Origin of the sequence: Caballeronia calidae, assembly GCF_900044055.2 — a bacterium.
GTDB classification, from domain to species: domain Bacteria; phylum Pseudomonadota; class Gammaproteobacteria; order Burkholderiales; family Burkholderiaceae; genus Caballeronia; species Caballeronia calidae.
Genome location: NZ_FCOX02000007.1, coordinates 55942 through 113612, shown reverse-complemented (window position 1 = coordinate 113612; position 57671 = coordinate 55942). Strand labels below are relative to the sequence as shown.

The window sequence follows — 57671 nt, the reverse complement described above, 5'->3', positions numbered from 1 at the left end:
TTCGCGGCCACCGTCGCACGTATATCGGTTCGATGCCCGGCAAGATCCTGCAGAGCCTCGCCAAGGTCGGTGTGCGCAATCCGCTCTTCCTGCTCGACGAAGTCGACAAGATGGGCATGGATTTCCGCGGCGATCCTGCTTCGGCGCTGCTCGAAGTGCTCGATCCGGAACAGAACCACACGTTCGCGGACCACTACATCGAAGTGGATTTCGATCTGTCGGACGTGATGTTCGTTGCGACGTCGAACTCGCTGAACATCCCGCCGCCGCTGCTCGACCGGATGGAAGTCATCCGCCTGTCGGGTTACACGGAAGACGAGAAGGTCAGCATCGCGCAGCGTTACCTGCTGCCGAAGCAGAAGCGCAACAACGGCCTGAAGGACGGCGAGATCGAAGTCACGGAACAAGCCATCCGCGACATCATTCGCTACTACACGCGTGAAGCGGGCGTGCGCTCGCTCGAGCGTGAAATCTCGAAGATCTGCCGCAAGGTCGTGAAGATGCTGCTGCTGAAGAAGGCCGAAGGTGCCGTGAAGGTCGACGGTTCGAACCTCGACACCTTCCTCGGCGTGCGCAAGTACGACTTCGGTCTGGCCGCGAAGGAAAACCAGATCGGCCAGGTCACGGGTCTCGCGTGGACGGAAGTCGGCGGCGATCTGCTGACGATCGAAGCGGCGGTGATGCCCGGCAAGGGCGGCGTGATCCGCACGGGTTCGCTCGGCGACGTGATGAAGGAATCCGTCGAAGCGGCGCGCTCGGTGGTGCGTTCGCGCTCGCGGCGTCTCGGCATCACGGATGAGTCCTTCGAGAAGAAGGACATTCACATCCACGTGCCGGAAGGCGCGACGCCGAAGGACGGTCCGTCCGCCGGTATCGCGATGACCACGGCGCTGGTGTCGGTGCTGACGGGCATTCCGGTTCGCGCGGATGTCGCGATGACGGGCGAAATCACGCTGCGCGGCGAAGTGCTGCCGATCGGCGGGTTGAAGGAGAAGCTGCTGGCGGCGCATCGCGGCGGCATCAAGCTCGTGCTGATCCCCGAGGAAAACACGAAGGATCTCGCGGACATCCCCGACAACGTGAAGAACGCCATCGAGATCGTGCCGGTTCGCTGGATCGATCGCGTGCTGGAGTTGGCGCTCGAACGTGCGCCGGAGTCGTTGCCTGAAGACGAGGCAAAGGCGACGCCGGTCGGTGCGGAAGCGCAGAAGGACGCGCCGGCTTCGGGCGACTTCGTGAAGCACTAAAAGCGCATCGGAGGCGCGGTTCATCGCCGTGCTTTGTGAGTGAAGCTAAAACCCGCGGGTTCATCCCCCGCGGGTTTTTCTTTTTCCGCATCGCGTTTTCGAAGAGGTCTTCTAATCGCCCCGCAAACCGCGCCGGATCAGGCTGAACCCCCGTTGACACGTCTGTTTCGGCTACGTTAAATGAGCGCCGCATCAAACAACATCGACATGCCATTCGCTTCGATGCAGAACCAGATCGATTACAACGTGCCATCACAGATTCGGGGAACACAATGAACAAGACGGAACTGATCGACCATATCGCGCAGCAAGCCGATATCTCCAAGGCAGCCGCCGGGCGCGCGCTCGATGCGGTCATCGGCGGCGTGCAGGCGACGCTGAAGAAGGGCGACACGGTGACGCTCGTCGGCTTCGGCACCTTTGCCGTGGGCAAGCGCATCGCGCGCACGGGCCGCAATCCGCGCACCGGCGATGCGATCAAGATCGAGGCCGCGAAAGTCCCGAAATTTCGCCCTGGCAAAGCGCTGAAGGATGCGCTAAACTAGCGGACTCGCTGGATGCAGCGCTTCACAAAACGAAGCCTTCAATTCAGCGCAGCGCAAACCGAGTGAATTTGCGGACCGGGTGCTTAGCTCAGTTGGTAGAGCGGCGCCCTTACAAGGCGTAGGTCGGGAGTTCGAGCCTCTCAGCACCCACCAGGTCTCAATTCATTGCGCGCTACCCAGGAGCGGTAGTTCAGTTGGTTAGAATACCGGCCTGTCACGCCGGGGGTCGCGGGTTCGAGTCCCGTCCGCTCCGCCAGAATCAAACAGGAAAGTCCCGTCAGCCGCATGGCTCACGGGACTTTTTTGTTTTGCGGCATGCTTTGGCCTTTCGATCAAGAGTGCTAAACAATGGCGGCCGATGCGTCGTGACTTGCGTTGCGCCGAAGCATGACGCGCGTGCCACATGCGTTGCGCAAATTGAATCAATTCAAGACTAAATGCTTGATCTATAGAGCAATTTGTATCGTCCGGAAGAGTGCGCCCCGCACATCGACACTTCCCGAAAAACCATTCGCCCGCCGCCTTTCGCCTTTTCCTCCGCCACTGTTGTAATATCGAGCGTTTTGTTCTGACAACGCAGCGCTACGCATGCTCGACTTCTTCCGAAATCACCAGCGCCTGATGATGGCCTTGCTGATCCTGATCATCGTGCCCGGACTGGGCATGGTCGGGATTCAGGGTTTCAGCAATTACTTCGACGAGAGTTCTTACGTCGCCAGCGTGAATGGTCACAAGATCACGCGCGCCGAATTCGACAGCGCCTTCAGGCAGCAAGTGGACCGTGCCCGCTCGATGCTCGGTTCACAGTTCGACGCCAAGATGTTCGACACGCCCGAGACGCGCGCCGCAATGGTCGACAGCCTCGTGCAGCAGCGCGCAATGGCCGACGAAACGCAGCGCCTGCATCTGACCGCATCGGACGACGCCGTGCGCCGCGCATTGCTGTCGGATCCGGTGATCTCGTCGCTGAAAAAGCCCGACGGCACGATCGACCTCGAACGCTACAAGCAACTGCTCGCAATGCAGGGCATGACGCCCGCGCAATACGACGAGCGCATGCGCTACACCATCGCGACCGAGCAGATTCCGGGCAGCATCCAGTCGACGTCGTTCACGTCGAAGTCGCTCGCGCAGAGCCTGACCGAGCTCGCCGAACAGAAGCGCTCGGTGCAAGGACTGTCGCTGCGCACGGCTGACTACCTTACGAAGATCCAGCCGACCGACGCGCAACTGAGCGCCTATTACGAAGCGCACCGCAAGGACTTCGCGACGCCCGAGACGGCCACGATCCAGTACCTGGTGCTGTCGCCGTCGACGATCGCCGCGGCATCGAAGCCGGGCGACGCCGATCTCAAGAAGTACTACGACGACAACATCCAGCGCTATCGCACGGAAGCGGAAGTGCGCGCGAGCCACATCCTCGTTAATGCGCCGAAGGACGCGAGCGCCGCCGACAAGGCGAAGGCCAAACAGAAGGCCGAGGAACTCCTCGCGCAGGTCAAGGCGCATCCGGATCAGTTCGCGCAGATCGCGCAGAAGAGTTCGGACGATCCGGGTTCCGCCAGCAAGGGCGGTGATCTCGGCTACTTCGCGCACGGCCAGATCGCGGGCGGCAAGGCTTTCGACGACGCCGCGTTCAGCCTGAAGAAGGGCGAGGTGAGCAATATCGTCGAATCGGACTTCGGGTATCACATCATCCAGGCGACCGACGTGAAGCCGTCCGTCACGAAGCCGTTCGATGAAGTGAAGGACTCGATCGCGAAAGACTATGCCGCGCAGCAAGGCACGAAGGGTTTTGCCGACGACGCGCAGGGCTTCACCGATCTCGTCTACGAAAAGTCGAAGTCGCTTCAGCCGGCGGCGGACAAGTACAAGCTGGCGATCCAGACCGCGACGGTCGGTCCGAAGCCGAATCCGCAACTGCCGCAGGACAATCCGCTCAACAATGCGAAGCTTCTCGCGGCCGTGTTCGCGCCGGACTCGGTGAAGGACCGCAACAACACGCAGGCCACGGATGTCGGCAACAACACGCTGATCGCCGCGCGCGTGACCGATTACAAGGCCTCGACCGTGCCCGCGTTCGACGCGGTCAAGGACGATGTGCGCAAGAAGGTCATCGCCGAGATGGCGGCTTCGACGGCGAAGAAGGAAGGCGAGGCGAAGCTCGCCGACCTGCAGAAGTCGAAGTCGACCGATGGCTTCACGTCGCCCGTCACGGTGTCGCGCAACGACGCACAGGGCTTGCCGCCCGCCGCGCTGAGCGCGATCTTCAAGGCGGACGCGTCGAAGCTGCCGGCCTATGTCGGCGTGGACCTCGGCGCGGACGGCTATGCGATCTACCGCGTGAACGGCATCGAGAAAGCGGCGCCGGTCGCGGCCGACCGTCTCGCGGGCGCGCAGCAGCAGGTCGCGCAAGTTTATGCGCAAGCGGAAATGGAAGCGTACATCGACTCATTGAAGGCGCGCTCCAAGGTCAAGCTGAGTCAGGCGCCGGCGACGTCGTCGAACTGATCTTCCGCGCTGGCGTCACAAAAAAGCCCCGCTTCCGAAAGGAGGCGGGGCTTTTTGCTTGGCTATGCAGCCACCAGGCAGCATTGAGGCATGCGAGCAGTGCTTACAGGCAGGCCTGAATGTCGCCGGTCGCCTGGCTGCCGGCAGCGCCCGAGGCGCGGAAACCTACCCACGTACCCGAACCCGACGGTGCGGGACGGATGATCGCCGCCGCGCCGGTCGGCGGCTGCTGGCCGGGAACGTACACGTCGGCGGCCTGATCGTTCGCGAGCGTGTTCTGCGACACGACTTGTTGTTGCGACTTGTCGGCCCATTTCTGGGCGACGCATTGCGCTACGAGCTTCGGGGCTTTCTGACTCGTGCCGACTTGCTGCACCCCGGCGGGCGGCTGCGCGGCGCAAGCCGAGAACGCAACGGTCAGGGCGAGAAGAGGGGTAAGTTTCACGTGACCTCCTTGTAAGGTCGCTCACAAGACGAGCGGGTTATAAGAGTTACGCGAAAGTCTCAGATATCTGAATCCTGGCCGTGTTCCGCGTCGATAGAAAAAGCTGTCGCGGCCAGCGTCGTCTTCAATGCGCGGCGCTGGCGCCCAGCAAGGGTTTCAAGATTGGCCAGACGTTATCCAATAGCAAGGGCTGCGCCTGCACCGTCGGATGAATCTGGTCCGCCTGGAACATCGACGGCTTGTCGGCGATGCCCGCAAGCAGGAACGGCACGAGCGGCACGTTCTTGTCCTTTGCGATGCGCTCGTAGACCGCGTGGAACTTTTGCGTATAGTCCGGGCCGTAATTGGGCGGAACGTACATGCCGATGAGTAAAACCTTCGCATGCGCGGCCTGCGATGCTTCGACGATGCCGCGCAGATTCGTCTCCGTCGTCGCGAGCGGCACGCCGCGCAGCGCATCGTTCGCGCCGAGCTCGACGATCACGACCGCGGGCTTGATACGTGCAAGCACCGCGGTCAGGCGTGCGCGGCCGCCGCTCGTGGTGTCGCCGCTGATGCTCGAATTGGCGACGCTATAATCGAAACGCTCCTTTGCCAGCCGATCGCGCAACAGATTGACCCAGCCGGTATCGCGCGGCAGGCCGTATTCGGCCGACAGACTATCGCCCAGCACGACGATCGCGGGCTTCGGTTGCGTTGCCGCCTGCGCTTCGGCGGCATGCGCGGTCGCGGAACATGTCGCCATCAGCGCGATTGCGGGAAGACAGCCGCGCCAGTTCATTTTCAAGGTGTCCATGCAAAACAATATCGAGCCGGTCATCGAAGTACGGGGATTAAGCAAGCGGGTGAAGGACGCAACGGGCGAGCTCACGATTCTCGATCAGATCGATCTGTCGATCGCGAAGGGCAGCAGCGTGGCGATCGTCGGCGCATCGGGCTCGGGCAAGTCGACCTTGCTCGGCCTGCTCGCCGGATTGGACAGCGCGAGCGAGGGCTCGGTTCGTCTGCTCGGCAAGGAGCTGTCCACCTTGAACGAAGACGAGCGCGCCGCGCTCAGAAGCGGCGCCGTCGGCTTCGTGTTCCAGTCGTTCCAGTTGATGCCGCATCTGACCGCGCTCGAAAACGTGATGCTGCCGCTCGAACTGCGCGCCGAGATGCCGCATAGCGAGATCGCGGCGCGTGCACGCTCGCTGCTCGATCAGGTCGGGCTGTCCCAGCGCACGGGCCATTATCCCAAGCTGCTGTCCGGCGGCGAGCAACAGCGCGTCGCGCTCGCGCGCGCGTTCGTCACGCATCCGGCCGTGCTTTTCGCCGACGAGCCCACCGGCAGTCTCGATGCCGCCACGGGTTACGCGATCATCGATCTGATGTTCGAGATGAACCGCCGCAACGGCGCGACGCTCGTGCTCGTCACGCACGATGCGGAACTCGCCGAGCGCTGCGACGCCACGGTGACGATCGAAGCGGGACGGCTCGTCAACGGCCTGAGCGTGTAAAAAAGCCCGCAACGCGCACGCGCTGCGGGCCACATGCCTCAACGCGCGCCTCAGCGCTTCAACGCCTTGCGCGCACGCGCGATCAACGCCGAGGTCGACGAATCATGCTTCGCGGCATCGACGCTCGCGGCGGTGATATCGGCCTCGACGACCTTGCCGAGAATCTTGCCGAGTTCCACGCCCCACTGATCGAACGAGTTGACGTCCCACACGGTGCCCTGCACGAGCACCTTGTGCTCATACAACGCGATGAGCGCGCCGAGCGATTGCGGCGTGAGCGCATCGAGCATGATCGTCGTGGTCGGACGGTTGCCGGGGAAGCTCAGATGCGTCGCGAGTTCTTCCTTGCCCGGGCCCGCGACTTTCTTCGCCTCTTCGAGCGTGCGGCCGAGCATCAGCGCCTCGCTTTGCGCGAAGCAGTTGGCGAGCAGCTTCGCATGATGATCGACGAGCGGATGCTCCGGCGTCAGCAGGGCGATGAAGTCGATCGGAATGAGCGTCGGCCCCTGATGCAGCATCTGGAAGAACGCGTGCTGGCCGTTCGTGCCCGGCTCGCCCCAGATCACGGCGGCGGTCGGATAGTCGACCATCTTGCCGTCGAGCCGCGCGGACTTGCCGTTGCTTTCCATCTCCAGTTGCTGGAGATACGAAGGCAGATAGTGCAGCGCCTGCGAGTACGGCGCGACCAGATCGCTCTGCGAGCCGAAGAAGTTGCGATACCAGATGCCGATCATGCCCATCAGCACCGGCAGGTTCCTGTCGAGCGGCGCCGTGCGGAAGTGCTCGTCCATCGCGGCCGCGCCTTGCAGGAGCGCATCGAAGTTCTTCGGACCGACCGAAAGCATGATCGACAAACCGACCGCCGACCACAACGAGTAGCGGCCGCCGACCCAATCCCACATCTCGAAGACGTTTTCCTTCGCAATGCCGAACTTGACCACTTCCTCCGGATTCGCCGACACGCCGACGAAATGCTTCGACAGTTGATCTTCGGGGCAGCCGGACTTGAGGAACCAGTCGCGCATCGAATGCGCGTTGGTCATCGTCTCGAGCGTCGTGAAAGTCTTTGAGACGACGATTGCGAGCGTCTCCTCGGCGTCGACTTGCTGAAGGACGTTCCAGAGATCGGCGCCGTCGACGTTCGATACGAAGTGCGTATCGAGCTCCTTCGACGCCAGATGATGCAGCGCGTGCACGACCATCTTCGGCCCGAGATCCGAGCCGCCGATGCCGATGTTCACCACATGACGGATGCGCTTGCCGGTGTAGCCCGTCCACGAGCCGTCGCGCACGCGGTCCGAGAAGGCGGCCATCCTGGCCTTTTCCTTCTGCACCTGCTCGTAAAAAGGCGCGTCCGGCGATTGCGCGCGCAGCGCGGTATGGAGCACCGCGCGATGCTCGGTGATGTTGACGATATCGCCGCGGAACATCGCGTCGCGGCGATCGGTGACGCCTGCCTGCTGCGCGACCTCGACGAGCAGCTTGAGGGTTTCGTCCTTGACGCGGTTCTTCGAGAAGTCGATCGACAGGCCGCCGCCTTCGAAGGTCAGGCGCTCGGCGCGCGTGGGCGTAGTGTCGTTTTGCGGCGCGAACCAGTCGCGCAGGCGCTCGCCGGAGATGGCATCGTAGTGCGACTGGAGCGCCGACCAGGCAGGAAGCGAATTGAGCATCGAGGTTTGGGTCATGAGCGGTCCGTTAGTCTGAGATTGACAGAGGAATACGTTCGTGCGATTGCGGCCCGGCTTGCCTGTGCGTGTCGCGTTTGGTGAACGCGACTAAACACGCCGCGGTTGCCCGAATCAAAAAAGAGTATAGCGACGATGCATGAACGGATGCTTGCAAAGCGTTACGTCGGTGGGCAAGGCGAGGCGCGCGATCGCGCTCAGCTTCGCGCGTGCTCCGCGTAGAAACGGCGGTTGATGAGACCGCGCACCGCCGGCGCGAGTTCGCCCGCGGTCAGTCCCGCCGGGCCGATGCCGTCATCGGTGAGCGTCTGCGCGGCCAGACCGTGCAGATACACGCCCGCGAGCGCGGCTTCGTAGGCGGGCAGCTTCTGCGCGAGCAATGCTCCGATCAAACCGCCGAGCACGTCGCCGGTGCCGCCCGACGCGAGTCCGGCGTTGCCGGTCGGATTCACGGCGACGCGGCCGTCCGGCGACGCGATCACCGTGCCCGAGCCTTTGACCACCGCGATCGACGCATAGCGCGCGGCCAGCTGGCGCGCGGCGGCGATGCGGTCGGCCTGAACCGCCTTGGCGTCGGTTTGCAGCAGCCGCGCCGCTTCGAGCGGATGCGGCGTCAGGATGCACGGATCGCCTTGCGCGCCGCGCGCGGCCACGGCGGACGCGAGCGCGTCGTCTTTCGCGACGAGATTGAGCGCATCGGCATCGAGCAGCTTGGGGACATCGAGCTCGAGCACGTCCGCGAGCACGTGCTTCGCGCGCTCGCTCGTGCCCATGCCGCAGCCGATCGACAGCGCGTCCATCTTGTCGAGCGCGAAGCCGTCGGCGCGATGCAGCATGAGTTCCGGATGCGGCGGATCGTAAGGCGGAAAGCCATCGCCGAGAAACGCGACATGCACCTTGCCCGCGCCGCCGTAGAGCGCCATGCGCGCCGCGAGGATCGGCGCGCCGCACATGCCCGTGTCGCCGCCGATCACCGCGAGCGAGCCGAACGTGCCCTTGTTGGTCGCGTTGTCGCGCGGCGGCATGCAGGCGCCGAAGAGTGCGGGCGTGTTGAGCACGATCGACGGCGCGACGCTCGCCTCGACCTCGATCGTCGCGACGAAGAGACGTCCCGTCAGATCGCGCCCTTGCGACGTGAAATGCCCCGGCTTCGCGCCGATGAAGGTGATGGTGTCCGTCGCGCGCACCGCCTCGCCGCCGCTCACGGACGCGCCGGTGTCGCTGTTCAGGCCGCTCGGCACGTCGAGCGCGAGCACGCGGCCGCCGTCGTGCGCCTGGCGCGACCGGCGCGTCATGCGTGCGGCGATATCCGCGAACACGCCTTCGAGCGGCCGCGTGAGACCGATGCCGAACATGCCGTCGACGAGCCAGCCGAAGCCGTCGAACGACGCGGGCGGCTGGCTGTCGATCGGCACGCCCGCCGCACGCGCCGATTCGAGCGCCCAGCGGGCATCGTCGGGCTTGACCTCGACGGGCATGCACACGCGCACCGCGATGCCCGCGCGATGCAGGCGCTCGGCCATCACGAGCGCGTCGCCGCCGTTATTACCGGGGCCGGCCGCGAGCCAGACGGGCCGCGCGCGCGAATCGGGATCGTGCTCGAACAGATCGATCAGGCATTGGGCCGCGGCCGCGCCCGCACGCGCCATCAGCGTGTGAGGCGGCAGCGCGGCGGCGGCGCGCGCTTCGAGCGTGCGCAGCTCGGCCAGCGTCAGCAGCGCGAGCGGATCGTCTTTCGGGGTGAAGTAGGGGGAACGGGCAGCGGTCATGGCGGCGGACGGAAGGGGCTCGAAGTCGTTCGGAAACCCGGCGTCGCTTGCAGCAAGCGTGCCCGTCGCGGCCATGCGGGCCGCGTGCATCGCCGATGCGCCGCTAGAAGCGTTCGAGGCTCAGCGCGGCGAGCGTGTCGGCGGGAATGTCGGGCGTGACGCCGGAGACGAGATCCGCGACCACTTTAGCAGACCCGCACGCGAGGCCCCAGCCCGCCGGGCCGTGCGCCGCGTTGACGAAAAGCCGCGGATGACGCGTCGCGCCGACCACCGGCAGGCCGTCGGCGGAAACGAGCCGCAGACCGTCCCACGCGCGCGCAGCGGATACCCGCGCCGCGCCCGGGATCCAGTCGTGCGTGCCCTGGCCGAGCAGATCGAGCGCGCGGCGGGAGAGGGCGGCGTCGAGCGGCTTGTCGGCCTTCGACGCGCTCTGAAGGACGCCCGCGCCGCCCACGCGCAGGCGCTGGTTCACGCGCGACATCGTGATGCGCTTGATCGAATCGACGACGGTGAGATGCGGCGCGCGCTCCTCGTAGGCGACGGGCGCGGTGAGCGTGTGCACGCGCAGCGGAAAGAGCGACGCCGCCGACTTGATGCCGCCGATGAGTGCGGGCGTGCCGGTGCCCGCCGCGACGACGATCGCATCCGCCGTGATCAGTTCGACATCGGCGGAGCGCTTCTTGCCCTCGTTCGGATCGGCGAGCTCGACCGCGGCGCGCGCGCCGTCCAGACGCACCGACGCGACCGCGCGGTGCATGCGGAACTGCACGCCGCCGTCTTCGAGCACCTGCTTCAGTTGCTTGGTGAAGAGCGGGCAGTTCGCCGTGCGCTCGTCGGGCAGCAGCACGCCGCCCGCGAATTCGGGATAGTCGGGCACGGACGGCTCGATCGCGACGCATTCCTCGGGCGTCAGCAGCCGATGCGGCACCTTGAAGCGCTTGAGCAGGTCGATGGCGGGTTGCGCCTCCTCGAGCTCGCGCGGCTGCCGGAACACGTGCAGCATGCCGCGGCGCTGCTCGAAATCGAGTTCCAGACGGCTTTCGATGTCCGCGATTACGCGCCGCGACACATCGACGAGCGCCTGCATGTGCGCGTACTGCGCGGCGAACGCCTCGGGGTCGCGCAGCATCGCGAGCTGCCTGACGAAATCGCGCGCGGCGGAGTCGAAGCCGGTCTTGACCACCATGCCGCTTTGCTTCGAGCGGCTCGACGCCAGGAACGTCGGCCCGTACCAGACGTCGAGCGGCGAGGGCAGGAGCGGGCCGCCCTGGCCATAGGTGGCGCCCTGCGCGACGGTCGCGTGGCGTTCGATCACGCAGACGCTGAGGCCGGCCGCGTGCAGCTGCCAGGCGGTGGCGATGCCGGCGATTCCTCCGCCGATGACGATGACATCCATGACTTTTTGTGCCCGAAGGCGCGAGATTGCAGTGCTGCGTGGCGCGACGCGCGAGCGCGCGTGACGCGTTCAGTGGAACGAAGGACCGGCGGCGTGCCGCGTGCGCCGGGCCCGGAGAAAGCGCGCCATGATAGCGCCAAAATCGTTCGCGGGGGACCGTAGACGGCGCGTCGATCCGGCGCGCGAACCGCCCTGCAGGCCCGTCTCGTGGCGCGCGAAGGTAATTTCGGGATGCGCAGCGACGCGTCTGCCGTGGCGTGGCCGCTGCCGCAGGGCGCCCGGACGGTCCGCCCGGGCCGATTTCGAGACGCTTCCGGGTTATAATCGCGGTCTTCCTTTCGCCTCACGCCGTTTTGCGTGCTCGAATCCGAATTTGCGAAAGTTCTGGATTTTGCGAGGCGCGCGAGCGGCACACAGACGTCATCGACGCATCGTCACAATGGCCCACTTCTCGTGTTTCCCCGGCGCTTCGGCCCTCTCCGATTTCCGTCAGACCCGCCTGCTCGAAACGCTCGCCCGCATCGACGCGAATATCGTCGGCGTGCGCGGCCAGTTCCTGCATTTCGTCAACGCGTCCGAGCCGCTCACGGACGATGACAACGGCCGCATCGAGGCGCTGATGCACTACGGCGCGCCGTTCGAGGAATCGAAGGAGCGCGGCCACGTCGAGACCTTCATGGTCGTGCCGCGCTTCGGCACCGTTTCGCCGTGGGCGAGCAAGGCGACCGACATCGCTCATCACTGCGGGCTCGACAAGGTGCGGCGCATCGAGCGCGGCGTCGAGTACTCGGTCATCATGAAAAGCGGCTTTCTCGGCGGCAAGAAGGCGCTGTCGGACGAGGCGCGCGCGGCCGTCGCCGATGCGCTGCACGACCGCATGACGGAAAGCGTCGCGGCCTCGCGCGATCAGGCGCTGCATCTGTTCGACGAACTGCCCGCGAAGCCGTTGCAGACGGTCGACATCATCGGCGCGGGTCGCAAGGCGCTCGAAGCCGCGAACACGGAGCTCGGCCTCGCGCTGGCCGAAGACGAGATCGACTATCTGGTGAGCGCGTTCGAAGCGCTGAAGCGCAATCCGACCGACGTCGAGCTGATGATGTTCGCGCAGGCCAACAGCGAGCACTGCCGCCACAAGATTTTCAACGGCGAATGGACCATCGACGGCGAGAAGCAGGACATGTCGCTGTTCCAGATGATCCGCAATACCGAGAAGCTGAATCACGCGGGCACGATCGTCGCGTATTCGGACAACTCGGCGATCATGCAGGGCGGCATGGCCGAGCGCTGGTTCCCGCGCGGCGCCGACGAGCAGTATCGGCGTCACGAAGAGATGACGCACACGCTGATGAAGGTCGAGACGCACAATCACCCGACGGCCATTTCGCCATTCGCGGGCGCGGCGACCGGCTCCGGCGGCGAAATCCGCGACGAAGGCGCGACGGGGCGCGGCGCGCGCCCGAAGGCCGGTCTCGCGGGCTTCACGGTGTCGAACCTCGATCTGCCCGACGCGCGCGAGAAATGGGAAAACGACCGCGACTCCGCCGTTCCGCTGACATCGCGCAACCCCGCCGACAAGAACGAGCCGTATGGCCGCCCGGATCGCATCGCGTCGCCGCTGCAGATCATGATCGACGGGCCGATCGGCGCCGCCGCCTTCAACAACGAATTCGGCCGTCCGAACCTCGGCGGCTATTTCCGCACGTACGAACAGAACGTCGCGGGCCGCGTGCGCGGCTATCACAAGCCGATCATGATCGCGGGCGGCATCGGCAATATTTCCGACCAGCACACGCACAAGCACGATCTGCCGGCCGGCACGCTGCTGATCCAGATCGGCGGCCCGGGCATGCGCATCGGCATGGGCGGCGGCGCGGCGTCGTCGATGGCCACCGGCGCGAACACCGCCCAACTCGATTTCGATTCGGTCCAGCGCGGCAATCCGGAAATCCAGCGCCGCGCGCAGGAAGTCATCAACACCTGCTGGCAGATGGGCGAAGGCAATCCGATCCTGTCTATCCACGACGTCGGCGCGGGCGGCATCTCGAACGCGTTCCCGGAACTCGTCGATGGCGCGGGCAAGGGCGCGCGCTTCGAGCTGCGCAAGGTGCAACTGGAAGAAAGCGGCTTGTCGCCGCGCGAAATCTGGTCGAACGAGGCGCAAGAGCGCTATGTGCTGGCGATCTCGCCCGCCGATCTTCCCGCGTTCCAGGCCATCTGCGAGCGCGAGCGCTGCCCGGTGGCGGTCGTCGGCGTGGCGACGGAAGCGCGTCAGCTGAAGCTCATCGACGAAGCCAACGACGGCCAGGAACCCGTCGACATGCCCATGGACGTGCTGCTCGGCAAGCCGCCCAAGATGCATCGCGACGTGAAGCGCGAAGGCGCGCAATTCACGCCCGTCGATGTGACCGGCCTGCCGCTGTCGGACGTCGCGGTCGATGTGCTGAAGCATCCGACAGTCGCGAGCAAGTCGTTCCTCATCACGATCGGCGACCGCTCGGTCGGCGGCACGACCGCGCGCGATCAGTTCGTCGGTCCGTGGCAGGTGCCCGTTGCGGATTGCGCGGTCACGACGATGGACTACGCAGGCTTCCGTGGCGAAGCCATGACGATGGCCGAGCGCACGCCGCTCGCCGTCATCGACGCGCCCGCGTCCGGCCGCATGGCGGTGGGCGAAGCGGTGACGAACATCGCATCGGCGCCGATCGAATCGCTGAACAAGCTCAAGCTGTCCGCGAACTGGATGGCCGCGTGCGGCAGCGCGGGCGAAGACGCGGCGCTCTACGACACCGTGAAGGCGATCGGCATGGAGCTGTGCCCGGCGCTCGGCATCAGCATTCCGGTCGGCAAGGATTCGCTGTCGATGCGCACGAAGTGGCAGGACGCACGCGGCGGTGCGCGCGAAGTCGTGTCGCCGGTGTCGCTGATCATCTCGGCGTTCGCGCCGGTCGAAGACGTGCGCCGCCATCTGACGCCGCAGCTCGTCGACGATGCGAACACGGTGCTGATCGCGATCGATCTCGGCCGCGGCCGCAACCGCATGGGCGGCAGCATCCTCGCGCAGGTGACGCAGCAAGTCGGCGACGCGGTGCCGGATGTCGACGATCCCGAAGACCTGAAGCGCTTCTTCGCCGCGATCCAGGCGCTCAACGCCGACGGCAAGCTGCTCGCCTACCACGACCGCTCCGACGGCGGCCTGTGGGCGACGGTCTGCGAAATGGCGTTCGCGGGCCACGTGGGCGTGTCGCTGAACGTCGACATGCTGACGCTCGACGCGGAGCACGAATCGGATTATGGCGACGCAAAGGACTGGGCGAAGCAGACGAGCGGCCGCCGCGACGATCGCACGATCCGCGCGCTGTTCTCGGAAGAGCTGGGCGCGGTGGTGCAGGTGCGCGCGTCGGACCGTGACGCGGTGCTCGGCGCGCTGCGCGAACACGGTTTGTCGGCGTGCTCGCATGTCATCGGCAAGCCGAACGAGAGCGGCGCGATCGAGATCTATCGCGACGCGAAGAAGATCTTCGATGCGCCGCGTGTCGAGCTGCATCGCGCGTGGAGCGAAGTGAGCTGGCGCATTGCGCGTCTGCGCGACAATCCGGCCTGCGCGGATGCCGAATACGACGCGCTGCTCGATGCCGCCGATCCGGGCATCTCGCCGGTGCTGACCTTCGATCCGGCTGAAGATGTCGCCGCACCTTTTATTGCGACGAAGGCCCGTCCGCGTGTCGCGATCCTGCGAGAGCAGGGCGTGAATTCGCATCTGGAGACGGCCTATGCGTTCGACCGCGCCGGCTTCGACGCCCACGACGTCCACATGAGCGACCTGCTCGAAGGCCGCGCGACGCTCGCCGATTTCGCGGGCGCGGTCGCGTGCGGCGGCTTCTCGTACGGCGACGTGCTCGGCGCGGGCGAGGGCTGGGCGAAGACGATCCGCTTCAACGCGCAACTGGCCGACATGTTCGCCGCATTCTTCGCGCGTCCGGATACGTTCGCGCTCGGCATCTGCAACGGCTGCCAGATGTTGTCGAGCCTGGCGTCGATCATCCCCGGCGCGGAAAACTGGCCGAAGTTCACGCGCAACAAGTCGGAGCAGTTCGAGGCGCGCTTCTCGCTCGTCGAGGTGCAGAGCTCGCCGTCGATCTTCTTCGCCGGCATGGAAGGCTCGCGCATTCCGGTCGCGGTCGCGCACGGCGAAGGCTTCGCGGACTTCTCGCAGCAGGGCGACCAGAGCAAGGCGCTCGTCGCGATGCGCTACGTCGATCATCGCGGCAATGCGACCGAGCAGTATCCGTTCAACCCGAACGGCTCGCCGCAGGGCATCACGTCCGTCACGACACCCGATGGCCGCTTCACCGTGCTGATGCCGCACATGGAGCGCGTGCATCGCAACGTGCAGATGAGCTGGACGCCCGACGACTGGATCACCGACGGCAGCCCGTGGCTGCGCGTGTTCCAGAACGCGCGACGCTTCCTCGGCTGATCGCTTTCATCGCCGGACAAGACACCCCGAAGCCGACACTTCGGGGTGTTTTGCTTTTGACGTTCGCCGCGACGCTGCCCGCGCCAACCTTGCCGATCAGCATCTTTCCCAAAATAATGCGTCTGTAAGTTGCGGGTATAGTCATCCGCACGCCGCGATGCGCGGCTTACGGAGGAGATATGAGGCAATTTCAAGCAAATCATTTAGGCAAACTAAATTTATCGCGGCGTTTATCGGCGATGACAGGCGCGGCGCTCGTCGCGATGTCGTGTTTCTTGACGGCTTGCGGCGACAGCTCGAGTTCGGGCTCGGACAATCTGTCGCCGACGGCGCGTGCAGCCGCGCTCGGCGAAAACCTGATGGTGCGCGTCGACATCGACGCCAACGATGCGGCGAAATCCGGCACGAACTGCGCGGACCTCGGCGCTGACTGGGCGAGCTGCGCGCGCGGCAAGCTGATTCTCGAGAACACCGGCGGCCGCAGTATCGCCGCGGGCGGCTGGACGCTCTACGTGCATAGCATTCGTCGCATTCTGATGGTCGAGCATCCGGCGTTCGCGTGGAAGCACGTCACGGGCGATCTCTACGCGCTCACGCCGAGCGCCGGCGCTTTCACGCTCGGAGCGGGCGAGCGCATCGAAGTGCCGTTCGTCGGGGAGTACTGGTATCAGCGATACAGCGATCTGCTGCCGCGCGCTTACGTCGTCGCCGACGGCAACGCGACGCCCGCCATTCTCAAGCACAACGATACCGACGACGAGACGCGCTACGTCGATCGCATTCCGCCGAGCGCGGACGACGCGGCCGCGTTCGCCGCGACGCCCGCCCAAGTGCAACGCGCCCGCGCGGAAGCCGCGCTGCCATCGGCGCAGCAGACCGCCGCGCGCGCCCTGCCTGCGGCGCTGCGCTCGGCGCCGGGCGAAGGCGCGGCGCAGGTCGGCGGCATCGATTTGTCGGTGTCCGGATTGACCGCGTCGCAAGCGGCGGCGCTCAAGTCGCGCGCCGCGACGCTCGGCCTGAACGGCGCGGCCGTGCGCGTGAGCGGACAGATCGTGGGCGGCGCGCTGCCCACCGACATCGCGCGCTCCGGCGGCTATCGCCTGACGATCGCGCCGGCGGGCGTCAACGTCGATGCTTTCGACGCGTCCGGGCTCTTCTACGGCGTGGAGACGCTGCTGTCGCTCGCGCCCGCGGGCGGCGGCAGCGTGCCCGCGATGACCATCGAGGACGCGCCGCGCTACACGCATCGCGGCATGCACGTCGATGTCGCGCGCAACTTCCGGCAGCCCGCCACGCTGCGCCGGCTGATCGACCAGATGGGCGCATACAAGCTCAATCGTCTGCATCTGCATCTGTCGGACGATGAAGGCTGGCGCATCGAGATTCCCGGCCTGCCGGAGCTCACCGAGATCGGTGCGAAACGCTGCCACGATCTCACCGAAACGAAGTGTCTGCTGCCGCAGCTCGCCTCGGGCCCGGACAACCGCTCGGGTGGCGGCTATCTGAGCCGCGCCGAGTATGTCGCGCTGGTGCGCTATGCGGCGGACCACTTCGTCGAGATCATTCCGGAGATCGACATGCCCGGGCACGCACGTGCCGCGGTCGTCTCGTTGGAAGCGCGATATCAGCGTCTGCGTGCGCAGGGTAATCAGACGGCCGCGAGCGCTTACCGGCTGCTCGATCCCGCCGATACGTCGAACACGACGACAGTCCAGTTCTACGACCGGCGCAGCTTCATCAATCCATGCTCGGACGGAGCGCAGCGCTTCGCGTCGAAGGTGATCGGCGAAATCGCGGCGATGCATCGCGAGGCGGGCGCGCCGCTCTCGGTGTGGCACTTCGGCGGCGACGAGGCGAAGAACATCCTGCTCGGCGCGGGCTTTCAGGCGCTCGACGGCACTGACGCAGGCAAGGGCCACGTGAACCTCGCAGCGCAGGACAAGCCGTGGGCACGCTCGCCGCAGTGCGCGGCGCTGATCGCATCGGGCAAGGCCGCATCCGTGGACGAATTGCCGTCGATGTTCGCGCGCGAGGTCAGCCAGATCGTGCGCGCGAACGGCATCGGCACGATGGCCGCGTGGCAGGACGGCATCAAGCATGCGAACGGCCCGCAGGATTTCGCGACGTCCAACGTGATGGTGACGATGTGGGACACGATATTCTGGGGCGCATCCGACACCGTGCAGTCGCTCAGCGGTCAGGGCTACAAGACGGTGCTCGCGCTGCCGGATTATCTGTACTTCGATTTCCCCTATGCGTTCGATCAGCACGAGCGCGGCTATTACTGGGGATCGCACGCCACGGACAGCTTCAAGACGTTTTCGCTCGCGCCGGACAATCTGCCGCAGAACGCGGAGATCATGGCCGATCGCGACGGCAAGCCGTTCGAGGTGACGAGCGCGGGACCGGCGCCGCGCATCGAAGGCATTCAGGGACAGGCGTGGGCCGAAGTGATGCGCACGGATCAGCAGTTCGAGTACATGGTGTATCCGCGGCTGCTGGCGCTCGCGGAACGTGCGTGGCATCGCGCGGCGTGGGAGTTGCCATACACGCAGGGCGAGCGCTACAAGCTCGGCGACACGAACAAGGTCGACAAGGCCGCGCTCGCGCAGGACTGGGCAGGGTTCATGAGCGTGGTGCAGAACCGCGAGTTGCCGAAGCTGACGCGGGCGGGCATGGTGGTGAGGGCGAAGCTGGGCGGGTGATGGTGTGAGAAGAGGGTAAGAACGACAAAGCCGCCCGAAGGCGGCTTTGTCGTTCGATCGCATCGAAAGGGTGCGTTACTTGATCACGGCCTTGCTGCGCAAGCCTTCCTCGAACGCCTGCAGCTTTTCCTGCTGGATCTGCTGCGCGATCTGGGCCTTCACCTGATCGAACGGCGGCGGGGCGACTTCACGCGAGTCGTCCAGGCGGATGACGTGCCAGCCGAACTGCGTCTTCACCGGCGCGGGCGTCACTTCACCCTTCTTCAGCTTCTCGGCGGCCGCGCCGAATTCCGGCACGTAGGCCGACGGCGACGACCAGTCCAGATCGCCGCCATTCTTGCCCGATCCCGGGTCCTTCGAATATTGCTTCGCGAGATCCTCGAAGCTCGCGCCGCCCTTGATCTTCGCGATCAGGTCCTTTGCCTGCGCTTCGTCCTCGACGAGGATGTGATGCAGATGCAGCTCCTTGCCGCCGCCGTTCTGCTTGACCAGTTGGTCATAGCGCGCCTTGATCTCGGCATCGGTCGGCGTGTTCTTCTTCACGAAGTCTTCGATCAGCGCACGCAGCACCACGGTCTGCTGCGCGACGGCGATTTGCGCCTTCACGTCGGGACGCGACGCGATGCCTTCGCGCGCGGCTTCCTGCATCAGGATCTCGCGATTGATGAGTTCCTCGCGCACGGCCTGCTGAAGCTGCGGCGAATCCTGCTGACCTTGCGCCACGAGCTGCTTCACGAGCGCATCGGCGCGCGACGTGGGAATCGGCGTGCCGTTCACGACGGCGATGTTTTGCGCAAACGCGGGCGCCGCCGCGAATGCAGCCAGCAACACCCAGACGCGGGTTTTTTTCAAAGTCATCGGAGGTTCCTAACTGGACGAACTGACGCCTTCAAGAGGCGAGATTTAAAGAGGCAAGGCGTATGGGTGAAGCGCGCGCGTGTCTATTCGAATTGTTCTGCGAACTCCTGCGGCGTATAAGCCCGGATCGCGAGCGCGTGCACGCCGCGCCGCATTTCCTCGGCCAGCGCATCATACACCAGTCGATGCCGCGCGACGCGCGCACGGCCAGCGAAGCATTGCGCGACGATCGTCACCGTGTAGTGGCTGCCGGCATCCGCGCCGGCATGGCCCGCGTGCGCGGCGCTGTCGTCCTCGATATGCACCGACTCCGGCTGCAGCACCGCATTCAGGCGCGCTTCGAGATGCGCGATCTTGTCCGCCGCCGACGCGCTCATGAAATCGAAGGATGCGCTCATTGTCCGTCCTCCTTCATATACTTTGCGAGCCAGAAGCTCTGCGCGACGATGAACACGACCAGACAGCCCGTCGCGCCGAAGAGCTTGAAGTTCACCCACTGATCGGTGGTGAAGTTATACGCGACGAAGAGGTTCACGACGCCCAGCAGCGCGAAGAACACGGCCCACGCGACATTCAATTGCCCCCACACGCGATGCGGCAGCACGATCTGCTTGCCCATCATCGCTTCGATCAGATTTTTTCTGAAACCGATCTGCGCGACGATCAGCGCGAACGCGAAGAGCCAGTAGAGCGCGGTCGGCTTCCATTTGATGAAGGTGTCGTTGTGCAGCACGAGCGTCGCGCCGCCGAACACGACGACCACGCCGAGACTCACCCACAGCATCGGATCGACCTTGCGGTGCCGGAACGCGACCCACGCGATCTGCACGAGCGTCGCCGCGATCGCGACGGCCGTCGCGGTGTAGATGCCCCACACCTTGAATGCGACGAAAAAGAGGATGATCGGAAACAGATCGAACAGAAATTTCATTGGCGTCCGGACGTGATGGGCATCGGATGAGATGTGGGCGCGCGTGTGGCGAACGCCCGCTCGAACAGCAGCAGGCGTCGGTACGGCTTGAATGCAGGGGCGCGGCCGGGCGCCCCGTGCCTGGCTCGCGCTTACTTGGGTTCGAATTGTAGCGCAGCCGAGTTGATGCAATACCGCAGGCCGGTGGGCGCGGGGCCGTCCTCGAAGACGTGGCCGAGGTGCGCGCCGCAGTTCTTGCACAGCACTTCGATGCGCAGCATGCCGTGCGAGCGGTCGGTCTTTTCCTGAATCACTTCGCCGTTGATCGGCTTGAAGTAGCTCGGCCAGCCGCAGCCGGCGTCGAATTTCGTGTCGGACTCGAAAAGCGGCGTGCCGCAACACACGCAGTCGTAGACACCGCGCTCCTTGTGATCCCAGTATTTGCCGGTGAACGGGCGCTCGGTCGCGGCGTGGCGCGTGACCTGATACTGCATGTCGTCGAGTTCACGGCGGTAGGCCGCGTCGTCTTTTTGCAGCGGGTAGCTCGTCGGGGTGTCGTCTCTGCTCATCTGTCGTTCCTTTGATGTGGCCGGGAAGGCCCTGTATGTGAGGGCGAAGCTACGAAGAACAACTGACTTCGAGATCGCTCGCCCAGTCAGGCGGCAGGCCGGCATAGGCCTCGTATTGCGGCTGTTCGTCGTACGGATGGCGCAGCACGTCCAGCAGGCGCTCGACTTCCGAGAAGTCCTTCTCGCTCGCCCGGCGGATCGCCTGTTCCGCCAGATGATTGCGCAGCACGTACTTCGGGTTCACGCGGTTCATCGCGGCGGCGCGCGCGGCGTCGTCGCGCGGTTCGTGGGCGAGGCGCTCGCGATACTGCACGGCCCACGCATCGAACGCGGCGCGATCGAGGAAGAGATCGCGCACGGGCGCATCGCGGCTCGCGTCGGATTTCGAGAGCTTCGACAGGTTCCGGAACGTCAGCGTGAAGTCCGTGCGATTCGCATGCATGATCTCGAAGAGACCGTTGGCGAGCTTGTCGTCGCCTTCGCGCTCGATCTCGAGGCCGAGCTTCGCGCGCATCGTCGCGACGAGCGCGGGCGCGAAACGGTCCTTGTATCGCTCGAGCACCTTCTGCGCCGCTTCGACCACGCGCTCGGCGCGGCCTTCTTCCGGCAGATTCGCGCCGAAGAGCGGCACGAGCGCCTGCGCGAGACAGAAGAGGTTCCAGTACCCGACCTGCGGCTGGCGGCTGTACGAATAGCGGCCCTGCGTATCCGAATGATTGCAGATGTGATGCGCGTTGAAGCCGTCCATGAAGCCGAACGGACCGTAGTCGATCGTGAGGCCGAGGATCGACATGTTGTCGGTGTTCATCACGCCGTGGCAGAAGCCGACGCCTTGCCATTGCGCCATCAGCGCCGCCGTGGAGCGCACGGCTTCGTCGAGCAGCGCGAGATACGGATCGTCCGCGTCCCGGCAATGCGGATAGAAGCGGTCGATGACGTGATCCGCGAGCTTCTTCAGATCGTCGACGCGATCGTTCGAATAGAAGTGCTCGAAGTGTCCGAAGCGCACGAAGCTCGGCGATACGCGCGTGACGATCGCCGCCGTCTCGATGGTCTCGCGGCGCACCGGCAGATCCGAGCCGATGACGGTCAGCGCGCGCGTCGTCGGAATGCCGAGATGGTGCATCGCTTCCGAGCACAGGAATTCGCGGATCGACGAGCGCAGCACCGCGCGGCCGTCGCCCATGCGCGAATAGGGCGTGCGTCCCGCGCCCTTCAGCTGCACTTCGAGCCGCGCGCCGTCATGCTCGACTTCGCCCAGGGTCAGCGCGCGGCCATCGCCGAGCTGACCCGCCCAGACGCCGAACTGATGCCCCGAATACACGGCGGCATAAGGCAGTGCATTGCTGGCCCAGTCGCGCGTCGGATTGCCTGCGAAGTACGCGGCGAATGCATCCTTTTCAGGGCCGCTCGCGATGTGCGGATCGAAACCGAGCGATTCGGCCATCTCGCGAGAGATGCCGACGAGATACGGGTCGGGCACCGGCGCGCCGGGGAGACGCGTGAGAAAAGCGGTGCCGAGCGCGGCGAACGAGCCGGGCTCGCCGACCCGGATCCCGCCGGCGATTTCGCTCATGGAACGCGCGTCGGCGGGCGTCTCGTCGCGCGCTGAGCGCACGGCATTGCTTGGGGAAAACGACATATTGAGCGCCTCTGAGTTAAACGATATTGTAATTCCGCGCCCGCGGGCCTGCAGGAGCCCGATCGTCGACCCCAACCCAGCATTCGACTCGTCCGAGGATCTCGCCTATGACGTCGCCGCTTCACGGCCAGATGATGGAAATACCGCTGCTCGCGTCGTCCCTGCTGTCCCATGCCTCACGCCACTTCGGCGACAACGAAATCGTGTCGCGGCGCATCGAAGGCGATATCCACCGTTATACCTACCGCGATTGCGAGAAGCGCGCGAAACAGCTCGCGCAGGCGCTCGTCGCGCTCGGCGTCGGAGAGGGCGAGCGCATCGGCACGCTCGCGTGGAACGGCTACAGACATCTGGAGTGCTATTACGGCGTGAGCGGCATGGGCGCCGTGTGCCACACGATCAATCCGCGTCTCTTTCCCGATCAGATCGCGTTCATCATCGATCACGCCGACGATTCGTACGTCTGCTTCGACATGACCTTCGGCCCGCTCGTCGAGCTCATCGCGCCGGAGTGTCCGAACGTGAAAGGCTGGATCGCGCTCGGCGACGCCGCGTGCATCGCCGAGCATCTGTCGAACATGAGCGTGCCGGTGATGAGCTATGAGAGCCTCATCGGCGAGCAGGACGGCAACTTCGACTGGCCGATGCTCGACGAGCGCCAGGCTTCGTTTCTCTGCTACACGTCGGGCACGACGGGCAATCCGAAGGGCGCGCTGTACTCGCATCGCTCGACGGTGCTGCACGCGTACGGCGCGGCGCTGCCCGATGCGATGGGCGCATCGTCGAGCGATTCGATCCTTCCCGTCGTGCCGATGTTCCATGTCAACGCATGGGGCATTCCGCACGCGGCGCCGCTCGTCGGCGCGAAGCTCGTGTTCCCCGGCAAGGACCTCGACGGCAAGTCGCTCTACGAGTTGATGGAAGCCGAAGGCGTCACATACTCCGCCGGCGTGCCGACCGTTTGGATGGGCCTGCTCACCTACATGAAGCAGCAGAACCTGCGCTTCTCGTCGCTGACACGCACGGTGATCGGCGGGTCCGCGTGTCCGCCCGCGATGCTGCGCACCTTCGAGGAAGACTACGGCGTGCAGGTGATCCACGCGTGGGGCATGACGGAAATGTCGCCGCTCGGCACGCTCGCGCGCCTCAGTTTCAAGCAGAAGCAGCGCCCGCTGGAAGCGCAGCGCCGCTCGCTGGAAAAGCAGGGCCACGCGCTCTTCGGCGTCGACATGAAAGTGGTCGGCGACGACGGCCGCGAGCTGCCCTGGGACGGCAAGTCCTTCGGCGATCTGTATGTGCGCGGGCCGTGGGTCATCGACCGCTATTTCCGCCGCGACGATTCCCCGCTCGTCGACGGCTGGTTTCCGACGGGCGATGTCGCGACCATCGACGAGGACGGCTTCATGCAGATCACGGACCGCAGCAAGGACGTGATCAAGTCCGGCGGCGAATGGATCAGCTCGATCGATCTGGAGAACATCGCGGTGTCGCATCCGCAGGTGGCGGAAGCGGCGTGCATCGCGTGCGCGCATCCGAAATGGACGGAGCGGCCCTTGATCGTCGCGGTGCTGAAGCCGGGCGCGACAGTCACGCGCGAGGAACTGCTCGCGCATTTCGCGGGCAAGGTCGCCAAATGGTGGATTCCGGACGATGTCGTGTTCGCCGAGTCATTGCCTCACACCGCGACCGGCAAGCTGCAGAAAGTGCGGCTGCGCGAACAGTATTGCGATTACGTGCTGCCGAACGCGACGGAAAACCCGGTCTAGCACCGCGTCCGTGCCCAAAGCCCCGGTCCGCCAGCGCGGAGCCGGGGCTTTTGCATTTCGGCGCAAGCGAAATGCATGATCTCCGCAATTGAACGATCGTGCTTTTGTGTGTATTCTGCGCTCATCACCCACCATAATTCCGTTATCCGCTCGACAGGAGTCACCTTCATGGCAGTGGACTACACGATCCGCGACGGCGTCGCCGTCATCACGCTCGACAATCCCCCCGTCAACGGACTTGGCCATTCGACGCGCCTCGGCATCGTCGAAGGCATCGAACGCGCGAACGACGATGCGAGCGTGCGCGCCGCCGTCATCATCGGCGCGGGCAAGGCGTTTTCGGGCGGCGCGGACATCACCGAATTCAACACGCCGAAGGCGACGCAAGAGCCGACGCTCATGACCGTGATCAAGGCGCTCGAAGCCAGCGCGAAGCCCGTCGTCGCGGCGATTCACGCGGTCGCGATGGGCGGCGGTCTCGAGCTCGCGCTCGGCGCGCATTACCGCATCGCCGCGCCCGGCGCGCAGATCGCGCTGCCCGAAGTGAAGCTCGGCCTTTTGCCCGGCGCGGGCGGCACGCAGCGCCTGCCGCGCGTGGTCGGGCTCGAGACGGCGTTGAACATGATCGTGTCGGGCACGCCGGTGCCGTCCGAAAAGCTCGCGCAAACCGCGCTCTTCGACGAACTCGCCGAAGGCGATCTGCTGGACGCCGCGCTGTCGTTCGCACGTCAGGCGGCGGACCGCGGCGGTCCGTATCCGAAGGTGCGCGAGCGCCCGATCGAACATCCGAACGCCGAGGGTTTCATCCAGTTCGCGAGAAACGGCGTCGCGGCTGTCGCGAAGCATTTTCCGGCGCCGCACAAGTGCATCGACGCAATCGAGAAGGGCGTGAAGGAAGGCTTCCAGCGCGGTCTCGCATTCGAGCGCGACTGCTTTCTCGCGCTCGTGCAGACGCCCGAGAGCCGCGCGCTTCGGCACGCGTTCTTCGGCGAGCGCGCGGCCGCCAAGATCGCCGATGTGCCGTCGGGCACGCCGGTCAGGAAGATCGAGCGCGTGGGCGTCGTCGGCGCGGGCACGATGGGCGGCGGCATCGCGATGAACTTCCTCAACGCGGGGCTGCCCGTCGTGATGCTGGAAACGAAGCAGGACGCGCTCGATCGCGGCATCGCCACGATCCGCCGCAATTACGAAGCGCAGGTCAGGAAGGGCAAGCTCACGCAAGAGAAGGTCGAAGAGCGCATCGCGCTCATTGCCCCGACGCTGTCCTATGCCGATCTCGCGCAGGCGGATCTCATCATCGAAGCCGTGTTCGAAGAGCTCGGCGTGAAGGAGCAGGTGTTCCGTCAGCTCGACGAAATCGCGAAGCCCGGCGCGATCCTCGCATCGAACACATCGACGCTCGATCTGAATCGCATCGCCGCGTTCACGAAACGTCCCGGCGATGTCATCGGCATGCACTTCTTCAGTCCCGCGAACGTGATGAGGCTGCTCGAAGTCGTGCGCGGCGAGAAGACGGAAAAGGACGTGCTCGCCACCATCATGCAGCTCGCGAAGAAGATCAAAAAGACAGCCGTGGTGTCGGGCGTATGCGATGGCTTCATCGGCAACCGCATGATCGAGCAGTACATCCGGCAGTCGCTTTTCATGCTCGAGGAAGGCGCGCTGCCCGCGCAGATCGATCGCGCGATCGAGACGTTCGGCTTCGCGATGGGTCCGTTCCGCATGAGCGATCTCGCGGGCAACGACATCGGCTGGGCCATTCGCAAGCGCCGCTATCGGGAGCAGCCGGAACTGCACTATTCGCGCATCGCCGATCGTCTGTGCGAGCTGGGCCGCTTCGGCCAGAAGACCGGCGCGGGATGGTACGACTACGAGCCGGGCAAGCGCGACGCGCAGCCGTCGAAACTCGTCGACGAGATGATCGTCGCGTATTCGAACGAACGCGGCATCGAGCGGCGCAAGATCGGCGATGACGAGATCGTCGAGCGGCTCGTGCTCTCGCTCGTGAACGAGGGCGCGAAGATTCTCGACGAAGGCATCGCTTCTAAGGCGTCGGATATCGACATGGTCTATCTGACGGGCTACGGCTTTCCGCTGTGGCGCGGCGGCCCGATGCTCTACGCGGACACCATCGGCCTCTACAACGTCGAGCGCGCGATGCGCAAATACGCGAAGCAGGCCAACGGCGACGCGTGGCGGCCGGCCGCACGCGTGACCGAACTCGCGGCCGCCGATGGACGCTTCAACGTCTGAGAATCGAACGCCATGATCAAACCCGTCGAAGACGCACTTCTCGTGGTCGATGTGCAATACGACTTCATGCCCGGCGGCGCGCTCGCCGTCGCAGCGGGCGATGAAGTCGTGCCCGTCATCAACCGCCTTGCGCGCGCGTTCTCGCATGTCGTGCTGACGCAGGACTGGCATCCGCGCTCGCATGTGTCGTTCGCGGCGAATCACACGGGACGCAAGCCGTTCGAGATGATGACGCGGCCCTATGGCGAGCAGGTGTTATGGCCGGTGCACTGCGTGCAGGACACGCCAGGCGCGGCGCTGCATCGCGATCTGCACGTGCCGCATGCGCGGCTCGTCGTGCGCAAGGGGCATCACGAGCACGTCGACAGCTATTCGGCATTTGTCGAAGCGGATCGCGTGACGCCCACGGGCCTCGCAGGCTATCTGCGCGATGTCGGCGCGAAGCGCGTATGGCTCGCGGGACTCGCGACCGACTATTGCGTCGCGTGGTCCGCGCTCGATGCGCGCGCGGCGGGCTTCGACGTGATCGTGATCGAGGACGCGTGCCGCGCGATCGATCTGAACGGCTCGCTCGAACGAGCCTGGCAAGACATGAACGCGGCGGGTGTGTGCCGCATGCTTTCCGAAGACATCGTGAGGAAGACGACATGACCGATGCAGTGATCGTATCGACGGCGCGCACCGCGCTCGCCAAATCGTGGCGCGGCGCGCTCAACATGACCCACGGCGCGACACTCGGCGGCCATGTGACGAAGGCCGTCGTCGAGCGCGCGGGCATCGATCCGGCGCGCGTCGAGGACGTCATCATGGGCTGCGCGAATCCGGAAGGCGCGACGGGCGCGAACATCGCGCGGCAGATCGCGTTGCGCGCGGGCCTGCCCGTCTCCGTGCCGGGCATGACGGTGAACCGCTTCTGCTCGTCGGGCCTGCAGACGATCGCGCTCGCCGCGCAGCGCGTGATGACGGGCGAGGGCGATGTCTTCGTCGCGGGCGGCGTCGAATCGATCTCGTGCGTGCAGAACGAGATGAACCGCCACATGCTGACCGAAGGCTGGCTCAACCGGCACAAGCCCGAAATCTACTGGTCCATGCTGCAGACCGCCGAGAACGTCGCAAAGCGCTACGAGATCTCGAAGGAGCGGCAGGACGCGTACGGCGTGCGCTCGCAGCAGCGCGCGGCGGCCGCGCAGGCAGCCGGCAGGTTCGACGATGAAATCGTGCCGATCACCGTGCTCGCCGGCATCGCCGACAAGGCGACGGGGCGCTTGTACACGAAGGAAGTGACGCTCGCCGCCGACGAAGGCATCCGCGCCGACACGACGCTCGAAGGTGTCTCGACGATCCGCACCGCGTTGCCGGGCGGCGTCATCACGGCGGGCAACGCGAGCCAGTTCTCCGATGGCGCTTGCGCATGCGTCGTGATGAACGCGAAGCTCGCGGAGAAGGAAGGGCTTCAGCCGCTCGGCATTTTCCGCGGCTTCGCGGTCGCGGGCTGCGAGCCGGATGAAATGGGCATCGGTCCGGTGTTCGCGGTGCCGAAGCTTTTGAAGCGCGCGGGCTTGTCCGTCGATGACATCGACTTGTGGGAACTGAACGAAGCCTTCGCCGTGCAGGTGCTGTACTGCCGCGACCGGCTCGGCATTCCTGACGAGCGGCTGAACGTGAACGGCGGCGCGATCGCGGTCGGGCATCCGTACGGCGTGTCGGGCGCGCGTCTGACGGGCCATGCGCTCATCGAGGGCAAGCGGCGCGGCGCGAAGTTCGTCGTGGTCACGATGTGCATCGGCGGCGGGCAGGGCGCGGCGGGTCTGTTCGAAATCGTGTGACGAGTCCGCGTGCTTCGAAGCACGGCGATTTTTGCTACGCTTCAGGTCTCGTTCGATATCAGGAGCCGCCGTGCTACGTCACATCGTCATGTGGAAACTCAAGGAAAACGCCGAGGGCGCGAGCCGCGCGGAGAACGCGCAGAAACTCAAGGCGAAGCTCGAAACCTGCCGCAGCATCGTGAAGGGGCAAGGGCATTTCGAGGTCGGCACCGCGCAGCCGGGTTTCGAATGCACGTATGACGTCGTGCTCGTCTCCGATTTCGACGATCGCGCCGCGCTCGAAGCCTATCAGGTGCATCCGAAGCATCAGGCGTTGAAGGACTTCGTGGCGGCGGTTCGCGAAGACCGTCAATGCGTCGACTACGAAGTGTGAACGCGATGTCCACATCCGATACACCCGCAGGCACGGGCGGCGTCTCGATCGAAAGCCCGTTCATCGACGCCCTCGGCGTGCAGCTCGTCCAGGCGAAGGATGGCGAAGCCGAAGTGCGCATGCCGCTTCAGGAAGCGCATCTGAATACGTGGGGCATCGCGCACGGCGGCGTCACGATGACCTTGCTCGATGCCGCGCTCGCGCTCGCCGCGCGCAGCGTCGCGGGCGATGGCATCGGCGTCGTCACCGTCGAGATGAAGGTGAACTTCATGCAGCCGGGACGCGGCGAGTTGCGCGGCTACGGGCGCGTGCTGCATCGCTCCACGACGATGGCCTATTGCGAAGGCGAAATCCGCGACAGTGAAGGCCATTTCGTCGCGAAGGCGCTCGGCACGTTCAAGTACATGAAGCGGCTTGCGGTCGGGCGCGATATCGTCCGGCAGAAGATGCGCTCCGATCCGAAGGCGACGCCGGGACCGAGCGACGCCTGAACGCCAACCCGAAGGAGAACCCGCATGGCAGACGCACAGATCAACCGTCAGATATTGCTCGTGTCGCGCCCCGAGGGCGAGGCGTCGGTGTCGAACTTCAAGCTGGTCGAAACGCCGCTCGCGCCGCTTCAGGACGGCGAAGTGCGCGTGCGCAACCACTATCTTTCGCTCGATCCGTACATGCGCGGCCGCATGAGCGACGCGAAATCGTACGCCGCGCCGCAGCCGCTCGATGAAGTGATGATCGGCGGCACGGTGGGCGTCGTCAGCGAATCGCGCAATCCCGCGTTCAAGCCGGGCGATAGCGTCGTCGGCGTGCTCGGCTGGCAGGAGTACGGCACGTCCGATGGGAAAGGCCTGAACAAGGTCGATGCCTCGCGCGTGCCGCTGTCCGCGTATCTCGGCGCGGTCGGCATGCCGGGCGTCACGGCGTGGTACGGGTTGAATCGCATCATCGAGCCGAAGGCGGGCGAGACGGTCGTCGTGTCGGCGGCGAGCGGCGCGGTGGGCAGCGTCGTCGGGCAACTCGCGAAGGCGGCCGGCTGCCGCGCGGTGGGCATCGCGGGCGGCGCGGAGAAATGCCGCTATGTCGTCGAGACGCTCGGCTTCGATGCGTGCGTCGATTACAAGGCGGGCAAGCTCTACGAAGACCTCAAGGCCGCGACGCCCAATGGCATCGACGGCTACTTCGAGAACGTCGGCGGCGAAGTGCTCAATGCCGTGCTCGCGCGCATGAACGCGTTCGGGCGTATGGCGGTATGCGGAATGATCTCGGGCTACGACGGCAAACCGACGCCGATGGACGCGCCCCGGCTCATCCTCACGCAGCGGCTCAAGCTGCAAGGCTTCATCGTCTACGAACATCTGGATATCTGGCCGCAGGCGCTGAAGGAACTCGGCGAGCGCGTCGCGACGAAGAAGCTGCATTTTCGCGAGAGCATCGCGGAAGGACTCGAGAATGCGCCCGAAGCGTTTCTCGGCCTTCTGCGCGGCAAGAACTTCGGCAAGCAACTGGTGAAGCTCATCTAGCTTTCCCTCAAGCAAAGGAACGCACGTGGATCGCTTCGAAGGCAAGGTCGCCGTCATCACCGGTGCGGGCAGCGGGTTCGGGCGGGCGTTCGCGATGAAAGGCGCGGCGCTCGGCATGAAGCTCGTGCTCGCGGACGTCGATGCCGCCGCGCTCGCCGCGACCCTCGACGCGGTGCGCGCGGCGGGCGGCGCGGCGATCGGCGTCGCGACGGACGTATCGGACGGCGCTCAGGTCGACGCCCTCGCGCGCGCATCGCTCGATGCGTTCGGCAGCGTGCATCTGCTCTTCAACAACGCAGGCGTCGGCGCGGGCGGCTTCGTCTGGGAGAACAGCGCGAACGACTGGCAATGGGTTTTCGGCGTGAACGTAATGGGCGTGGCGAACGGTCTGCGCGCGTTCGTGCCGGTCATGCTCGCGCAGAACGAGCCGGCGCACATCGTCAACACGGCGTCGGTGGCGGGCCTGCTCGCCGCGCCCGCGATGGGCGTCTACAACGCGTCGAAGCATGCGGTCGTCGCGCTGACCGAGACGCTTTATCACGATCTGCGGCTCGCGGGCGCGTCGTCGATCGGCGTGTCGCTGCTGTGTCCCGCGTTCGTACCGACCGGCATCGCGGATGCCGAACGCTCGCGGCCCGGCGCGCTCGCCAACGACGCGCCTTACACGGCCTCGCAAAAACTCGCGGCGCGCCAACTGACGAGGGCGGTGGAGGGCGGCAAGCTGTCGGCAGGCGACATCGCCGAACTGACATTCGATGCGGTGCGCGAAGGGCGCTTCTACGTCATCACGCATCCGGCCATCATGGCGTCGGTGCAACTGCGGCTCGACGACATCGCGCAACTGCGCAATCCCACCGATCCGATGTCGCTGAAACGTCCGCGCTGACGGCGCGCGGATCGTGGCATCATCGTGTCCCTTTGACGCTTTTTCCGCCGATGCCGCTCAATCCGAAGATCGCGCAAATCCTGGAGATGGTCGCGCGCGCCAATCGCCCGCCGTATCACACGCTGACGCCGCAACAGGCGCGCGCCGCCTACGCGATGAGCGCGCAGATTCTCGATATCGCGCCGCTGCCGATGCACAGCGTCGAAGACCTGCGCATTCCGGCGCGCGATGGCGAAACCATCGGCGTGCGCGTGTATCAGCCTGCCGAACCGAGCTGGGCCGAACCTTCTGCCGCGCTGCTGTATCTGCATGGCGGCGGATTCACGGTCGGAAGCGTGTCGACGCACGACGCGCTGTGCCGCAAGCTCGCGCACGACGCGAGTTGCGCGGTCGTATCGGTCGATTACCGGCTCGCGCCGGAGCACAAGTTTCCCGTCGCGGTGCACGACGCGTTCGATGCGCTGCAGTGGCTCGCGCGCGAGGCGCCGACGCTCGGCATCGATCCCGGGCGGCTCGCGATCGGCGGCGACAGCGCGGGCGGCACGCTCGCGATCGTGTGCGCGGTGCTCGCGCGCGATGCGGGCATCGGCCTGCGGCTGCAACTGCTGATCTATCCGGGAACGAGCGCGTGGCAGGAGAGCGCATCGCATGCGCGGCTCGCGGAGGGCTATCTGCTTTCCGGCGAAACGATTCAATGGTTCTTCGAGCAGTATGTGCGCGACGAGCGCGACCGCGACGACTGGCGCTTCGCACCGCTCGATGCGGCGCGTGGCGTGCCGGATTTCACGGGCGTCGCGCCCGCATGGATCGCGGCGGCGGATCATGATCCGCTCTATGACGAGGACATTGCGTTTGCTTCAAGACTCGAGGAAGCGGGCGTGCCGGTCACGCTCGTGCGCTACGAAGGCATGATCCACGAGTTCTTCAAGATGGGCGGGTTCGTGCCGGAAGTGGCGGAAGCGCATGCGGATGCGGTGAGGGCGTTGCGGACGGTGTTCGAATAAAGAATCCGAGTTTTCGCCTGCAAGGAATCTGCTTCGGAATGTTAAATGGCGTTTCAGCCATTCGATCGGCACAGATTCGCCGTGAACATCACAACCCTGCAAACCAGGCTTGGCGCCGCCGGTCCGATCCCTTGCCCGTGCTCGGGGCAGTCGATGTCATCACTGCGCTGCTCGTCGCCGCAACCGTGTATGTCACGCGACCTCGAACCCGAACGCCCGCTCGAACGCCCCCGGCCTGACGATGCGATGCGAACCGTCATCGTCGCTGCGTTCCTTGATATCGACCGATAAGCCACGCGCCGAAGGCATCACGCGCAAAGCCGTCGTGCTGCGTGTGCCGTAGTCCGCCGTTTCGATGAACGCCGCCGACAGCACGCGCTCACGTTCGATCGAAATGCCCGTCGACGGCAAATGCTCGTCGTTCGCGATGCGCGGATCGCGCAAGGTCTCGATGAGCTCATCGAGCGACGGACGCTCATCGGCGTGGATCAGATCGCACAAGGCCTCGCGCTGCGCGACGAGCTTCGGCCACGGCGTGTTCAGAAGGCTGTTGGATAAGCCATGCACGCCGGCATCGAGCAGGGCGGGCGGCGCATCGGCGCGATTGCCGTACCAGCCGAGCTCGCGTCGCGCGAAATCCCCGCAAAGCAGATTGAAACCGTTGTAACGGTGACCTTCCTCGGCCACGCGCTCGAGATAATCGAGCGGCGCGAGACGCTCGCCGGCGAGAAACGCGCTCACGAGCGTACCGCGCGTCGGCGCATTCGGCCGCACTTCGCCCGGCGCGCGATAATTCGTCAGCGCGGCGAAGCGGCCATCGCGCGATATGCCGAGCCACGTTCCGCCGCCCGTGAGATCGCGGCCCGCAAGAACGCCGGGCGCGTCGCTCCACCAGTGCATCGGCTCGGCGTCGCGGCGAAAGAACTCGTCGCGGTTCGCCGAGAGCGTCAGCAACGCGCGGCCGTTCTCACGCGAAGCCGCAGGCTGCCAGTCGAAGACGATCAGACACATGCGCGCGAAACCTCAGGCGTCGGCGGGAAACGCATAAGGCAGCGGCACGAAGCCGAGCGCCGGGCCATCGGCGGAGCCGACGTGCACCGTGCCGTCATCGAGCGCGGCGAGCTTGATCTCCACGAGACAATCGACGCCGCCGCCCTCCGCGGGCGCCACATTGACGACGAGCCCGCACGGCTGGCCGGGATCGCCGGAATGAAAGAGCTCCGCGCCGGGCGTCGCGGTATCGGCATGGGCGAGTGCCGTGCGCCGCTTGATCGTGCCGCGATACTGGCTGCGCGCGACGATCTCCTGGCCCGGATAGCAGCCTTTCTTGAAGTTCACCGCGCCGAGCACGTCGAAGTTCACCATCTGCGGGACGAACTGCTCGACCGTCGCGTGCGTGATGCGCGGCTCGCCCGCGTGGATGTCGAGCCAGTCCCACATCGTCTCCGGCACGCGCTGCAGTTTTTCGTCGAGCTTGGCGAGCCGGGCCTCGACATCGGCCTTCGGACCGACCCACAGAAAGCGCGGACGGTGCGCCGCGTCCGGCACGCGGATCAGCGAGCCGTGCGGGCCTTCGACCTTCACGTGGACGCCGTCGGGCAGCGCATCGAAGATGCCGGACAGCGCCGCGCGCACGTCGCCCGCGAAACCGACCGCGGCAACTTCGGACGTCGCGTCGGTGAGCTTCGCCTTCGAGCGCAGCACGAACATCGACAGACGCTTTTGCACGGCGGCCTGCACGTCGCGCGCGATCAGAAGGCGCACCGCGTCGGCCGTGCGCCACATCAGGAACGAGCCGAGAAGGCGGCCCTTCGGGGAGCAGTAGCCCGCGAGCCGCGCGGTGGATGCATCGAGATGCTGGACGTCGTTCGTGACCTGGTTGTGCAGGAACGGGGCGGCGTCCTCGCCCTTGACGTCGATCACGCCGAACTGCGTGAGCGGCATGTACGCGCCGGCGGTCTTGACGGTTTCGAAATCGGAAGCGGTGAGGGCGGTGGTCTGGGAATTCATGAGCGGGCGGGCTGTCAATCCTGTCATTTGGGCGCGGGCCGGCGAAAGCGGCTCTGGCGCAGGCGGCAAGTTATTATATTGGTCTTATCTCAAGTGTGTTTCGCATGTCCTTTCTGAAGAAATGCGTCGTGGCGGCGGTGCTTGCCGCGATGCTCGCGGCGGCCGTCGCCGGCGGCGTCTGGTGGTGGGCCAACCGGCCCATGGAACTGTCGACGCCCGAGCTCGACGTCACCATCAAGCCCCATAGCAGCCTGCGCAGCGTGAGCGCCCAGTTGAACCGCGGCGGCGTGCCCGTCGAGCCGGAGTTGTTCGTGCTGATGACGCGCGTGCTCGGCCTGTCCGCACAACTGAAGTCGGGCAACTACGCGTTCAAGAGCGGCGTCACACCTTACGAGGTGCTGCAGAAGATCGCACGAGGGGACGTGAACGAATATGTCGCGACCGTCATCGAAGGCTGGACGTTGCAGAAAATGCGCGGTGAACTAGACAGCAATCCCGCGCTGAAACACGACACCGTGGGCATGACCGACACCGACCTCTTGCGCGCCATCGGTGCAGCGGAAGTGGACAAGGCATCGGCCGAAGGGCTGTTCTTCCCCGACACCTATCTCTTCGACAAAGGCACGAGCGATCTCGCGGTCTACAAGCGCGCGTATCGGACGATGCAGGCGCGGCTCACCGAAGCATGGAACACGCGCGCGCAGAATCTGCCTTACAAGACGCCTTATGAGGCACTCGTCATGGCGTCGATCGTCGAGAAGGAGACGGGGCGCGCGCAGGACCGGCCGCTCGTCGCGGCGGTGTTCGCGAACCGGCTGCGCATCGGCATGCCGCTGCAGACGGACCCGAGCGTGATCTACGGCCTCGGCCCGGCCTATGGCGGCAAGCTGAGGAAAAAGGACCTGCAGACGGACACTCCGTACAATACCTACACGCGCATGGGCCTGCCGCCGACTCCGATCGCGCTGCCCGGCGTGGCCGCATTGAACGCCACGCTCAATCCCGCCGCGAGCAACGCGCTGTATTTCGTGTCGCGCGGCGACGGCAGCAGCATCTTTTCCGACAATCTGGGCGACCACAACAAGGCCGTCGACAAATACATCCGGGGTCAATGAATGGCGCGCGGCAAGTTCATCACGTTCGAAGGCATCGACGGCGCGGGCAAGACCACGCACCTCGACTGGTTCCGCCAGCAACTCGCGGCCAAGGTCGCACCGGGCGGACATCAGGTCGTGATGACGCGCGAACCGGGCGGCACGCCACTCGGCGAAACGCTGCGCGGCATTCTGCTGAATCAGCCGATGGATCTCGAAACCGAAGCGCTGCTGATGTTCGCCGCGCGCCGCGAGCATCTGGCGCAGGTCATCGAACCGGCGCTTTCGCGCGGCGACTGGGTGCTGTCGGACCGTTTCACGGACGCGACTTTCGCGTACCAAGGCGGCGGGCGCGGTCTGCCGCGCGACAAGCTGGAAGCGCTGGAACGCTGGGTTCAGGGCGGTTTTCAGCCGGATCTCACGGTGCTCTTCGACGTGCCGACCGACACCGCGAGCGAGCGCCGCTCGGCCGCGCGCGCGCCGGACAAGTTCGAGAGCGAGTCGCAGGCATTCTTCGAGCGCACGCGCAACGAATATCTGCGCCGCGCGGAGGAATCGCCGCAGCGCTTTTACATCGTCGATTCGACCCGGCCTATCGGCGATATTCGCAAAAAGCTCGAAGAAATCGTTTCAAGCCTCTGATTAATTTAAAAACCTATCGATGATCTACCCTTGGCAAACCGACGACTGGCAGCGTCTCCAGCAATTGCGTGCGCACTGGCCGCATGCGTTGTTGCTGCATGGGGAAGCGGGCATCGGCAAGTTGCAGTTCGCGCAGCATCTCGCGCAGGGGCTTCTGTGCGAGACGCCGGCCGCCAACGGCGAGCCATGCGGCACATGCCCGGCTTGCCTGTGGTTTTCGCAGGGCAATCATCCCGATTACCGCGCCGTACTGCCTGAAGCGCTCGCCGGTCTCGCGGCCGGAAGCGGCGATGCAACCGATGCCGCCGAAAAAGCCGATGGCGACGAAGGCAAGAAAACGCGAACGCCCAGCAAGGAAATCAAGATCGAGCAGGTGCGCGCGCTGCTGGACTTCTGCGGCGTCGGTTCGCATCGCGGCGGCATGCGCGTCGTGCTGCTGTATCCGGCCGAGGCGCTCAACGTCGCGGCGTCGAACGCGCTTCTGAAAACGCTCGAGGAGCCGCCCGCGGGCGTAGTGTTCCTGCTCGTGTCGGCGCGCATCGACCGGCTGCTGCCGACGATCATCAGCCGCTGCCGTCAATGGCCGATGGGCGTGCCTCAGCCGGATGAAGCGAGCGCGTGGCTCGCATCGCAAGGCGTCGACGATGCGGCGGGGCTGCTCGCGCAGTCGGGCGGCGCGCCGCTTGCCGCGCTTGCGCTCGCGAACGACGACAACCGCGCCTTGCGCGACTTCACGCTCGCGCAGCTCGCCGCCGGCCCGAACTGCGATGCTTTCGCCTGCGGCGAGAATCTGCAGAAGCTGCCCGTGCCGCTCGTGCTCGGCTGGCTGCAGCGCTGGCTCTACGATCTGCTCGCCCAGCGCACGGCGGGCCGGCCGCGTTATTTCCCCGGCGCGGCCAAGGCGCTCGCGCGTTGCGCGCAAAGCGCCGATGCCGCCGCGCTCGCCCGCTACATGAAAACCGTCACCCGGCAGCGCGCGGTCGAAAATCACCCGCTCAACGCGCGCCTCGTGTTCGAGGAACTGTTCATCGGTTATCGCGGGATTTATACGGCCTGACGGCACACGACAGCACAGCCATGAATCCCAGCTACCGCGACGCCACACTCGACGATTTGCCCGCTATCGTCGCCATCTACAATTCGACGATCGCCTCGCGCCTCGTCACGGCGGACCTCGATCCGGTCACCGTCGAAAGCCGTCTCGCGTGGTTTCAGGCGCACAGCCCGCAATCGCGTCCGCTGTGGGTCGTCGAGGAAAGCGGCGACGTGATCGCGTGGCTGAGCTTCTCGGACTTCTATGGCCGTCCGGCGTATGCGCGCACCGTCGAAGTAAGCATTTATCTGGACGAGCGCGCGCGCGGCAAGGGCCTCGGCAAGAAGCTGCTGCGCGAGGCGCTCGACCGCGCGCCGTCGCTGAACGTCGATACCGTGCTCGGCTTCGTCTTCGGCCATAACGCGGCGAGCATGAAGCTCTTCGCCGGCTTCGGTTTCGAAGCGTGGGGCACGCTGCCGCGCGTCGCCGTGCTGGACGGCGTCGAGCGCGATCTCGTCATTCTCGGCCTGCGCCTCGACGGGCAGCGGGCCGCGAGCCAAGCCATGCAAGGCATGCATTAAGGAGCACCGGATGTTCGTCGATTCGCACTGTCATATCAACTTCGAAGGGCTCGCCGACCGTCTGCCCGACGTCCTCGACAAGATGCGCGCGCACGCGGTCACGCATGCGCTGTGCGTGTCCGTCGATCTCGAGACGCTGCCTTCGGTGCTGGAGATCGCGGAGCAGCACGAGAACGTGTATGCGTCGGTGGGCGTGCATCCGGATCACGAGGACATGAGAGAGCCGAGCGTCGCGGAACTCGTCGAGCTGGCGAAGCATCCGAAGGTCTGCGCGATCGGCGAGACCGGGCTCGACTACTATCGTCTAGAAGGGCGCAGCATCGCCGACATGGAATGGCAGCGCGAGCGCTTTCGCACGCACATCCGCGCCGCGCACGCTACGGGCAAGCCGCTCATCGTGCATACGCGCTCGTCGTCGGAGGACACGCTGCGCATCATGGAGGAAGAGCGCGCGGGCGTGCCGGGCGGCGTCATGCATTGCTTCACCGAGCCGTGGGAGGTCGCCGAGAAGGCGCTCGCGCAGAACTTCCATATCTCGCTGTCGGGCATCGTCACGTTCAAGAATGCGAAGGATGTGCAGGAGGTCGCGCGGCGCGTGCCGATCGAGCGTCTGCTCATCGAGACCGACTCGCCGTATCTCGCGCCCGTGCCGTATCGCGGCAAGCCGAATGAACCTGCGTACGTGAGTTATGTCGGACGTTTCATCGCGCAGTTGCGCGAACAGCCGGAGGAAGCGGTCGCACAGGCAACCACCGACAACTTCTTCCGGCTATTCAAGATCGCGCGGCCAGCCTGAGGGCGGCCGGCCCGCGCGCAAAAAAACTGTTTCAAGGCAATCCGAAGGTCTCTTATGAACAATTCCCCGATGGTTTCCACCCTGTCCGCGGCGAGCGCGCCAAACGTTTCCCGCACATCGCGCAAGGGCGCGGCCGTGCGCGGCCTGGTCGCCGGCGCACTGCTGGCGGCCTGCGCCGTCGCGCAGCCGGTCTGGGCCGCATCCGTGGACTCGCTCATCAAGGCGGTCAAGTTCGACGACGTCTCGGCTGTCAAGAAACAGCTCGCGCAGGGCGCGGACCCGAACACGGTCGACGACACCGGCACGCCGATCATCGTGATCGCGGCGCGCGAGAAGTCGGACAAGGTCGGCCAGTTGCTCGCCGACAATCCGAAGACCGATCTGGAAAAGCTCGACCCCGCCGGCGAGAACGCGATGATGCTCGCCGCGCTCAACGGCGACGCCACCTTCGTGAATCTGCTGATCGCCAAGGATGCCGAAGTGAACAAGAAGGGCTGGACGCCGCTGCACTACGCGGCGACCAACGGTCATGACGATATCGTGAAGATCCTGGTCGACCATTCGGCGTATATCGACGCGGGCTCGCCCAACGGCACGACGCCGCTCATGATGGCCGCGCGCGGCAATCATCTGTCGACCTGCAAGCTGCTGCTCGACGAAGGCGCGGATCTGCGCGTCAAGAATCAGCTCGGCATGACAGCCGTGGACTTCGCCCGGAAGTACGAGGCGAGGGATGTCGCCGCGGGCCTGCAGGCGCGCCTGGATTCGATGCCGCAAGGCGGCGGCGCTCCGCAAAGCGGCTCAAACGGTGCAAAATAGCGCAGCGCGCGGTTTCAGGATTCGGGGCGAGGGCGGCCAGGCGCGGCCGCGCGTCGCTCCGCACCCGTTGTCCCAATCGAGCCGCCGCTCAACATAAAAGGAAGACCATGCTGCGGGAATTCGTCATCGCCTGTGCTCTCGCGACGCCCGTGTGCGCGTTCGCGTTCACCGGCAACGATCTGAACAAGCTCTGCACCAAAACGGATCCCAACTCGCGGACCGCCTGCGCGGCCTATATCGAAGGCGCAGCGGACGGCATCTACAACACGATCGAGGCGATCGGCGGAACCTCCGGGCCGCAGATCGGCCAGTACTTCTGCCTGCCGGCGGACGTGAAGCCGCAGCAGCTCACGGACGCGGTGCGCAAGTACATCGCCAACAATCCCGACAAGGCCGACTACAACGCGACCACGATGGTCTCGCTCGGCCTCGGCAAGGCGTTTCCCTGCAAGGCGGAACGCTGAGCGCTTGTTGACGCCGGCGCGCCTGCGCGCGTCGTGGCGTCACGCTTGCTGACACGGCAGGCACGGTGGCCGCGCCCGCACGGCCGCCCGGCAACATCGCGCAGCATCCCGCATCCGTGCGATGCGACCGCCGTATCCACCTCGACGCTCGTCACTTCACGAGGCTGATCCCGCGACGCTCATGCTCTCACTGAATCACTTCCTGGACCTGGCCGAACGGCCGCTCGGCACCTGGCCCGGCGCATTCGTCGTCGCCGCGATCGCCGTGGCGGTCGCGATCGGCGTGCATCGCATCGGCGCGCGCATCCTGACGCGCATCGCGCGCCCGTATCCGCTGATGAGCGTCGTGTTGCGCTACATCGACGCGCCCGCGCTCATCCTGCTCGTCTTCCTCGGCATCGGCTTCATGATCTTCGAGGCGCCCGATTCGCTGCCGTTCATCGGCGTGCTGCGCGATATGGAAACCGTCGCGCTGATCGGCGCGCTCACGTTCCTCGCGGCGCGCTCGGCGGGCGCGGTGGGCGAGGCGATCGTGCAGGCGCATCCGCTCGACACCGACGACAACCTCAACGCGCGCCGCATCCACACGCAGGCGCGCGTGCTCGCGCGCTCGGTGATGGTGGTGATCGTCATCATCGGTTTCGGCGCGGCGCTGATGGCGTTCCCGAGCGTGCGGCAGATCGGCGCGAGCCTGCTGGCTTCGGCGGGCGTCGCCGGGCTGGTCGCCGGTATCGCGGCGCGGCCGGTGCTCGGCAATCTGATCGCGGGGCTGCAGATCGCGCTGTCGCAGCCGATCCGCCTCGACGATGTCGTCGTGATTCAGGGCGAGTGGGGACGCGTCGAGGAAATCACGGGCACGTATGTGTCGATCCGCATCTGGGATCAGCGCAGGCTCATCGTGCCGTTGCAGTGGTTCATCGAGAATCCGTTCACGAACTGGACGCGCAATAGCTCGCAGATCATCGGCACGGTGTTTTTGTACGTGGATTACCGCATGCCGATGGCGCCGCTGCGCGAAGAGCTCGAACGCATTCTCGCGCACGCGCCGGAGTGGGACGGGCGCGTGCAGGTGCTGCAAGTCACCGACGCCACCGATCGCGCGATGCAGCTTCGCGTGCTCGTCAGTTCTTTCGATTCGGCGCTCAACTGGGACTTGCGCTGCCGGGTGCGCGAAGGGCTCGTGAACTTCGTGCAGGCCGCGTATCCGCAGTATCTGCCGCGCGCGCGGGCGGATTTGTCGACGGATAAGGACCATCATGTCGATTTCGCGCCGCCGCTCGAACGCGCGGGCACGGCGCAGACGGCGAGCACGGCGAACACCGCCGCCGACCCGGTCGCGAGCCGCGGCGAGCCGACCGGGCCGAACCCTCGCGCGCATTCGGCGGCGTCCACCGCGCCGACGCCCGCCGAGAAAACCTGACTCGAGGGAAAGAAACCCGCACGGCGTTTTTCAGTCGAAAATTTCGGGATTATCCTGAAATCAAACGTTCGAAGAGGAAAGGGAAAGCATATGAGCCGTCTCGTCGTCGTATCCAACCGGGTCGCCACGCCGACCGAAACCAAGGGCTCCGCGGGCGGGCTCGCCGTCGGCGTCTTCGGCGCGCTGAAGGACAGCGGCGGCGTCTGGTTCGGCTGGAGCGGGGACGTGGTGAGCGAGACCGTGGCCAACCAGGGGCCGAAGCTCGAACAGGACGGCGCGGTGACCTTCGCGACCGTCGGCCTGCCGAAAAAGGACTACGACCAGTACTACCGCGGCTTTTCCAACGCGATGCTGTGGCCGGTCTTTCACTATCGCAACGATCTCGCCGTCTATGACCGCGACGAATACGCGGGCTACCGGCGCGTGAACGCGTGGCTCGCGCACAAGCTCATCAAGCTGCTCGAACCCGACGACATCATCTGGGTGCACGACTATCACCTGATTCCGTTCGCCGAGGCGCTGCGCTCGGCCGGCATCAACAATCGCATGGGCTTCTTTCTGCACATTCCGTTTCCGTCGCCGCAGATTCTCTTGAACATCCCACCGCACGAGGAGCTCGTCAGGTCGCTGTGCTGCTATGACGTCGTCGGTTTTCAGACCGAAGGCGATCGCACCGCGTTTCACGATTACATCATCCGGCACGCGCACGGCACCGCGACGCCCGGCGGACACGTCGAAGCGTTCGGCAGGAAGCTCAGGACGAACGTCTACCGGATCGGCGTGTTTCCGGACGAGATCGCGGAGCAGGCCGAGCGCGGCGAGGCGCGTCAGGACGTGATGGACCTGAAGCAGAGTCTCGAAGGCCGCAAGCTCATCATGAGCGTGGACCGGCTCGATTATTCGAAGGGGCTCGTCGAGCGTTTTCGGGCATTCGAGCATTTCCTGGAAAAGTCGCCGGAGTGGCGCGGCAACGTCACGCTCGTGCAGATCGCGCCGCCGACGCGCTCCGACGTCGAGACCTATCAGCAGATCCGCCAGAATCTGGAGTACGAAGCGGGGCGCATCAACGGACGTTACTCCGGGCTCGACTACACGCCGATCCGCTATCTGAACCAGCGCTACGACCGGTGGAAGCTGATGTCGCTTTTCCGCGAATCGCAGATCGGGCTCGTCACGCCGCTGCGCGACGGCATGAATCTCGTCGCGAAGGAATACGTCGCCGCGCAGAATCCGGACGATCCCGGCGTGCTCGTGCTGTCCCAATTCGCCGGAGCAGCCGACGAAATGACCGGCGCGGTGATGGTGAATCCGCACGATATCGTCGGCACGAGCGAGGCGATCGGACGCGCGCTCGCGATGCCGCTCGCCGAGCGCAAGGAGCGCTACGCAACCAACATGGCTGCGCTGCGCAAGCACGATCTGGGCGTGTGGCGCGACGATTTTCTCGCGGATCTGCGCGGCGGCGCCAAAGCGTAACGGCCCCGCGAAACGAATGTTTCGGCCCTGTAACAGAGCGATGAAAATGCAAGAGACGTCCGTAACGGGCGCATTTGCACTCCATAATGCGCTCGTCGTGGTGTCGTTTTCGCGACCCGCGACAGGCATCGACCCGTGACGCGAGACGGAATAACGCCTAAGGGCAAACCTCGTTGGCGGTCTTACATTCCACTGTCATACTCGATGCGCGCCGCGGCCGGCCCACGTAGTCGTGCCGCACGTCGAAATCCGCATGGAGACGAGAACGATGAGAATTGCCCAGATTGCTCCGCTGACCGAATCGGTGCCGCCGAAGCTCTACGGCGGAACCGAGCGCGTGGTGTCGTACCTCACCGAGGCGCTCGTCGAGCTCGGTCACGAGGTGACGCTATTCGCAACCGGCGATTCGCAGACCAGCGCCAACCTGGAACCCGTGTGGCCGCGCGCGCTGCGGCTCGACCCGGCGATCCGCGACCGCATCGCGCCGCATATGCTGCTGATGGAACTCGTGCGGCGCCGCGCGGAAGAGTTCGATGTCCTGCACTTTCACATGGACTATTACTCGTTCTCGCTCTTCAAGCGTCAGGACACGCCGTTCATCACGACCATGCACGGGCGTCTCGATCTTCCCGAGCAGCAGCCGGTGTTCGACACCTTCAACACGGCGCCCGTCGTGTCCATCTCGGATTCGCAGCGGCATCCGCTGCCGCAGGCCAGATGGATCACCACGGTCTATCACGGCCTGCCGGAGACGCTCTATGTGCCGCAGCCGGTCGAGCAGAAGTACCTCGCCTTTCTCGGGCGCATTTCGCCGGAAAAGCGCGTCGATACGGCCATCCGCATCGCGGGCCGCTGCGGCTTGCCGATCAAGATCGCCGCCAAGGTCGATGCCGCCGATCACGAATATTTCGAGCGCGAAATCGCGCCGCTTCTGGAATTGCCGTACGTCGAATTCATCGGCGAGATCAACGACACGCAGAAGGCCGAATTCCTGTCGGGTGCGCATGCGCTCCTGTTCCCGATCGACTGGCCGGAGCCCTTCGGCCTCGCGATGATCGAAGCGATGGCGTGCGGCACGCCTGTCATCGCGTTCAATCGCGGCGCGGTGCCCGAAGTGGTGGACGAGGGCGTCTCGGGCTTCATCGTCGAGGACGAGATCGGCGCGGTGGCGGCGGTGAACCGCCTGCATACCTTGCCGCGCGAGTGCGTGCGCAAGCGCTTCGAGGAGCGCTTCACGTCGCATCGCATGGCGCGGCAGTATCTCGACGCGTATCAGGCCGTCGTGCGCGCGCAAAAGCGTTCGCGCTTCAAGCTGATCGATCGCGCGACGACGAGCTGATCGCTCGGAAAACCAAGAAAAAACCGCCGTGTGGCGCGACCCGAAGGTTGCGCCACACGGCGGTCATGCTCTGCGGTCAGGCGCCGCCAGCGGCGCGCGCTCACTACTTCAGGCGCGAAACCTTCGTGCCTTCCAGCGAGACATCGGCCATCAGACCCGCGTTGGTCAGCACGATGACCTCGACCGGCTTGGTCGCGGTGGTCGTGTCGATGCTGCCGTTCGCGCCCATCTTGACCAGCGCCACCGATGCGTCCGCGCCAGCCGACCAGCCGTCCGAATTGCGGAATTTGTCGAGCGCGTCCTGCGTCATGAACAGGAAGATCAGCGCCTTCGATTGCGCGCCCGCCGTCAGGCCGAATGAGCCGGAGGTGGTGCTGTAGTAGCCCACGGTGCTGCCGCCCACGCGCAGCGAACCCTTGCCGTATTGCGCGCCGACGATGAAGCCCGCCTGGAGCACCGACGGGAACACCAGCACGCCGCGCGCTTTCGCGACCAGTTCGCGCGAGCCGGAAACGGTGGCGTAGAGACGCTGAATGGTGCTGTCGACGTCGGCGTCAATGGACCGGTGCTCATCGGCGGCGCCCGCGGCCTGTTCCGCGCCGGCATTCCTGTTCGTCGTGCAGCCGGCAAGCGCTAGGCCTCCCAGCGCCAGGACGGCAGTCGACTTGAGCATGAAGTTTCGTCTTTGCATCATTGTTCTCCATCGTGGAAGTAGGAAACCCCATAGAGCGGGAGGGTGAGGCACGCAAAGTTATAGCACAGCCATATGAAACGCGAACCGCGGCCCGCACGCCCAAAGCCTTGTCACTCGCGGTTCTCGGGCTTCGCGACGCGCAAGTGCACCAACGGCTCAAAGCTTACTCCGAATCCGGCCCCATCAAGCCGGTGACGCGGAAATTTACATATTACTTTCGGCCGGATGGTGCGCCTCCTATCAGGTTAGGCGAAGCTTCGGCTAAACCGAAATGGAAACGGCGTTTTCGCCCGAATCCTCGATTCTGAGCAAGCACAATTTTCGCGGCAGTGCCTTCGCGTGGCCGGAAAAACTGCAGAAGAAAGTAGCAACGACCGTACCCGGCCGTCACTCACGGATGACTCGTCGTTTTTACTTCGGCAGAGGACGTCGAGCGCGGTGGACGCCGCAGCGCGCGCCTGATTCCGCCGATCAGCATGCCGAGCACGAGCAGGAACGCCGCGGGCACGATCCAGTAGCCGACGAACGCATGCCACAGATAATCGGCGAGCGTCGCCTTGCGATGGGCATATTCGTCGAGAGCCGCCTGATGTTTGGCCTCGTTGGCCAAAAGGACATCGGCGGGGCAGCCTGCGGCGCGCGCTTCGTCGGGCACGCCGTGGCAGCGCGCGGCGGCGCCGGCCGCGCGTTGTGCGTCGGTCAGCTCCCACGTCGAGAGCGACTTCCGGAGATCGACATTGTTGTACGCCATCTCCTCGCGCACTTCATTCACCGCGACGATCAGCACCGGCACGAACCAGAACGTGATCGTCACGAGCCACCGCCTGAACCAGCGGTTCTTGTGTTTCCATGCCATCCGATGCCTCCATGCGCGGCTTCTCGCCTCGCTCGAAACGGGGGCGGCCGATGGCGTATTTCTTGTATTTCGTGAGGGGCCGCCTTCGCGCCATCTTATGAGAAAAAGACGACGGTGCGAATCAATTGCTTGGGTGCAGTGCAATAACGGCAGGTAGACAGCGTAAATACGACAGGGACGCCGCGCGCGAACGGCGCGGCGCGAAGCGACATTCGACGAACTCAGCCCTTGCTGCTGAGGCAGCTCTTCATGAACGCCTTGCGGTCGTCGCCTTTCTTGTCGCCCGCCTGGCTGTTGCAGGCGGTCATCTTCTCCTGTTGCGTCATCGGTGTGGAGGCGGCGGCGGGCGCGGCGGGTGCGGCGGACAGGCAGCTCTTCATGAATGCCTTGCGGTCGTCGCCTTTCTTGTCGCCTGCCTGGCTGTTGCAGGCGGTCATCTTTTGCTGTTGCGTCATCGGCGCGGAGGCGGCGGAGGCGGCGGCGGGCGCGGCGGACAGGCAGCTCTGCATGAACGCCTTGCGGTCGTCGCCTTTCTTGTCGCCCGCCTGCTTGTTGCATTCGGTCATCTTGCTTTGCTGGCTGTTGGCGGCAAAGGCTGCGTTCGAGCCGAGCGTGAGGCTCAGCACGGCAACGAGGGCGGTGGCTCGAATGTTCATCTGACGCTCCCTGATTTGATTGACAGTTGTTTTTCGACGGCGCGCGTCTGTGCGGCATGTCGCCCGCGCATTATGGCAAAGCCAATATGACCGGTGTGTGGGATAAGGTGAAATCGGGAGGCTGCGGGAATGCTGCTTGCAGACGCCTTACATGACCGGCATCAACGACGCGCTTTCGCCAATATCGGCCGAGCCGCACGAAGCAGGCGCCCGACGTATGATCGTGCGATGCGCGTCCAACCCAGAGGAGACGGTTCATGTCCACGCCGCTGTCCGATCATTACAAGGGCTTCGAAATCAAGGTGCAGGCATTGCGGCGCGCGAAGGAGCGCGACGAGCCGGACGACGGCCCGCGCCACTTCGATATCGTCGTGACGATCGCGAAGAGCGCACACGGCGAGAGCGGCCGCTCGGTCATGTTCGGCGTGCCCGAGCAGGAACCCTTCGAAAGTCCGATCGATGCGACGCGCGCGGGCATCGACTACGCGCGCGACATCATCGACAACAAGGTGGAAGGGCAGTCGGTCGAGGATCTCTGAGTCCGGCGCGCCGAGTCACGCGGCAGCCCGCTTTCGACGGGAGCCTACACGTTAGCCCGATTGACCTCGCGCGTCTCTGCACCGAGAATCGACGGCGAGCAAACGTTCAAACCGCGCCTGCACGGGCGATCGGGGGCTTGCGGCGCGTAATGCGGCGATGAAGGAAACGCGGGCGCGACAGGGCGTCCGTCATCGCTTTTCCCACCGTGTCCCTCCGCCGTCCGGCGCGCAACGAGAACGCCTTGCTCGTGTTCGCTGCATCTCGCATGACCAGACAAACCAGAACAAAGCACTGGAGATCCGCATGAACCACACCATCCGCCGACGCGTCCTGTCGGCAGCCGTCGCGCTCGCCGCTTGCACCGTACTGCCGCTTGCATCGTCATCCGCGTTCGCGCAAACGCCGGCCAAGCCGAAGGTCGCGCTCGTCATGAAATCGCTCGCCAACGAGTTCTTCCTGACGATGGAAACCGGCGCGAAGGAATATCAGGCTCACAACTCGAGCCAGTTCGACCTGATCACCAACGGCATCAAGGACGAAACCGACACCGCGGCGCAGATTCGCATCGTCGAGCAGATGATCGTCTCGAAGGTCGACGCGCTCGTCATCGCGCCGGCCGATTCCAAGGCGCTCGTGCCGGTGATCAAGAAGGCGGCGGACGCGGGCATCATCGTCGTGAATATCGACAACCGGCTCGACCCGGACGTGCTCAAGTCGAAAGATCTGAACGTGCCGTTTGTCGGCCCCGACAACAAGAAGGGCGCGCGCAAGGTCGGCGACTATCTCGCCCCGCGCCTCAAGAAGGGCGATGAAGTCGCGATCATCGAAGGCGTGACGACCACGACGAACTCGCAGGCGCGCAGCGCGGGCTTCAAGGCTGCGATGGACGCGGCCGGCATGAAGGTCGTCGCGCTGCAGTCGGGCGAGTGGGAAATCGACAAGGGCAACGCGGTCGCCGCGCAGATCCTGAACGCGAATCCGAACGTGAAGGCGCTGCTCTGCGACAACGACAACATGGCGATCGGCGCGGTGTCGGCGATCCGCGCGGCGGGCAAGGCGGGCAAGGTGCAGGTCGTCGGCTTCGACAACATCGGCGCGATCAAGCAGATGCTCAGGGACGGCCGCGTGCTCGCGACCGCCGACCAGTACGCGGCGAAGCAGGCGGTGTTCGGCATCGACGTGGCGCTGAAGGCGATCGCCGGTCACAAGAAGCAGTCCGAGCTTTCGCAGGTCGTGGAAACGCCTGTCGATCTCGTGACGAAGTAAGTCCCGCGCGCTGCGACGCATTGCGACGTGTTGCAGCGCCGCCCTTGCAAAGCCGAAAAAAAGAAGGCCTCAAGTTCGCGGCCGACATGCCGATAAGACACTGACGAGCGCGGAAGGCAGACGGCGCGGTTTCGAGCCGCGGCCGCCGAAGACTTCCGTGCGCAGATTTCGGGAAACGCTCCGAGCCGCACCGGACAAGGCGCGGGCCGTTATCCGAAGCCATGCGCAACCCCCATCGAGGATGCACAGCGAAGCCTTGAAGCGCCCCATGACCGGATCGAACGATGCGAACGTGCTGACGGTGACGGGCATCGGCAAGACATATGTCGAGCCGGTGCTGGCCGACGTTTCGCTCGAGCTCGTCCCGGGCCAGGTGCTCGCGCTCACGGGCGAGAACGGCGCGGGCAAGAGCACGCTGTCGAAGATCATCGGCGGGCTCACGGACCCGACCACAGGCACGATGACGCTGGCGGGCCATCCCTACGCGCCGAAAAGCCGTTCCGATGCCGAGGCGCTCGGCGTGCGGATGGTGATGCAGGAGTTGAACCTGCTGCCGACCTTATCGGTGGCGGAGAATCTGTTTCTGAACCGCTTGCCGCGCAAGGGCTTCGGATGGATCGACCGGAAGCGGCTCGCCGAGGACGCGCGCCACGCGATGGCGCAGGTCGGGCTCGACGCGATCGATCCGGACACGCTCGTCGGCGGTCTCGGCATCGGGCATCAGCAGATGGTGGAAATCGCGCGCAATCTGATCGGCGATTGCCGCGTGCTGATCCTCGACGAGCCGACCGCGATGCTCACCGCGCGCGAAGTCGATCTGCTGTTCGAGCAGGTCGAGCGGCTGAAGGCGCGCGGCGTGGCGCTCGTGTATATCTCGCACCGGCTGGAGGAACTGCGGCGCATCGCGGAGCGCGCGGCCGTGCTGCGCGACGGACGGCTCGTGCACATCGGCCCGATGGACGCGCTGACGAGCGACCGGCTCGTCACGCTGATGGTCGGGCGCGAGATCGGCGAGCGCATCGATCTGGGCGAGCGCCGGATCGGCGGCGTCGCGCTGAAGGTGGAAGGCATGACGCGCGCGCCCGTGGTGCGCGACGTGTCGTTCGAAGTGCGCGCGGGCGAGATCTTCGGCGTGAGCGGGCTGATCGGCGCGGGCCGCACGGAGCTCATGCGGCTGATTTACGGCGCGGATCGCGCGGACGCGGGCAGCGTGTCGGTCGCACGCGGTGGACAGCCGTTGCGCAAAGTTCATGTGCAATCGCCGTCGGATGCGGTCGAGGCAGGCATCGCGCTCATCACGGAGGATCGCAAGGGCGAGGGCCTGCTGCTCAGCTTGCCCATCGCCGCGAACGTTTCACTGGGCAATGTGAGCGCGGTGGCGCGGCACGGCGTCGTCGATACGCGCAAGGAGGCGGCGCTCGCGCAGCGGCAGATCGACGCCATGCGCATCCGCACATCCGGCCCGGCGCAGGCGGTGTCGGAACTGTCGGGCGGCAACCAGCAGAAGGTCGTGATCGGCCGCTGGCTCGCGCGCGACTGTTCGGTGCTCCTGTTCGACGAGCCGACGCGCGGCATCGATGTCGGCGCGAAGTTCGACATCTACGGGCTGATGGGCGCATTGGCCCGCGAGGGACGCGCGCTCGTCGTCGTGTCGAGCGATTTGCGCGAGCTGATGCTGATTTGCAACCGCATCGGCGTGATGTCGGCAGGACGCATGACGGGCGTGTTCGAGCGGGCGAACTGGACGCAGGACGCGCTGCTCGCCGCGGCGTTCTCCGGATACGCGAAGCGCGAGGCGATCCTGCACGAGCCGATCGCGCCGGACGCGAAGGCGCCCGAAGACAACGTGGAGCATTGAATGAGCGAAGCGAACCTGCCCGCCGATGCGCCGACGAGCACGAAAGGCGTCGGCACGCGCCTGGGTTTTTCGAATTACCTCGGTCTCGCGGGCGCGCTCGCCGCGATGATCGCGCTGTTTTCGGTGCTGAGCTCGCACTTTCTGACGTACGACACGTTCAGCACGATCGCGAACCAGATTCCGGATCTCGTCGTGATGTCGGTCGGGATGACGTTCGTGCTGATCATCGCGAGCATCGATCTGTCGGTGGGCTCGGTGCTGGCGCTCGGGGCATCGGTGGTGAGCGTGGCCGCGCTGAAGTGGCACTGGCCGGCGTTTCCCGCCGCGCTGATCGGCCTTGCGGCCGCCGCGCTGACCGGCACGGTCACGGGCCTCGTGACGGTGGCGTGGCGGATTCCGTCGTTCATCGTGTCGCTCGGCGTGCTGGAAGGCGCGCGCGGGCTCGCATACCAGATGACGAACTCGCGCACGGCGTACATCGGCGATGCATTCGATTTTCTGTCGAATCCGATCGCGTTCGGCATCTCGCCCGCGTTTTTAATTGCGGTCGCGGTGATGATAATTGCGCATCTGGTCTTGACCCGGACGATTTTTGGCCGATATCTCGTAGGGATCGGCACGAACGAGGAAGCGGTGCGGCTCGCGGGCGTGAATCCGCGGCCTTACAAGGTCATCGTTTTTGCGCTGATGGGCGCGCTCTCCGGACTCGCGGCGCTGTTCCAGATCTCGCGCCTCGAAGCCGCCGATCCGAACGCGGGCGCGGGCCTCGAATTGCAGGTGATCGCGGCGGTGGTGATCGGCGGGACGAGTCTGATGGGCGGGCGCGGCTCTGTCATCAGCACGTTTTTCGGTGTATTGATCATCTCCGTGCTGGCGGCGGGGCTGGCGCAGATCGGCGCGAACGAGCCGACCAAGCGCATCATTACCGGCGCGGTGATCGTGGTGGCGGTGGTGCTGGATACGTACCGCAGCAGAAGGAAGCGGGGCTGATCGTAATCGATTGAAGCAACCGAAGCAGCAAGCAGGGCGCGGGGAAACAAGCGGCGCATCGAAAGCAGGTCGCGCCGCCCGCCTTACGACCAATAAGAGAGCAGTTGGACCAAAGATAGCGAAGGACGATGTATGGCGACGATCAAAGACGTGGCAGCCATTGCCGGGGTGTCGTTTACGACGGTATCCCACGTAGTGAACAATTCGAGGCCGGTGTCGGCCGACGTGCGGGCGAAAGTCGAGCGGGCGATCCGCGAGCTCGACTACGTGCCGTCGGCGGTCGCGCGCTCGCTGAAGGCGCGTTCGACGGCGACGATCGGTCTGCTCGTGCCGAACGCGACGAACCCGTATTTCGCCGAACTCGCGCGCGGCGTCGAGGACGGCTGCGCGAAGAACGGCTACTGCGTGTTCTTCTGCAACTCCGACGACGATCCCGCGAAGCAGCGCAGCTATCTGCGCGTGCTGCAGGAAAAGCGCATCGACGGGCTCGTGATCGCATCGGCGGGTGAGGACTCGGTGCTCGCGCAATGCCTCGCGGGCGCGCGCGAGCCGCTCGTGATCGTCGATCGCAATATCGAGGGGCTGCAGTCGGACCTCGTGCAGATCGACCACGAAAAGGGCGCGTATCTCGCGACCCGCCACCTGCTGCAGCTCGGGCACTCGCAGATCGGCTGCATCACCGGGCCCGTTGCGACGGCCGTCTCCGCGATGCGCCTGCACGGTTTCATCCGCGCGATGGCCGAGCGCGGCATGGAAATCGAGCCGAACGCGATCGTGCAGAGCGACTTCTCCGCGACGGGCGGCTACGCGGCGGCCTCGCAATTGCTCGACCACATGAAGCCGACCGCGATTTTCGCGTGCAACGACATGATGGGCATCGGCGCGCTGCGGGCGGCGGCCGAGCGCGGCATCAAGGTGCCGACGGATTGCTCTATCATCGGTTTCGACGATGTCGAACTGTCGCGCTATACCTATCCGGCCTTGTCGACGGTCGGTCAATCGGTGCGCGCGCTCGGCGAAATGGCCGCGCAGACGCTGATCGACCGCATCACCGGCAAGCTGACCGGCACGACGCGCCGGCGCGTGGTGCCGCCGCGCCTCGTGCGCCGCGAATCGACCGCGGTGGCGCCCGAGCCGCGCAACGCCAAGGCGTAACGAAGGCCGATATTCAGGATGTGAGCCAAGATGAGTGACAACGCAGCGACCGGCCGCGTGACCGTGGTCGGCAGCCTCAACATGGATCTCGTCGCGCGCGCGCCGCGTCTACCGAAGCCGGGCGAGACGCTCGCCGGACACGCATTCGCGCAGGTGCCGGGCGGCAAGGGCGGCAATCAGGCCGTCGCCGCGGCGCGCCTGGGCGCGCAGGTCGCGATGATCGGCTGCGTCGGCAACGACTCGAACGGCGCGACGCTCAAGCGCAGCCTCGAGACCGAAGGCATCGACTGCACCGCGCTTGCGACGAGCGCGGATGCGCCGACCGGCGTCGCGCTCATCGTCGTCGACGATGCCAGCCAGAACGCGATCGTCATCGTCGCGGGCAGCAACGCCGACGTGACGCCGCCGCGCATGGAGGAGCACGAAGCGCTGCTCGCGCGCGCCGATGTCATCGTGTGCCAGCTCGAAACGCCGCCGGAAACGGTGCGCGCCGCGCTCGCGGCCGGCCGCCGTCTGCAACGCACGACGGTCCTCAATCCCGCGCCCGCCGCGCGCAAGCTGCCGCCGGACTGGTTTCCGCTCATCGACTATCTGATTCCGAACGAACTGGAAGCGGCGACGCTCTCCGGTGTGACCATCTCGACGCCCGACGACGCCCGCCGCGCCGCACAGGCGCTCAAGGCGAAGGGCGCGCGCAACGTGATCGTGACGCTCGGCGCGCAAGGCGTGCTGGCGCTGCTCGACGGCGCGGGCGATGACGGCGTGCATCTCGCGCCGCCGAACGTCGAGGCCGTCGACACGACCGCCGCCGGCGACACCTTCATCGGCGGCTTCGCGGCGGAGCTTGCGCGCGGTGCCGCCGCGATGGACGCGATCGCGTTCGGCCAGCGCGCGGCGGCGATCGCGGTGACGCGGGAAGGCGCCCAGCCTTCCATTCCGCGCCGCAGCGAACTCACGGAATAAGTGGTCGACGTTCGCTGAAAAACGGCGCGCGTGACGCGTCGTTTTCTCTTCATACGAAACAATTCCCTCAAGTGCGGTCTCTCTGGCGCCGTTTACGTCAATAGCGGACGCGCAATCCCTCGCGCGCACGCCCATCGACGGAAAGGACGGCGCGCCTCGGCCGCGCGGACGTCTTCGGCGCGCGTTTCGTGCGGAAATCGCGCGCCGGCCGTCAACCGGCCGGGAGACCCGCTCGCAAGCGGCAAGGGAAAACTCAATGAAAAAGGCTTTGACGATCAAGGCGCGCCTCGGCATCTCGATGGCGTTTCTGGGTGCGCTGCTTATCGCGATCGGCGCGTTGGGGCTCGCGGGCATGAGCCACTCGAACGACGCGTTTCTCGCGACCTATTCGGTGCAGATGCCCGCGGCGATCGCGGTCGGGAATGCGGAAATGTACGCGGCGCGCGAGCGGCTCGTGTTCGACCGCGCGGCGCTGCTCGCCGGCACGTCGGAGGTCGCCGCCACCGTCGAGCGCTCGCGCATGATGCGCGAACGCGCCGACGGCTACTGGAAGCAATACGCGTCGCTGCAGCGCTCGCCGGAGGAAAAGCGTCTCGCCGATGCCGCGCAGGACAAGCGCCTCGCGCTGCAAGGCATTGTCGACAAAGGCATTGCCGCGATCCTCGCGAACGATCACGACGGCATCATCGCGAACGCCAAGGCGATGCAGGTCACGTATAACGAGCTCGCCAACGCGAACGACGCGCTGCGCACATTCCTGACGCAGGCGTCGAAGACGAGCTATGAAGCAACGCAGAACCGCTTCCTGTGGTTCCGTGCGCTGAGCCTTGGCGCGATCGCGCTCGGCATCGCGGCGGCGGCGTTCGCGTGGGTCTCGCTCAGGCGCGCAATCGCGCGTCCGCTCGAAGCCGCGCTCGGCCATTTCGAGGCGATCGCCGCCGGCGATCTGCGCCGCGAGGTCGTCGTGACGTCGCGCGACGAGATGGGCCAGTTGCTCGAGGGCCTCGCCAGGATGCGCGCGAGCCTGCTGACGACCGTGCGGACCGTGCGCTCGGGCAGCGAATCGATCGCGTCGGCGACGCAGCAGATCGCCGCGGGCAATACCGATCTGTCGTCGCGCACGGAGGAGCAGGCGTCGGCGCTGCAGGAAACCGCGTCGAGCATGGAAGAGCTGACCGGCACCGTCCGCCAGAACGCCGACAACGCGCGCCAGGCGAGCGCGCTCGCGGCGAACGCATCGGACATCGCGGGCAAGGGCAGCGCGGTCGTCACGCAGGTCGTCGACACGATGCGCGAGATCAACGGCAGCTCGTCGAAGATCGCGGACATTATCACGATCATCGAAGGGATCGCGTTCCAGACCAATATCCTCGCGCTCAACGCGGCGGTCGAAGCGGCGCGCGCGGGCGAGGAAGGGCGCGGCTTCGCGGTCGTCGCGGGCGAGGTGCGCAGTCTCGCGCAGCGCTCGTCGGCGGCGGCGAAGGAAATCAAGGAGCTGATCGATACCTCGGTGGCACGCGTGCGGACGGGCACGACGCTCGTCGACGAAGCCGGGCGCACGATGAACGAGATCATCGGCGCGGTGCAGCGCGTGACCGACATCATGGGCGAGATCGCGGCGGCGTCGGAGGAGCAGTCGAGCGGCATCGAGCAGGTGTCGCGCGCCGTCACGCAGATGGACGAAGTGACGCAGCAGAACGCTGCGCTCGTCGAGGAAGCGGCGGCGGCCGCGCAATCGCTCGAAGATCAGGCCGCGCGCCTGCGGCAGGCGGTGGCGGTGTTCCAGGTCGCGGACGGCGCGCCGCCCGCAGCGGCCGTATCCGCACAGGTCACGAAAGTTGCATCGCGTGCAACGGTGAGCGCGCGCGTCGCGGCGAAACCGGTCGCGCCCGCGCCGGCGAAGCGCGCCGCATCGGTGCCGCTCGCGCCCAGGGCGCCCGCGCACGCGGGCGAGGCCGGCGGCGACTGGGAAACGTTCTGAGCGTGTGACCTGCGCGCGGCGGGAATGCGCGCGATTCCACACGCGCGCGACCAACGTCGATCCGGTAACCCGTACACTGGTGGGAATATGCGTGACTGTTCACACGAGGATATCGCCATGACCGGATCGACACTCGCCGCGAAACTCGCGGACGCCCGCCGCCGGCATCAGCTGATCGAAACGCTGGAGCCCGCGGATATTCCGGCCGACGCGCCCACCGCCTATGCCATTCAGCATGAGATGCTGAAAGAGTCCGATGCACGCATCGGCGCCTGGAAAATCGGTGCGCGCGCGCCGGATGCGCTCGCCGCGGGCGCGCCCATCGACACGGCGCTCGTCCACGTCTCGCCCGCGCGTCTGCCTTTTCAATCGTTTTTCCGGGTGCTCGTGGAACTCGAGATCGCGTTCCGCTTCGCCTATGCGCTGCCCGCGCGACACGACCCTTACACGCGCGAGGAAGTATTCGATGCGATCGGCGGCATCGCGGTCGCGCTCGAAGTCGTCGACAGCCGTTTCGCGCAATGGCCCAATCTCGACCCGCTCGCCCAACTGGCGGATTCGCAGAACAACGGCGCGCTCGTCGTCTCGGGCATGGAGCCTTACGACGTCGTCGCGCCCGGTTTCGACTTTCTCACTCCGCGACTGGAATTCACGCTCGACGGCGAGTCGATTGCGCCGGCCGCGCTCGGCAATCCCGCGGGCGATCCGCGCGAGTTGCTGCCGTGGCTCGTCAACCACTGTTCCCGCATGGGCCTGACCGTCGAGCCGTTCTGGACGATCACGACAGGCTCCTATACGGGCGCGTATCGCGTCGACGGACCGGCGATGCTGCATGGCGCGATCGATCGCATCGGGGAACTGGAGCTGGTGCTTGCATGAAGCGGAAACACCATGCAGCGGGAATGATTATTGATGGTGTCGCGCACACTGCGACGAATTGCATCGCACGAGACGCATGCATAGCGATGCCCGAGCGATGCATGGACATGGGCAGCGAGCGTGAGGCATAGGCCGCATTGGCGGACAAAAGCAGCGTGCAAGTAGCGGCGAGCGCGGGGAAGCGAACAGGCAGGACCGGTGTCCGGGCAACACGATACGTACATTGGGATGAGGATTGTAGGTGAACGAAAATAGCTCACCAAGCGAGTCATACTTCGAAGCAAATGAACAACAAATGAACAACGCAAGTGCGTGAAAAAAAATTCGAAAGGGTTTAGGATGATTTCAAGCGATGTCGTTTCGATTACGCGCTTTGCGCACGGCATAGCTTTCTGACTTCGGCGAGGAGGTAGCATGGATATCTACAGCAGTTTCGCGACCCGCTTCGAAAAAACCCGCGAGGAGGAGTTCTCGCTCGAAGAGTATCTCGCGCTCTGCAAAGAAGATCCTGCCACATATGCAACAGCGGGCGAACGCATGTTGACGGCCATCGGGGAGCCGGAGCATGTCGATACGCGCCTCGACCCGCGGCTTTCGCGTGTGTTTGCAAACAAGGTCATCAAGGTGTATCCGGCATTCCGCGAGTTCTACGGAATGGAGGAAGTGATCGAGAACGTCGTGTCCTACTTCCGGCACGCGGCGCAGGGTCTGGAAGAGAAGAAGCAGATCCTGTATCTGCTGGGTCCGGTGGGCGGCGGCAAGTCGTCAATCGCCGAACGACTGAAGCAGCTCATGGAGCGCGTTCCGTTCTATTCGCTGAAGGGTTCGCCCGTCAACGAATCGCCGCTCGGCCTCTTCGACTACGACGAAGACGGCCCGGTGCTCGAAGAGCAATACGGCATCCCGCGCCGCTATCTGAAGAACATCCTCTCGCCGTGGGCCGTGAAGCGCCTGCACGAGTACAACGGCGACATCCGCAAGTTCCGCGTGGTGCGCCGCTATCCGTCCATCCTGCGTCAGATCGGCATCGCGAAAACCGAGCCGGGTGACGAGAACAATCAGGACATCTCGTCGCTCGTCGGCAAGGTGGATATCCGCAAGCTCGAAACCTATTCGCAGGACGACGCTGACGCGTACAGCTATTCCGGCGGCCTGTGCCTCGCCAATCAGGGCTTGCTGGAATTCGTCGAAATGTTCAAGGCGCCGATCAAGGTGCTGCACCCGCTGCTCACCGCGACCCAGGAAGGCAACTTCAAGGGCACGGAAGGCTTCGGCGCGATTCCTTTCGACGGCATCATCCTCGCGCACTCGAACGAGTCGGAGTGGAAGGCATTCCGCAACAACAAGAACAACGAAGCGCTGCTCGACCGTATCTTCGTCGTGAAGGTGCCGTACTGCCTGCGCTATGGCGAAGAGATCAAGATCTACGAGAAGCTCCTGCGCAACTCGTCCCTCGCCGAGGCGGTGTGCGCGCCGGGCACGCTCAAGATGATGGCGCAGATGGCCGTGCTCACGCGCCTGCACGAGCCGGAGAACTCGAGCCTCTTCTCGAAGATGCAGGTCTATGACGGCGAGAACCTGAAGGACACGGACCCGAAGGCGAAGTCGTATCAGGAGTATCGCGATTACGCGGGTGTCGACGAAGGCATGACGGGCGTCTCCACGCGCTTCGCGTTCAAGATCCTGTCGCGCGTCTTCAACTTCGATTCCACCGAAGTCGCCGCCAACCCGGTGCATCTGATGTACGTGCTCGAACAGCAGATCGAGCGCGAGCAGTTCCCGCCGGAAACGGAGCAGAAGTATCTGTCGTTCATCAAGGACGTACTGGCTTCGCGCTACGCCGAGTTCATCGGCAAGGAGATTCAGACCGCTTATCTGGAGTCGTATTCGGAGTATGGACAGAACATCTTCGACCGCTATGTGACCTATGCGGATTTCTGGATTCAGGATCAGGAGTTCCGCGATCACGACACCGGCGAGAGCTTCGACCGCGCGGCATTGAACGCCGAGCTGGAGAAGATCGAGAAGCCCGCGGGCATCAGCAACCCGAAGGACTTCCGCAACGAGATCGTGAACTTCGTGTTGCGCGCGCGTGCGGCGAACGGCGGCAAGAACCCCGCGTGGATCAGCTATGAGAAGCTGCGGGTGGTGATCGAGAAGAAGATGTTCTCCAACACCGAAGAACTTCTGCCGGTGATTTCGTTCAACGCGAAAGGATCGGCCGAAGAGCAACGCAAGCACGAGGACTTCGTCAATCGCATGGTCGCGAAGGGCTA

At 65.3% G+C, this 57671-nt stretch carries 48 protein-coding genes, 2 tRNA genes and 2 pseudogenes (2 of these 52 only partly in view); 36 read left to right on the top strand and 16 right to left on the bottom strand.

Annotated features, from left to right (window positions below; all coding sequences use genetic code 11):
- The 5 genes from lon to AWB78_RS09625 form a co-directional block, all read left to right on the top strand.
- Positions 1–1247 carry the 3' portion of an endopeptidase La gene (gene lon / locus AWB78_RS09645; RefSeq protein ID WP_062604340.1) on the top strand. It extends 1177 nt beyond the left edge of the window, so 1247 of the gene's 2424 nt are visible here — the last part of the coding sequence; its start codon lies off the left edge, out of view; it ends in the stop codon at positions 1245–1247.
- Between the two features lie 251 nt (positions 1248–1498).
- Positions 1499–1792: an HU family DNA-binding protein gene (locus tag AWB78_RS09640; RefSeq protein WP_269768927.1), complete on the top strand. Its 294-nt coding sequence runs from the start codon at positions 1499–1501 to the stop codon at positions 1790–1792.
- A 77-nt stretch (positions 1793–1869) separates the two neighbouring features.
- Positions 1870–1945 (top strand) — tRNA-Val (locus AWB78_RS09635).
- Between the two features lie 26 nt (positions 1946–1971).
- A tRNA-Asp gene (locus AWB78_RS09630) sits at positions 1972–2048 on the top strand.
- A 332-nt stretch (positions 2049–2380) separates the two neighbouring features.
- The gene (locus AWB78_RS09625; RefSeq protein ID WP_062604338.1) at positions 2381–4303 is read left to right on the top strand and encodes a SurA N-terminal domain-containing protein; all 1923 of its coding nucleotides are present in this window, start codon (positions 2381–2383) and stop codon (positions 4301–4303) included.
- 103 nt (positions 4304–4406) lie between these two features.
- Here the strand turns inward: AWB78_RS09625 and AWB78_RS09620 are convergent, their stop codons facing one another.
- Together AWB78_RS09620 and AWB78_RS09615 are read right to left on the bottom strand one after the other, a co-directional pair.
- The gene (locus AWB78_RS09620) at positions 4407–4748 is read right to left on the bottom strand and encodes a hypothetical protein (protein WP_062604337.1); all 342 of its coding nucleotides are present in this window, start codon (positions 4746–4748) and stop codon (positions 4407–4409) included.
- A 124-nt stretch (positions 4749–4872) separates the two neighbouring features.
- A complete protein-coding gene (locus tag AWB78_RS09615; protein ID WP_062604336.1) occupies positions 4873–5544 on the bottom strand; it encodes an arylesterase in 672 nt (223 codons plus the stop codon).
- On the opposite strand from AWB78_RS09615, the gene AWB78_RS09610 reads away from it, so the two are divergent.
- Complete coding sequence (locus tag AWB78_RS09610; protein WP_374729454.1) at positions 5426–6244, top strand: ABC transporter ATP-binding protein; 819 nt, start codon at positions 5426–5428, stop codon at positions 6242–6244. The two genes, AWB78_RS09615 and AWB78_RS09610, sit on opposite strands and share 119 nt — an antisense overlap.
- A 50-nt stretch (positions 6245–6294) precedes the next feature.
- On the opposite strand, the gene pgi is transcribed toward AWB78_RS09610, so the two are convergent.
- The 3 genes from pgi to AWB78_RS09595 all read right to left on the bottom strand — a co-directional run bounded on the left by pgi (position 6295) and on the right by AWB78_RS09595 (position 11094).
- Complete coding sequence (gene pgi, locus AWB78_RS09605; protein WP_062604334.1) at positions 6295–7929, bottom strand: glucose-6-phosphate isomerase; 1635 nt, start codon at positions 7927–7929, stop codon at positions 6295–6297.
- Positions 7930–8126: 197 nt separating this feature from the next.
- Entirely contained in the window at positions 8127–9698 is a 1572-nt protein-coding gene (locus AWB78_RS09600; RefSeq protein ID WP_062604445.1) for an NAD(P)H-hydrate dehydratase, read from the bottom strand.
- A gap of 103 nt (positions 9699–9801) precedes the next feature.
- Positions 9802–11094 carry an FAD-dependent oxidoreductase gene (locus AWB78_RS09595; RefSeq protein ID WP_062604333.1) on the bottom strand — a complete coding sequence of 431 codons (1293 nt, stop codon included), beginning with the start codon at positions 11092–11094 and terminating at the stop codon, positions 9802–9804.
- Positions 11095–11533: 439 nt separating this feature from the next.
- Between AWB78_RS09595 and purL the strand changes: the two genes are divergently transcribed.
- Together purL and AWB78_RS09585 are read left to right on the top strand one after the other, a co-directional pair.
- The gene (purL, locus tag AWB78_RS09590) at positions 11534–15571 is read left to right on the top strand and encodes a phosphoribosylformylglycinamidine synthase (RefSeq protein ID WP_062604332.1); all 4038 of its coding nucleotides are present in this window, start codon (positions 11534–11536) and stop codon (positions 15569–15571) included.
- Between the two features lie 263 nt (positions 15572–15834).
- Positions 15835–18276 carry a family 20 glycosylhydrolase gene (locus AWB78_RS09585; protein WP_232477659.1) on the top strand — a complete coding sequence of 814 codons (2442 nt, stop codon included), beginning with the start codon at positions 15835–15837 and terminating at the stop codon, positions 18274–18276.
- Between the two features lie 75 nt (positions 18277–18351).
- Here AWB78_RS09585 and AWB78_RS09580 read toward each other — a convergent pair whose 3' ends face one another.
- The 5 genes from AWB78_RS09580 to AWB78_RS09560 form a co-directional block, all read right to left on the bottom strand.
- A complete protein-coding gene (locus AWB78_RS09580; protein ID WP_062604330.1) occupies positions 18352–19134 on the bottom strand; it encodes a peptidylprolyl isomerase in 783 nt (260 codons plus the stop codon).
- Positions 19135–19217: 83 nt separating this feature from the next.
- Positions 19218–19532 (bottom strand): BolA family protein, encoded by a 315-nt coding sequence (locus AWB78_RS09575; RefSeq protein ID WP_062604329.1) that lies wholly within the window; start codon positions 19530–19532, stop codon positions 19218–19220.
- On the bottom strand, positions 19529–20065 hold the full coding sequence (locus AWB78_RS09570; RefSeq protein ID WP_062604328.1) for a septation protein A: 537 nt from the start codon (positions 20063–20065) through the stop codon (positions 19529–19531). The genes AWB78_RS09575 and AWB78_RS09570 overlap by 4 nt, the downstream gene beginning before the upstream one ends.
- A gap of 131 nt (positions 20066–20196) precedes the next feature.
- Positions 20197–20613 (bottom strand): peptide-methionine (R)-S-oxide reductase MsrB, encoded by a 417-nt coding sequence (msrB, locus tag AWB78_RS09565; RefSeq protein ID WP_062604327.1) that lies wholly within the window; start codon positions 20611–20613, stop codon positions 20197–20199.
- A gap of 49 nt (positions 20614–20662) precedes the next feature.
- Positions 20663–22255 carry a protein adenylyltransferase SelO gene (locus AWB78_RS09560; RefSeq protein WP_062604326.1) on the bottom strand — a complete coding sequence of 531 codons (1593 nt, stop codon included), beginning with the start codon at positions 22253–22255 and terminating at the stop codon, positions 20663–20665.
- 107 nt (positions 22256–22362) lie between these two features.
- On the opposite strand from AWB78_RS09560, the gene AWB78_RS09555 reads away from it, so the two are divergent.
- The 9 genes from AWB78_RS09555 to AWB78_RS09515 all read left to right on the top strand — a co-directional run bounded on the left by AWB78_RS09555 (position 22363) and on the right by AWB78_RS09515 (position 31883).
- Positions 22363–24021 (top strand): 3-(methylthio)propionyl-CoA ligase, encoded by a 1659-nt coding sequence (locus tag AWB78_RS09555; RefSeq protein ID WP_062604325.1) that lies wholly within the window; start codon positions 22363–22365, stop codon positions 24019–24021.
- A gap of 168 nt (positions 24022–24189) precedes the next feature.
- A complete protein-coding gene (locus AWB78_RS09550) occupies positions 24190–26274 on the top strand; it encodes a 3-hydroxyacyl-CoA dehydrogenase NAD-binding domain-containing protein (RefSeq protein ID WP_062604324.1) in 2085 nt (694 codons plus the stop codon).
- A 12-nt stretch (positions 26275–26286) separates the two neighbouring features.
- A complete protein-coding gene (gene pncA / locus AWB78_RS09545; RefSeq protein ID WP_062604323.1) occupies positions 26287–26925 on the top strand; it encodes a bifunctional nicotinamidase/pyrazinamidase in 639 nt (212 codons plus the stop codon).
- The gene (locus AWB78_RS09540; protein WP_062604322.1) at positions 26922–28100 is read left to right on the top strand and encodes an acetyl-CoA C-acyltransferase; all 1179 of its coding nucleotides are present in this window, start codon (positions 26922–26924) and stop codon (positions 28098–28100) included. The genes pncA and AWB78_RS09540 overlap by 4 nt, the downstream gene beginning before the upstream one ends.
- Positions 28101–28170: 70 nt before the next feature.
- The gene (locus AWB78_RS09535; RefSeq protein WP_062604321.1) at positions 28171–28473 is read left to right on the top strand and encodes a Dabb family protein; all 303 of its coding nucleotides are present in this window, start codon (positions 28171–28173) and stop codon (positions 28471–28473) included.
- A 5-nt stretch (positions 28474–28478) separates the two neighbouring features.
- Positions 28479–28964, top strand: coding sequence for a PaaI family thioesterase (locus AWB78_RS09530; RefSeq protein ID WP_062604444.1), 486 nt, complete (start codon positions 28479–28481; stop codon positions 28962–28964).
- 24 nt (positions 28965–28988) lie between these two features.
- Positions 28989–29993, top strand: coding sequence for an NADP-dependent oxidoreductase (locus AWB78_RS09525; RefSeq protein ID WP_062604320.1), 1005 nt, complete (start codon positions 28989–28991; stop codon positions 29991–29993).
- 25 nt (positions 29994–30018) lie between these two features.
- Positions 30019–30879, top strand: coding sequence for an SDR family NAD(P)-dependent oxidoreductase (locus tag AWB78_RS09520; RefSeq protein ID WP_062604319.1), 861 nt, complete (start codon positions 30019–30021; stop codon positions 30877–30879).
- Positions 30880–30929: 50 nt separating this feature from the next.
- Positions 30930–31883 carry an alpha/beta hydrolase gene (locus tag AWB78_RS09515; RefSeq protein WP_062604443.1) on the top strand — a complete coding sequence of 318 codons (954 nt, stop codon included), beginning with the start codon at positions 30930–30932 and terminating at the stop codon, positions 31881–31883.
- Between the two features lie 192 nt (positions 31884–32075).
- On the opposite strand, the gene AWB78_RS09510 is transcribed toward AWB78_RS09515, so the two are convergent.
- Entirely contained in the window at positions 32076–32894 is an 819-nt protein-coding gene (locus AWB78_RS09510; RefSeq protein WP_062604318.1) for an NRDE family protein, read from the bottom strand.
- 12 nt (positions 32895–32906) lie between these two features.
- Entirely contained in the window at positions 32907–33893 is a 987-nt protein-coding gene (gene ygfZ, locus AWB78_RS09505) for a CAF17-like 4Fe-4S cluster assembly/insertion protein YgfZ (RefSeq protein WP_062604317.1), read from the bottom strand.
- Positions 33894–33997: 104 nt separating this feature from the next.
- Between ygfZ and mltG the strand changes: the two genes are divergently transcribed.
- From mltG to AWB78_RS09455, 10 genes are all read left to right on the top strand, one after another.
- Positions 33998–35008, top strand: a complete 1011-nt coding sequence (gene mltG, locus AWB78_RS09500) for an endolytic transglycosylase MltG (RefSeq protein WP_062604442.1) — start codon at positions 33998–34000, stop codon at positions 35006–35008.
- Positions 35009–35629 (top strand): dTMP kinase, encoded by a 621-nt coding sequence (gene tmk / locus AWB78_RS09495; protein ID WP_062604316.1) that lies wholly within the window; start codon positions 35009–35011, stop codon positions 35627–35629.
- A 19-nt stretch (positions 35630–35648) separates the two neighbouring features.
- Positions 35649–36686 (top strand): DNA polymerase III subunit delta', encoded by a 1038-nt coding sequence (locus AWB78_RS09490; RefSeq protein WP_062604315.1) that lies wholly within the window; start codon positions 35649–35651, stop codon positions 36684–36686.
- Between the two features lie 20 nt (positions 36687–36706).
- On the top strand, positions 36707–37243 hold the full coding sequence (locus AWB78_RS09485; protein ID WP_062604314.1) for a GNAT family N-acetyltransferase: 537 nt from the start codon (positions 36707–36709) through the stop codon (positions 37241–37243).
- Positions 37244–37253: 10 nt separating this feature from the next.
- A complete protein-coding gene (locus AWB78_RS09480) occupies positions 37254–38039 on the top strand; it encodes a TatD family hydrolase (RefSeq protein WP_062604313.1) in 786 nt (261 codons plus the stop codon).
- A gap of 54 nt (positions 38040–38093) precedes the next feature.
- Complete coding sequence (locus AWB78_RS09475) at positions 38094–38858, top strand: ankyrin repeat domain-containing protein (protein WP_062604312.1); 765 nt, start codon at positions 38094–38096, stop codon at positions 38856–38858.
- A 107-nt stretch (positions 38859–38965) separates the two neighbouring features.
- Positions 38966–39322, top strand: a complete 357-nt coding sequence (locus tag AWB78_RS09470) for a Rap1a/Tai family immunity protein (protein WP_062604311.1) — start codon at positions 38966–38968, stop codon at positions 39320–39322.
- Positions 39323–39503: 181 nt separating this feature from the next.
- A complete protein-coding gene (locus AWB78_RS09465; protein ID WP_062604310.1) occupies positions 39504–40742 on the top strand; it encodes a mechanosensitive ion channel family protein in 1239 nt (412 codons plus the stop codon).
- A 90-nt stretch (positions 40743–40832) separates the two neighbouring features.
- Positions 40833–42218, top strand: a complete 1386-nt coding sequence (gene otsA / locus AWB78_RS09460; RefSeq protein ID WP_062604309.1) for an alpha,alpha-trehalose-phosphate synthase (UDP-forming) — start codon at positions 40833–40835, stop codon at positions 42216–42218.
- A 268-nt stretch (positions 42219–42486) separates the two neighbouring features.
- Positions 42487–43557, top strand: coding sequence for a glycosyltransferase family 4 protein (locus AWB78_RS09455; RefSeq protein ID WP_062604441.1), 1071 nt, complete (start codon positions 42487–42489; stop codon positions 43555–43557).
- A 103-nt stretch (positions 43558–43660) separates the two neighbouring features.
- Here AWB78_RS09455 and AWB78_RS09450 read toward each other — a convergent pair whose 3' ends face one another.
- The 4 genes and pseudogenes from AWB78_RS09450 to AWB78_RS45205 all read right to left on the bottom strand — a co-directional run.
- On the bottom strand, positions 43661–44248 hold the full coding sequence (locus tag AWB78_RS09450; protein WP_062604440.1) for a BPSL1445 family SYLF domain-containing lipoprotein: 588 nt from the start codon (positions 44246–44248) through the stop codon (positions 43661–43663).
- 394 nt (positions 44249–44642) lie between these two features.
- Positions 44643–45107: a hypothetical protein gene (locus AWB78_RS09445; protein WP_062604308.1), complete on the bottom strand. Its 465-nt coding sequence runs from the start codon at positions 45105–45107 to the stop codon at positions 44643–44645.
- A 221-nt stretch (positions 45108–45328) separates the two neighbouring features.
- Positions 45329–45421, bottom strand: a pseudogene (locus AWB78_RS48250) (PsiF family protein); the annotation flags it as partial.
- Positions 45422–45457: 36 nt separating this feature from the next.
- Positions 45458–45763 (bottom strand): annotated as a pseudogene (locus AWB78_RS45205) (PsiF family protein); the annotation flags it as partial.
- 257 nt (positions 45764–46020) lie between these two features.
- Between AWB78_RS45205 and AWB78_RS09435 the strand changes: the two are divergent.
- The 9 genes from AWB78_RS09435 to AWB78_RS09395 form a co-directional block, all read left to right on the top strand.
- A complete protein-coding gene (locus AWB78_RS09435) occupies positions 46021–46302 on the top strand; it encodes a hypothetical protein (RefSeq protein WP_062604307.1) in 282 nt (93 codons plus the stop codon).
- A 304-nt stretch (positions 46303–46606) separates the two neighbouring features.
- Complete coding sequence (locus tag AWB78_RS09430; RefSeq protein WP_062604306.1) at positions 46607–47569, top strand: sugar ABC transporter substrate-binding protein; 963 nt, start codon at positions 46607–46609, stop codon at positions 47567–47569.
- A 268-nt stretch (positions 47570–47837) separates the two neighbouring features.
- Positions 47838–49427 (top strand): sugar ABC transporter ATP-binding protein, encoded by a 1590-nt coding sequence (locus AWB78_RS09425; RefSeq protein WP_062604439.1) that lies wholly within the window; start codon positions 47838–47840, stop codon positions 49425–49427.
- The gene (locus AWB78_RS09420) at positions 49428–50417 is read left to right on the top strand and encodes an ABC transporter permease (RefSeq protein WP_062604305.1); all 990 of its coding nucleotides are present in this window, start codon (positions 49428–49430) and stop codon (positions 50415–50417) included.
- Between the two features lie 132 nt (positions 50418–50549).
- Positions 50550–51572: a LacI family DNA-binding transcriptional regulator gene (locus AWB78_RS09415; protein ID WP_062604304.1), complete on the top strand. Its 1023-nt coding sequence runs from the start codon at positions 50550–50552 to the stop codon at positions 51570–51572.
- Between the two features lie 30 nt (positions 51573–51602).
- Entirely contained in the window at positions 51603–52535 is a 933-nt protein-coding gene (gene rbsK, locus AWB78_RS09410; RefSeq protein ID WP_062604303.1) for a ribokinase, read from the top strand.
- Between the two features lie 256 nt (positions 52536–52791).
- On the top strand, positions 52792–54516 hold the full coding sequence (locus AWB78_RS09405) for a methyl-accepting chemotaxis protein (protein WP_062604302.1): 1725 nt from the start codon (positions 52792–52794) through the stop codon (positions 54514–54516).
- 117 nt (positions 54517–54633) lie between these two features.
- Positions 54634–55395, top strand: coding sequence for a fumarylacetoacetate hydrolase family protein (locus tag AWB78_RS09400; RefSeq protein WP_062604301.1), 762 nt, complete (start codon positions 54634–54636; stop codon positions 55393–55395).
- 414 nt (positions 55396–55809) lie between these two features.
- A protein-coding gene (locus AWB78_RS09395) for a PrkA family serine protein kinase (protein ID WP_062604300.1) crosses the window boundary here: on the top strand, positions 55810–57671 show its 5' portion. The gene runs 61 nt beyond the window's last position; only the first 1862 of its 1923 coding nucleotides appear in the window; its start codon is at positions 55810–55812; its stop codon lies off the right edge, out of view.

Bases quoted from the DNA above. Each gene is read 5' to 3' on its own strand.
- AWB78_RS09625 (WP_062604338.1), top strand. From the start codon at position 2,381: ATGCTCGACTTCTTCCGAAATCACCAGCGCCTGATGATGGCCTTGCTG.
- AWB78_RS09615 (WP_062604336.1), bottom strand. From the start codon at position 5,544: ATGGACACCTTGAAAATGAACTGGCGCGGCTGTCTTCCCGCAATCGCG.
- pgi (WP_062604334.1), bottom strand. From the start codon at position 7,929: ATGACCCAAACCTCGATGCTCAATTCGCTTCCTGCCTGGTCGGCGCTC.
- AWB78_RS09600 (WP_062604445.1), bottom strand. From the start codon at position 9,698: ATGACCGCTGCCCGTTCCCCCTACTTCACCCCGAAAGACGATCCGCTC.
- AWB78_RS09595 (WP_062604333.1), bottom strand. From the start codon at position 11,094: ATGGATGTCATCGTCATCGGCGGAGGAATCGCCGGCATCGCCACCGCC.
- purL (WP_062604332.1), top strand. From the start codon at position 11,534: ATGGCCCACTTCTCGTGTTTCCCCGGCGCTTCGGCCCTCTCCGATTTC.
- AWB78_RS09585 (WP_232477659.1), top strand. From the start codon at position 15,835: ATGTCGTGTTTCTTGACGGCTTGCGGCGACAGCTCGAGTTCGGGCTCG.
- AWB78_RS09580 (WP_062604330.1), bottom strand. From the start codon at position 19,134: ATGACTTTGAAAAAAACCCGCGTCTGGGTGTTGCTGGCTGCATTCGCG.
- AWB78_RS09575 (WP_062604329.1), bottom strand. From the start codon at position 19,532: ATGAGCGCATCCTTCGATTTCATGAGCGCGTCGGCGGCGGACAAGATC.
- AWB78_RS09570 (WP_062604328.1), bottom strand. From the start codon at position 20,065: ATGAAATTTCTGTTCGATCTGTTTCCGATCATCCTCTTTTTCGTCGCA.
- msrB (WP_062604327.1), bottom strand. From the start codon at position 20,613: ATGAGCAGAGACGACACCCCGACGAGCTACCCGCTGCAAAAAGACGAC.
- AWB78_RS09560 (WP_062604326.1), bottom strand. From the start codon at position 22,255: ATGTCGTTTTCCCCAAGCAATGCCGTGCGCTCAGCGCGCGACGAGACG.
- AWB78_RS09555 (WP_062604325.1), top strand. From the start codon at position 22,363: ATGACGTCGCCGCTTCACGGCCAGATGATGGAAATACCGCTGCTCGCG.
- AWB78_RS09550 (WP_062604324.1), top strand. From the start codon at position 24,190: ATGGCAGTGGACTACACGATCCGCGACGGCGTCGCCGTCATCACGCTC.
- pncA (WP_062604323.1), top strand. From the start codon at position 26,287: ATGATCAAACCCGTCGAAGACGCACTTCTCGTGGTCGATGTGCAATAC.
- AWB78_RS09540 (WP_062604322.1), top strand. From the start codon at position 26,922: ATGACCGATGCAGTGATCGTATCGACGGCGCGCACCGCGCTCGCCAAA.
- AWB78_RS09530 (WP_062604444.1), top strand. From the start codon at position 28,479: ATGTCCACATCCGATACACCCGCAGGCACGGGCGGCGTCTCGATCGAA.
- AWB78_RS09525 (WP_062604320.1), top strand. From the start codon at position 28,989: ATGGCAGACGCACAGATCAACCGTCAGATATTGCTCGTGTCGCGCCCC.
- AWB78_RS09515 (WP_062604443.1), top strand. From the start codon at position 30,930: ATGCCGCTCAATCCGAAGATCGCGCAAATCCTGGAGATGGTCGCGCGC.
- AWB78_RS09510 (WP_062604318.1), bottom strand. From the start codon at position 32,894: ATGTGTCTGATCGTCTTCGACTGGCAGCCTGCGGCTTCGCGTGAGAAC.
- ygfZ (WP_062604317.1), bottom strand. From the start codon at position 33,893: ATGAATTCCCAGACCACCGCCCTCACCGCTTCCGATTTCGAAACCGTC.
- mltG (WP_062604442.1), top strand. From the start codon at position 33,998: ATGTCCTTTCTGAAGAAATGCGTCGTGGCGGCGGTGCTTGCCGCGATG.
- tmk (WP_062604316.1), top strand. From the start codon at position 35,009: ATGGCGCGCGGCAAGTTCATCACGTTCGAAGGCATCGACGGCGCGGGC.
- AWB78_RS09490 (WP_062604315.1), top strand. From the start codon at position 35,649: ATGATCTACCCTTGGCAAACCGACGACTGGCAGCGTCTCCAGCAATTG.
- AWB78_RS09485 (WP_062604314.1), top strand. From the start codon at position 36,707: ATGAATCCCAGCTACCGCGACGCCACACTCGACGATTTGCCCGCTATC.
- AWB78_RS09480 (WP_062604313.1), top strand. From the start codon at position 37,254: ATGTTCGTCGATTCGCACTGTCATATCAACTTCGAAGGGCTCGCCGAC.
- AWB78_RS09475 (WP_062604312.1), top strand. From the start codon at position 38,094: ATGAACAATTCCCCGATGGTTTCCACCCTGTCCGCGGCGAGCGCGCCA.
- AWB78_RS09470 (WP_062604311.1), top strand. From the start codon at position 38,966: ATGCTGCGGGAATTCGTCATCGCCTGTGCTCTCGCGACGCCCGTGTGC.
- AWB78_RS09465 (WP_062604310.1), top strand. From the start codon at position 39,504: ATGCTCTCACTGAATCACTTCCTGGACCTGGCCGAACGGCCGCTCGGC.
- otsA (WP_062604309.1), top strand. From the start codon at position 40,833: ATGAGCCGTCTCGTCGTCGTATCCAACCGGGTCGCCACGCCGACCGAA.
- AWB78_RS09455 (WP_062604441.1), top strand. From the start codon at position 42,487: ATGAGAATTGCCCAGATTGCTCCGCTGACCGAATCGGTGCCGCCGAAG.
- AWB78_RS09450 (WP_062604440.1), bottom strand. From the start codon at position 44,248: ATGCAAAGACGAAACTTCATGCTCAAGTCGACTGCCGTCCTGGCGCTG.
- AWB78_RS09445 (WP_062604308.1), bottom strand. From the start codon at position 45,107: ATGGCATGGAAACACAAGAACCGCTGGTTCAGGCGGTGGCTCGTGACG.
- AWB78_RS09435 (WP_062604307.1), top strand. From the start codon at position 46,021: ATGTCCACGCCGCTGTCCGATCATTACAAGGGCTTCGAAATCAAGGTG.
- AWB78_RS09430 (WP_062604306.1), top strand. From the start codon at position 46,607: ATGAACCACACCATCCGCCGACGCGTCCTGTCGGCAGCCGTCGCGCTC.
- AWB78_RS09425 (WP_062604439.1), top strand. From the start codon at position 47,838: ATGACCGGATCGAACGATGCGAACGTGCTGACGGTGACGGGCATCGGC.
- AWB78_RS09420 (WP_062604305.1), top strand. From the start codon at position 49,428: ATGAGCGAAGCGAACCTGCCCGCCGATGCGCCGACGAGCACGAAAGGC.
- AWB78_RS09415 (WP_062604304.1), top strand. From the start codon at position 50,550: ATGGCGACGATCAAAGACGTGGCAGCCATTGCCGGGGTGTCGTTTACG.
- rbsK (WP_062604303.1), top strand. From the start codon at position 51,603: ATGAGTGACAACGCAGCGACCGGCCGCGTGACCGTGGTCGGCAGCCTC.
- AWB78_RS09405 (WP_062604302.1), top strand. From the start codon at position 52,792: ATGAAAAAGGCTTTGACGATCAAGGCGCGCCTCGGCATCTCGATGGCG.
- AWB78_RS09400 (WP_062604301.1), top strand. From the start codon at position 54,634: ATGACCGGATCGACACTCGCCGCGAAACTCGCGGACGCCCGCCGCCGG.